We start from the raw sequence: 57,671 nt of genomic DNA on the forward strand, positions 1-57,671 counted from the left end.
CATCTAAATAATACAAAACCTTCCAATCAAACATTTGAGGAAGGTTATTTGCCATGCGCATTTTTAGTATAACATGGGTTACCTTAAGTTTTTATTGAAAAATGTTGACAAACTATTAGCTGGTTTAGCGAAAGACTCAGTTTCGAGATAACTATCCCTGAGGGAGCAAAATTCGACTTCTAAATCTTAAAAGAAGTAGATAACCTAAGGGTATCATAGGTTTAAATTATTGGAAATAAATCCCTTACCACCATCATCTTGTATATTGTGACTTCATTTAGCTTATGATGGATACTCTCAAATATTTAATAGCAGTTCAGGATATCATCATTGGACTTTAACTTTGATTTTTTCACCCCGTTTTTCACAGTAAACTACAAGAAACTCCTTTTCTACTTCAGTACCAATACATCCAATTATATTTGATTTATTTTCAACCATGGCCACTCTATTGAGAGTTATAATTCCATTTGCAAAACAGGAACGTTTGTTCGTATAATGTTTTTAAGGAAGGTGAATCGTATGAATTTTCCACAATACACTACAACAGCACTAGAGGACTGGGTAACCAATTGGTACTTAGATCGCAATTTTCACTACCCAAATGAATTAATACTACCTAAAATAGCCATGCACTACGAAATCTTCGTCAAATATAAACCATTCGCATCACATTACACACGGTTTGGACGGTACAAAGAAATCGTCATTAATTCTACTCTTGATAAAGCAACTCAGCGTGAGCAGTTCTTCCATGAACTCTGTCACGCTGTAAGGCATGTAGGAAAACAAACAATGCTTTTAGATGCCTTCAGAGAGCTCCAGGAGCGAGATGCTAACCATTTCACGCTCTATGCTGCTCTTCCTCATCATATGATTATGAATTATGACTTTAATGAGTCTGAGCTTATCGAACGATGGGCTCACGACTTTGGAGTTTCTTATGAATTATGTGAAGAGCGTCTTATTAAGATTATCAGGCTTTCAGGTTGTACCAAGTGATTCCTTACAGATTATTAGAATAAAGTTAGGAGGTGGGATCTATGGCAAGCTATCAAAAAAGAGGTGGAAATTCTTTTTTGCTTATTGTTGAAGCTGGCTACAATGCTAAAGGGAGAAGGATTCGAAGAACAAAAACAATACGTGTAGAAGAATCTCTTTTAAAAACAAAGCGTAAATTAGAGAACCATTTAAACCAAGAATTAGTAAAGTTTGAAATGGAAGTACAAGCCGGAGAATATATTGCTCCTGAGAAAAAAACGATAGCAGCTTTTAAAGAGGACTGGCTTGAGAAACATGCAGTAAAGAACTTGGCTCTACGTACCTGCCAAAACTACGAAGAAAAGCTTAACAATTATATCCTCCCCTTTCTCGGACATATGAAAGTATCAGAAGTTAAACCCATTCACATTGTCAACTTTATGAATGAGGTCTCTAAGCCTGAAGCTTCTAAGCGTAAAAGAGAAGGATTATCAGATAGCACTCTATATGAGATTGATAAAACCTTGAGAGTGTTATTCAATAAGGCAGTTGAATGGAGAATAATCTCGAAAAGTCCCCTCTCTGATCTTAGACGCCCTAAGATTAAACGCAAGGAAATGAAATTTCTTGAAGGTGACGAGGTTCATAATTTATTCGAGGCTTTGCAGAATGAACCATCCCACTGGAGGCTATATTTTCTGACTGCTACTATTGGCGGATTCAGAAGAGGTGAACTAATTGCTTTACAATGGTCTGACATTGATTTTGAGAATGAAGAAATCATCATAACTAACAGCATTCCCGCTTTCGAAAATGGGAAGCCCCACATAAAAAGCACCAAAACTAATGAATATTCCCGCCACGTTCCAATGCCTTCCTGGTACATGGAGTTGCTAAAAGAGCACAAATTGGAGTATAGAGAGGAGAAACTACAATTAGGTGCTGAATGGCAAGGAGAGGGCTTTGAATTTATATTTCATAGTGGTGAAGGAAAACCTTATTGGCCGGCTTCAGCTACAAGAAAATGGAGTGAAATTAGAAAGAAGTACAATATAAAGAATGTTCGCTTGCACGATCTTCGTCACACCATGGTTACGCTATTAATTGAGGAAGGTGCTGCTCTAAAAGCTATTCAACAACGAGCTGGTCACTCAAGTAGTAAGATTACTTCAGATGTTTATGGGCATTTAACTAAAAAGGTTAGTCGATCGACCGCTGAGAAATTCGATAAATACAATCCAAATTACAAAAAAACCCATTAAAAGCCACTGAAGCAGTGGCTTTTTTAACAAATTAAGTTGATAAATACATTAATAATTTGTGACTCAATTATAAACGTCATTTTCATAAACACTCAATAATTTATTTATAAGTACATTAACACGATTCTCTCTCATCTCAATTTCTAATATCTTTTGCTCAACTTTATTGGTCACATTATTATTATCTATTAAGCATTCATTAGCTTTTCGCAACAGTATTTTATTATACTGAAGAATGTTATCCGTTATATCCATAGGAGAAAAACCGCTAATTTTAACTTGCTCCCTGTATTTACTAATATAACTTAATTCTTCTAACTTATAGGATAAAACCCTTAACTCATGAAGCAATTCTACATCAATTTTGGGTTGGTTATGCAGAACCATCTGCCAGTAACCTACATATAACGGAGTTAAAGGTTCCACATAGTACTTACCGTGTACTAACCATTCCTTTTCATCTTCTAACCTTTTTATCCATCTTTCCAAGAGAGCATTATTGGGACTCACTTCATCAAAGATGATTTTCCATGCTTTATTATTAATATCCTTTTGGTTCCAATACCTTGTTAGGAATACACCAAGTAAAGTTCCCATAATCCCCCATAGTCCACCTAAATACTGTAGCCAATCTCCCATCTGCCCCTCCTATAATTATCCAACTAAACCTTTTTAGTTCATACTATCATAAAACTTATTTTCTATAGTCAATATGATGTAAGAATTCTTAATTCGTCAACAATCCGTCAACAACTCGAAAAAACCTATAAAACACGAAAGCCACAAACCCTTATATATCAAGGTTTGTGGCTCTTTATTTAACAAATCATTTCGAGGTGCTTTCACCCGACCCCGAAGGACTCTGTATTCTGTTGTATTACTATAAATATATATGAAATGACGCAAACTCGCAATTCTTTAGGTTTATTTCTTGAACCTCACCCATCTAACCATGAGTTGAGCCGTCTGCTCTTGACATATATAAACACGTTTCTTCTCCCCATTTGTCTGTATGTTAACAATTCGTGTGTGAATAATAAAAGAAAATGGGAGGCCGATCACCATGCCATATATAGAGACATTGCTCAAGCGTTTGCCATCACATACCCTGATAGAATTAAAGCGCTCGTTCTTTCAGGCGGGTTCCCAGAAGTTAATACTTTTCTTTTAAGAATGCAGTATTATTTAGGACTAGCATTATTAAAAAGTGGAAATAACAAATTTTTGTGTAAGCATCTTGCTAAATCTCACCAAGTTCATGAAAAGGATCAATCATTACTTTATCAAGAATGCATAAAAGCAGATATACAAACAGCTCTAAGTTATTACGAAAATAGCATGAAATATAATTGCACAAATCTATTGCCCATTATGAATTTCCCTTTGCTTACACTATATGGACAATTTAGTCATATTCGTCCCTCTTCAAAAATTTACCAACTACATGTACCGCACATGAAAAGCATTATAATCAGCAGAGCATTTCACCAACTACCTCTCCGAAGTCATTCTTCAGTAAATCATGCCCTATCAACGTTTATCCGTGAGATAAAAATTTAGCCGATGACCTTATTTGAGATTCTCTTTGAAGAACAAGCATCTAATCATTGCCAAGCTGAGTTCTTCACTTCTACATAATGATTAAAAAAAGAGGAGCATCTTAATAGAAGCTCCTCTTACGTTGTACTATCAAATAATTATAATAATATAGGAATATATTGCTCCTGTAATAAATCGATTTTTATTTGTGCACTTCCCTGTAAAGATCGTTCACGTGCGCGATGCCCCTCAGTACTATCTGTATGCCAAACAAAATAACTGTTTTGTAATTGATCTGTGATTGGACTCACATAACCTTGATTGTATTCATAATGAGTTGACTCAATCCCATTATCCGAAACAAATGAGTACGTTTCTTTTTCCATTTTGGAAAGCATAGGTAGGTTAAGCCAGTTTACCTTCACTACTTTATCCCAGGCAATTGACTGCTTTAAAATCCGGACCGTTCGTTTATGAGGATCACTTACATAATGAATATCAACCGCAAATATTCCGCTTAGGAACACTGTAGATGAGTGTGGAAGCACATGGGTTTTTACAGAAGATAGTTTACAGTCTAAGTTTAGAAATTCCAGGATGTCATCCATGTGATTCAAATATTCCAGGATGTGGATGTCAACGTTCAGCCTGGCAAGCACTACAGGTGCCTTAATTAGAAGAGGCTGCCTTTCTTCCGCAACTATTGAACCAGTCCTTACAATCGTCTGTTCATATTCTTTTGACGGAACTTCCTGCAGACCGTTTTCTGGTAAAGTCTCCATTTCTTTTAGTTTTGTGGTCAGAAAGGGAGGGCAGAATTCACGCTTTAGAATATCCGAAAATCCATAAGACAGGGGGAGGATACCTGTTAAATCAACGATTGGATCTTCCTCATATTCATCCGGGGAAAATGAAAGCGTCTGCTCCAGGGAGGAAGAGGATTCTAAATCTAACTCTTCAATTACAGGCGAACTTTCTGATGAAGACTCTTCTGAGAGCATGTAAGAAATTTCTCTATAGAGGTCATGATTATCGTCTAAATCTTGGTCTGCATTAAGGTACATATCAGCTGACTGGCTGCTTTCCATTTGAGATACATAGTGGTTTTTAAAACTAACGTATTCATTAGAAGACTCTTTCTCAATCGATGAAACAATATCCTTTAGCATGGAGTAATCTTCTCCAAAAGTGTTTTCCTGCTGTGGATCTCTATGCTCAAAAGACTGAGAACTTATTTCCATTGATGGTGATTCCCCTAACATAGAAATAAATTCTTTTAATAACGACCCGGTTTGATCACTAGTATCAAAAGATTTATTTTTTACTGGATCCATCTTCCCCCTCCAGCCAAACTCATTTTCATTGGAACGTGCAGCCAGATCCTCTTGCATTGGCGGAGCGGTTTCATGATCATTCAAAGCTATGGTTTTCTTCAGGTTGTTAAAATATTCTCTTCGGTTTGAGGAAAGACGTTTTCTCATTTCAGAGGCAGTGTCTGCTTTTTTCTTTGTACTTTTTATTTTTCTTTCAGTCATCTTTTCATGCTCAGGTACTTCCTTTAACTCTTGGTCAAATACCTCTGGCGGCGAAGAAATAACAGGACGCAGTTCTTCTTTACCCTGAGGAGAATAGATATGGTTCTTTTTTGAGTACTGTCGTGCTTCAATCTTTTTCTCTTTAGGGCGGGGCTTACGATGTGCTTCTATAAAATCGTTCTCGAATTCACTTGGGGCAGTTTTGAGTTTCCTTCTTGAAAGATTGGGGTTACTTTGCTTTTGAATAAACGTGTTTTTATCCCTTTTCATATACCCTTGAAAGGTGCTGTATTCCAGCCTCCTTTCCGCCCCTCCTTTCTTTATACTTAGGATAAAAAGGTTCAGCAAGGATCATTCGTAGTAGAAGCAACACGTATTTGCTGGTCTTGCAGGACTTTCAAACGTATATCCAATACCATTTTTTCTTCTAATTTGGTGAAACAGCCTTCGTAAAAAGAAGCGGGCCCATGAAGAGGCAGTCGATCCAGCGCTTCATCCCATTCAATGATCTTACTGGAAACTAATTCACAGTACGCAAGCTCATTGTAGAACTGGGAGCTCTCCTGGTGAAATTGCGAGAGATCACTGGATAACAGTTGATCTTTTTCCGGGTACCCTGAAGGTAGAGACTTCGATACCGCAAAGTCAAACTCCTGGCGATCATTCAGCTTAGGCATGACCGGCATCGACAGAAAATCCTTGATTTCTGTTACACAGTCGAATGGAATATCTACCGTGTAGGAATGTAAATCAGAAGCGACTGAGTGATGTGTACTATGTTCAATCTCATGACACGGACTGGCATATTGAATGTTTTTTCGCACAAATCCTTTAACAAATAACTTATGAGTTGGAAGCAATAATCGACATTGAGTAAGGATGACTCGTTTCTTAATGTCTTTAATTTCTAGTACTGGTTCAGGAAAAGTAATGGTTTCATTTATATTTATCTGCAAATCGAGTTCTGCCAGAACCACAGGAACTTTAGTGAAAATTTTTCCAATACTGACGCTTGGTGTAACGGAATGGTTTTGACAGGATTTGATATTGGAAGACCCCTTACAATCATAATGATGGGAATCCTTGTGTAAATCTTTGTGTGAATCAGTCATTTGATTTCCTCCTCAAAAATTATAGTACATCGTATGTGGGGCAGATCACTATGTTTGGGCGAAAGTCTGAATTCTGATTTGTAGTATAGGCTATAGCCCTTAGTTTGAGAGGAATTATTTGGAGATAATTTTTTATTCACGCTTGTTCAATTATCAATAAAACGAGCGCCCCCTCTTCCCTCGTGCTGCTCGTTAATATGGAACACAATTAATCACCCTTACACATGTATAAGGGTGATTATTTTCAAAGTATGATCTAAGGCAGGGCGGTAATACGAACTTGCTGTTCCTGTAAAACACTCACTGTAAAAGTAACCATCATTTTTTCAACTATATGATGAAAGTGGCCTTCCGCTACAGGGCTGTGACTATAGCCATAATGATGAGAGTGTCTGTCTGTAGCTTCATCCCATTCTACTATTTCGTGTGCCAACAATTCACAATACGGAAGAGAATTGTAGGCTGCCGTACTGGTTTGATGAAACTGGGAAATGTCACTCGATAGAAACTTATCCTTTTCAGGGAAGCCTTTTCCAAGATCCTGAGCTCTGAAAAAGTCGAACTCGCTTCGCGTATTCGTAACAGGCAATTGAGCAGGTGAATCAAGATTTACACTCGTCATGCACTCAAACGGTACTTTAACAGTTAGTGATTTCATTTCTGAGGACACGCATTCTCCTGCTTCATTATAACAAGGGGAAGCATACTGAATGTTTTTGCGTACATACCCTTTAATGAATAATGGGAATGGCCCACTGCTGAATTGATCATCTGGACTGGCAGATGTACGAGTCATAAGGCGGCACTGAAGAATAACAACTCTTTTCTTAATGTCTTTAATCTCTGAAACAGGATATGGAAACTCAATGTTAGCCACCATATGAGTAGTGACATTGAAATCTCCTAAGTTCACAGGAATTCTAACTAAACGCGTACCTCCAGGTGTTACAGGTGTGTCCGTTTCCTCATTCATACATTGTTCAATAGAAGCGGATTTATTAAGGTCCACACAATCGTGGTAGTGATGTTTTTTATTACTCACTTTTTTTCCTCCTTTATTTTTTACCTCACTGTATTCTATGCACTTCTACTTACTAAGCATAGATAGATGAATCAGTCTAAACGTGGAATTTAATAGGGATAATAGAAAAGAAAAAATAGAAAGTAATATAAAAACCTATGCAGTATTGATTTTTTCAAGAAGTTTCGGTTGTACGCGCACCCTTCCCTGCCCACTTGGCATAGGCTAGCCCATCAGGAGGTCGATCAAATGACGCATAAGAACATCTTTGCGGTTGACTTAGGAAATAGCTGGTATAAAGTTATGGCTTCAGATAATGGAGAATTGGTGGAGTATCAATTACCAAACGCACTTGCTTTATTTGATGAAGAATTTTACGAAAAACCCTACGATGAAGAAGATGTAGACTTTGAGGAAAATTTAATCGTAGAAATTAAAAGTCCGGCCATCGTTGACAAGCGGGAAATTTACTACGTCGGCAAGTCAGCCATGAAACAGCGAAATGTTAGTCTTACTTCTTTTAACAATCAAAAAATTGATGAAGATCGTACTTATATTCTTTTACATTCGATAGCTGCTTATCATGCCCTGATCTCTGACCCGACTAAAGCGGAAATTAATTACCACATTGACCAATTAGCTGTTTCCCTTCCAACAACACAGTATAAGGAGAAAAAGGATGTATTCAAGGAACGCTTAAAAGGTGTTCACACGGTGATATTCCATAAAGTCCCCGGGATGCTTGAGCCAAAAGAAGTAGCTGTAAAAGTGCATATTGAAGATGTCATTGTAGGTGCTGAGGGAGCCCTGGCCTACCTGAGTTTGACGCGTGATCCTCATTCATTGAATGTTACCAATGAATCGCTTGCTAAAGACTCCCAAAAAGGAATTATTATCGGAGATTTAGGCGGTGATTCCGTTGACTTTGTAGGAATTAAAAATAGTAAGCCTGTCGCATCTGTGGAAGGCGAACAGTTTGGAATTAATCAATTTCTTGATAATATCATTCAAAAAGTCAGTAAAAATGAGCTCTACAAATTTAATTCACGGTCAGAGCTGGAGGAGAAATTAGCTGCTGGACAGTCGGAATGGTATGTAGAGCCTTTTGCCGGCGTAAAAAAAGATATAAGTAAATATATTATTCCCCAGCTCAAATCTATGGCCATTAAATATTTGGAACACTTTGACCGGGTACGAAGCAATTCAAACGAAATTAATGGAGCTGTAAGATATATTGCGGTAGGGGGAGCAGCTGACATTGCGCAACGGCAAATTAAAGAAGCTGCTGTTAAATGGAGTGAGCGAGGACGTCCGATTGACTTGTTGTTCCCGGAAGATATGGTTAAATTAAACGTTCAGGGATTAATGATTCTTGCAAAAATGCGTCTGCTCAGTAAGGAAAAGGAATATGCGACCGCTAAAAAATAGAGGGTGATAAAATGTCAAGAATATACAGAGATTATTTTAATCAAACTGTTCTAACTATTCCTGACAGTTTTATTGATGTTAAGACAGGGGAAACTCGCCTCGTTTCTCCTTCCATCATTGAGCAGCTTGAGTACCATTCCAGGAATAATACACTGCAGCACTTTATGATTTCAGCTCTTACCAGTTATTTAAGTGCCACTCCTAATCACCAAGGTCCTGCCGACGAAGTTTTGCAGGAATTATTAGAAATAAAAAGGATGCTTAAAGCCGGAAGTAGCGGAATTCATTATATGGATAGAACCTCTGTCGGGAGTAAATTCACTCCATCAAGAGAAGTCGGAGCAAAGGAAATCGAAGATGTTTTAGAGGCATTTGGAGGGTAAATATTTGTTTATGTAAGAAGGTAGCCTGGCAAGGATTACCTTCTTCTTTGCTTTTTAATATAATGATGATTTAGTGACGTAAATGAATGGCCGGTAGGCAGGTAATTGAACAGAAGCATGACAAATCAACCGTAATGCAAATACCAGTTCCTGTTAGGTCTTCCACCTCTTTATGATCGATCTGACCGCAAGCAGAATGCCCTTCTTTACTGTGGCATTTCTCCCCATGATCATTGGACTGCTTCAGATCTGATTTGAAGACGAGTAATTCGAGCACAGCACATTCTTTTTCAATGTCTTTAACCTTGAAAATAAAAGAGTTTACACATTTGAACTTTGTTTTTTTCGAGTGGCAATGGTAAGTGGTAACCCCTGTACCTTTATAAGGGTCACACCCACAATACAAAATAAATGGAATCGTGTTTTTCTTAACTTTCTTCTCTTCCCCAAGTAAATCTACTATAGACTGTTTACAGGAAGTGTGACAGCTATTATCTTTATCCGCTTTCTTTTGAGCAGCTAGTATAGCTTCCAATACATCGGCCACACAGTTTTCATAGTGTCTGCTTTTTTTATGATTCTCTTTTTTGTGATAGCCGCAATCTCTTTTATTATCGTCTTTCCGGTGCTGATCATAACTTTCGTATTCATGATCTTTAAAATACATGTTTGTTTTCTCACTCCTCCAAAGGTTTAAGATAGTATACGCTGAAGAATCTACTTCGCGTAATAACTACGCCTACCAGGAATGAAAAAACAGACTCTTGGCTCTACAAATACCGTTATAGCTTCACTAGCTCCGGATTATCTATCACCATAAACCAATGGCATGATCATAGTGAACCTATGCATAGTGACCGCCAATTTTTTTGCTTCGCTCGATAGTGATACCACCGCTTGTATAACTGCTCGCTCTAAGGACAGCTGTAGAACCGTATTCATCACGAATCCGGTCCATAACGTCCGCTAAATCCTTCTTCTTAGGTTCGTTATTAAATAAGCTAAGCTGAACATCACAGCCATGATTCAAGTTGGTTAAAGCAACCGATGCTCGCCGAATCTTACTTTTCCCATCGTAAAAACGCTGAAAAAGCTTCAAGCATACTTGATACATATCCCCTGTTATATTAGTCGGAGACTGTACAGACATGGACCGGCTGAAACCTCCTCCTGTTTCACTCGAATATCCTATTCCCAGGTGCACCGTCCTGCCTTCCTTATCATCGGTTCTTGCGCGGCGGCAAGCTTCCTCGCATAAATCAAGCAGGCAGGCATAAATTTCCTCTTTTTCATAATCTCTTAATAACGTAATTCCATGGCCATAAGATTTCTGCTCTGTCTTCACAAAATTGCCATATACAGGACTCAGGTCAACCCCCCAGGCATGCCAGTATAATTGCTCTCCCATGATGCCGAAATTTTTCTTCAGATACTTTAAGGGGTGACGAGCTAAGTCTCCAAGTGTCAAAATTCCCATTCGGTTTAAATTTTTTGTCATTCTTGAGCCAATTCCCCATACGTCATGAATATCATACGGCCAAAGCTTTGCTTCTACGTCTTCATATCGACATTCTGCAATTCCGTCTTCTGCCTTTTTCGCATGAATGTCCATCACGACTTTGGCAAGAAATTTGTTATCCCCAATTCCAATCACAGATTCTATGCCGAATTGCTCTCTTATCTCAAATTGAAGCATATGAGCGATTTCATACGGGCTTCCATACAGCTTATTTAATCCATTAATGGTGACCCACAATTCGTCCACCGAGTACACGTGGATAGCCTGCTGAGGAACATAATTCCTGATCATTTTGGTAATTTCCACAGATACTTCGAGGTAATCTCCCATGTGCGCAGGTGCAATAATTAAACTGGGGTCGTCAGGCAGTTCAAAATACCTGCTGACGTTACTGATTCCATACTTTCGTTTCAGCGTGGGAGAAGCAGCGAGAACAATACTTCCTCTTCGTGTAGTGTCCCCTACCACCGCCAATAACGCTTTTTTAGGGTCCAGCCCTCTTTTCATACATTCTACACTTGCATAAAAACTGCGCATATCTATACAAAGCACATCGTTTCGCGGATATCCTTGATAATCCACTCTCACCACTCCACACGAACGTTTGTTCTTATTATAAGGAAATATTATTATGATGTAAAGGATTCTAATCGCCTATATATTTTAGGACCATATAAAACATACAGCAGAAATATACTCTTACCTATTTTAAGCGTTTGGTGATTATTTACACTGTAAAAAGACGAATAACAAAATAATCCATATGCGGGGGTATGGATTAGACGATTAGGCATCACAGCAGGAAAAGACAAGGCTTGGTACGTGTTATCCATCCATCAAAATTCTCCAGATGGTAATAAAGAGTTCTCCATGGTACACCACTTGTAATAGCGCGAGACTGTCCTTTCGTCTTAAAACCAACCGCTACTTTATATAAAAGACAGAAGAAAAATTCCTACTTGATTTGCTGTTTTAAAATAGATTGAAACGAACCAACAACAGTAAAGAAGTCCATTCACCAGCTATTGTCAAAGTAAAGAAAATCAGATACTATATAATTACTGAAAAGGCAAACGGTTGCACAATTGATTTCTATTTTTACGTGAAAATAATTCTTCAATAAAAGTTAAGCAGTGTAGTAATTAGTAGTGCAATCGGTTGCACTACTAATTACTTTAATTACTCATTCTTTCTTTTTCATGTACAATAGTTTAAAAGAACCTGTCTTCATAGCATTAAATTTAGAAGAAATGAGGGATGGATATGGAACGTGTTTGGTGGAAGGAAGCTGTAGGCTATCAAGTGTACCCGCGAAGTTTTCAAGATTCAAATGGAGACGGTATTGGTGATATACAAGGAATGATCGAACGACTCGATTATCTGAAAGATTTAGGAATCGATTTTATTTGGATCTGCCCCATGTACAAATCCCCGAAGGATGACAACGGATACGATATCTCCGATTACAAAGATATCCTCGAAGAATTCGGTACAATGGACGACTTTGACCGGTTATTAAAGGAAGTTCATAAGCGGGATATGAAATTAATCATTGATCTCGTACTCAACCATACCAGCGATGAGCATCCATGGTTCGTCGAGTCGCGTAAGTCTAAAAATAACCCCAAACGTGATTGGTATATTTGGCGTGACCCTAAAGACGGAAAAGAACCAAATAACTGGGAAAGTATTTTTGAAGGATCAGCCTGGGAATATGATGAAGCATCAGGTCAATATTACCTTCATGTGTTTTCCACAAAGCAGCCGGATTTGAATTGGGAGAATGAAGAAGTACGCGAAGAGTTATATGATACGGTGAACTGGTGGCTCGAGAAAGGAATTGATGGATTCCGTATCGATGCGATCAGCCACATAAAAAAACGTCCGGACCTTCCGGATATGCCTAACCCGGAAGGCGAAGAATACGTTTCTTCTTTTGATATGCACATGAACCAGGAAGGGATCCACGAGTTCCTTGAGGAGTTTAAAAATAAGACGTATGCTAACTACGACGTCATGACCGTAGGCGAAGCAAACGGAGTAAGTGCTGAAGAAGCAAATCTATGGGTCGGTGAAAACGGGAAAATGGATATGGTATTCCAGTTTGAACACTTGGATCTCTGGAATAAAGATGGAGATGACAAGCTTGATGTTGTCGGCTTAAAGAAAGCTTTAACACGTTGGCAAAAAGCATTGGAAGATGATGGCTGGAATGCTCTATTCATTGAGAATCACGATAAAGCCCGCGTCGTTTCCACATGGGGAGATGACGAGCAGTATTGGAAAGAAAGTGCCACTTCTTTTGGTACGATGTATTTTCTGATGCAGGGCACTCCTTTTATCTATCAGGGACAGGAAATCGGAATGACCAACGTCGCCTTTCCTTCTCTCGAAGACTATGACGATGTTGCGGCCAAAAATCTTTATAAAAAGAAGAAAGCTCAGGGAGCCTCTCATAAAGAGATCATGGAGATTCTTTGGAGCACCTCCCGTGACAACAGCCGGACGCCGATGCAGTGGAATGACCAGCCCAAGGCAGGTTTCACAAGCGGAACTCCCTGGATAAAAATTAATCCTAATTACAAGGAAATTAACGTAAAAGACCAGCTCGGACGATCCGACTCAGTTCTAAACTATTATAAACAAATGATTTCTCTAAAAAAACAGTATCCCCTTTTCACTTATGGAATCTATGATCTACTGTTAGAAGAAGATACTCAAATTTATGCTTATACAAGAATACTGGAAAATAAAGTGGCGCTTATTATTACAAATCTAACCTCAGACGAAGCCGATTTTGAATCAAATTACGCTCTCTCTAGTGATCATTTAATATTATCGAATTACGACACGGAATCCCACGAGGATATAACGTCGTTCACTCTCCGTCCTTTTGAGGCAAGAGTTTATATTATGAATCAATAAACAAAGAAGAGAGTGAACGTGTCACGTTCACTCTCTTCTTTTCTTTGTTAGTCTCTTCCAAGTGATGGCTGTAATTCAAGGGCTACATTTCCTTCAATTGCTCTTGAAATCATACAGCTCTTCTCAGCTTTTTCAACCAGCTTAGTCAACTTATCCATATCTTTATCGGAAGCTTCGGACTTCAAAAGCACACGCGGCTTGTGAATGATTTTATTATATGTGATCACTCCGTCGGTTACGTCCACAATCCCTTCTGAGTCCATGCTCATCTCTTTGAGCGGTAATCCTGCTCTCTCAACCATTGCACCAAGCGTAATAATATAACAAGTTGCCGCAGCGCCTAACAGCATTTCATCAGGGTTTGTGCCTACATCTGGCCCGTCCATTTCTTTAGGAATGGATATTTGGGTCTTTAGTTTGTCTGCCTCTATTGTTCCAACTTCGTTACGACCTCCAGGCCATTCAGCTTTCAAATGAAAGTGATGCCATGTCAATTTAAACCTCTCCCTTCTGTTTAACACTGTTTTTATTATAAGATTGTTTTAAATATCCGTGTTGATCTTACAGTGTGATCATTTCCATTGTAAAAGACTTATTATGCTCTGTGGAACTATAATGCTTACACAGGAATATTCCCTTCTCAGAACGAATAACTACAAAAAGGGGGAATCTATATGAAATATCTATCCAAAAAGGCATTTGAGGCTGCTAAAGATTATATCCTTACAAACGCTCGTGACCTTGAACAAGCACGCTGCTCGTATCTTTTTGACAACGGCACGGAGCAAGCTATTGTAAAAGCCTTACATGCCTATCAGAATCAAGATGGGGGGTTCGGTCACGGACTGGAGGCAGATTTCCGGCTTCCTGATTCCTCTCCCATGGCTTCTTCTGTAGCTTTACAGATTTTATGTTCCATAGATCATTACCCTGAAGCTCGGGAGATGATCAGTGAAGCGCTCAAGTACTTTGAACAGTCTTTCAATAAAGAACGTCAAGGATGGCTTGCTGTGCCTCCTGAAGTGAATCTTTATCCTCATGCCTTCTGGTGGACGGTACACGAAAATGGAACTTCATGGATCGACGACAATTGGGGAAATCCATCCGCTGAGATTATCGGTTACCTTCTGGCATATAAAGATGAAGCTTCAAAGCTGAATGTAGATCAGCTTGTCAGTTTATCAATAAAGCACTTACTTTCCCTTGATACTTTTGAATCGGAACATGAAGTTTTTTGTTATCTGCGTTTTTTCAGAATGCATCCTTCCTGCATGAATCAGGAAATTCACGCGAAGTTAAAGAAGGGTGTACGTCAGCTAGTGACTTTAAATCAAGAAGAGTGGAAAAATTATGTTCCCCTCCCTTTGCAGTTTAAGCCTACGCCAAATAGTCTGGATGTAGATATCTCTTCAAACGCGATAGCGGGTCATCTCGATTACATAATAGAATGTCTGGAGGCCCAGCCTTATATTGAACCAGCCTGGAAGTGGGAAAACTCCGAAGATGTTTGGCGTAAAGCGAAACAGGAATGGCAGGGTGTACTTACACTTGAAGCCTTACAATGGATTTCATCTTATGACAGGGTAGTCAGCTAGTTTTTCTCATTTTTACAAATTCATATTCACTTCCATTTGTCGGCTGCATAAACGTGTGAATAACTTTAAAACCAGCATTTTTATAAACTCGGATTGCCCTTTCGTTAAATGTGGCAAAAGACAAAGTAAACGAGCGGGCTCCATAATGCATCTCAGCATAATCAAGAGCTTTTTGCAGGAATGACCCGCCTATTCCTTGTCCTGTCATATCAGGACGCAAGCCTAAACCTAAGTCGACGGTCTCTGATTCAACGGGAGTCAGGGATTAAAAACCAATTAATTTTCCCCTTTCATACACTCTAAAAGCATGCTCACCTCTCGTTTCCTCAATAATGAACTCTTGGTAGTCCTCTTCATCTGCTGTCATGTCATAAAAACTATAAATTCCAGAGTATTTCCAGTTAGCAATGATTTCCGCTTCTACTTGCGGCATTGGCTTAACCTTCAATCTTTTGCCTCCTTTGATCCTTATTCTGCACTAAGTAAACCATTACCCCAATGACGGGAAGAGCCCCCCATAAAAAGCTTTTGTTTTGAACGCCTGTTTTCTGTTGATCCCAATGAAGCGTATAGATACTCAGTCCTGTCAGGACAAATAAATCAATGGTCATAACATGTACAAATTGAGAGGTTTTGAAGGCTTGGGCATAAAAAGTGAAATCACCCTGCAGAAGTCCGAAAATGATAAGCATAGTAGTACTGACCATCAGTAATACATGGAAATAAACAGCATTTAACACTCTTTTTAGTGTACTGGGTATTCGGTCGCTGCGGTTCTTCTCTGCAGTAGATAAGAAGAAAAAAGGGAGAAGTGCAAATGCTCCCAATATAAACGAACCAGCAGCAAAAGGCCAGGCCGGGATACGGCTGTTATCGTGAGTCAGCAAAAGAATCATAAACGTGATTGGAAACAGACCAAGCAGGCTAAAAACAGTCAAAAGCAATGGATCAGGATCATTCATACGGATCAACTGATTTAAGTAACCATCATTTCCGTTTGGAGCGACCATCCAAGCATAGAGAATAAACCCTGCCCAAACCAGAAAAAACACCATCTGCCTTGTCTTCATTTCTGATCCCAGTCTTTTTTGAAACGCTCCATTTTAATTTGCAGCTGTTGAATCATCTCTAATATTCTGTTGAAGTCGTCCATATCCACTTCATCTGCATCCATCGAAGACACAACTTGATTCAACATTTTGATTCTGTTTTTTATGTAATGAAATTGATCTGACGGATGTTGTGCAGCTTTCCCCATATCTTTCCCCTCCCCAATGATTTACTTCTATTTTACCTTTCTCTGAACATAAGGAAAACTTTTAAGGCTTATATAACTCTCTTCTTAAGGCAAATTTATTTTGTTGATCCATGCTCTAACTAAGCTTATAAAAAGACCTGTAAGATTTTCTTACAGGTCTTTAAACTTATTTATTGTTTTTTTGGGGTGATAAAAACCACCCAAGAGCCGCTATTATGAGCAGAACAGAATAAAAGCTTATCTTCCAGAGCGCTGAATGAGTAAAATGTTCATCAATAATCTGAATGTGAGGGTGCGCAAGGGTAGTAACAACTAATTTCACACCCACCCAGCCTACGATAACAAATGCTGCTACTTCCAAGCCAGGCCTTGAATGAAGCAAATTAACAAATATATTAGCTGCAAACCTCATAATTATAATTCCTATCATACCACCTGTAAGAATGACAGCGAACTGACCACCATCCAAACTTCCTACATCTGGAAGATCTGTCTCAGGCAGAACAACAGCAAGAGCAACAGCTGCTAATATAGAATCAACAGCAAAAGCAAGGTCAGCTAACTCAACTTTTAACACAGTCGCCCAAAAACCTTTGCCTTTTTCGGTTTCCTCATCCTGCTCTTCTTCCTCCGGTTGATCTTCATCCCTAGAACGCCATTTATCCCATAAATGCTTCCCTGATATAAATAATAGATAGGCTGCCCCAAGTGCTTGAACCTGCCATATATCTACCAAAAATGAAATAATGAATAAAGCGCCAAATCGCAGCAAGAAGGCACCAAATAATCCGTAAAATAAGGCTTTTTTACGCTTTTTCTCAGGAAGGTGCTTAACCATAATAGCTAGAACCAGTGCATTATCTGCAGCTAAAATACCTTCCAGTCCCACTAATACGATCAATACCCATCCATATTCAAGTAACAACTGTGCATCCATGCTTCTCTTCCCCTTCATTATACAAAATGATCTATCTCATGGGTGAAAACCACATCTCAGCGGGTAAAGGTATCGCAAGCAATGACTGTTGCCCGTAAATATGGGGATCTGTCCCAGAATAAGGACTTTATTATTCATCTTTCCCTTTACTTAGCATTCAGCCTTGATTTATAAACTGCATGCCAACCGCTCTAATCGCAATCATTAATTACAATTATTTTAAATAATGGGAAATTCATGTTCCTTTACGAGTAAGCATTCCCTTAACCCCATTAAACAAACGTTCAATTAACAGACAGAATGGATTAAAATCAGGCTTTTTCTTCAAATAGCCGAGCAATTTCAACAATAACGTTCACGGCCTTTTCCATATGATCGAGAGAAATATATTCGTACTTGCCGTGGAAATTCTGCCCGCCCGTAAAGATGTTAGGTGTTGGCAGCCCCATGTACGACAGCTGGGAACCATCTGTTCCTCCTCGGATAGGTTTAATCAACGGTGTGATACCTAGATTATCCATCGCTTCTGAGGCAGTATCCACAATTTGTTTAACAGGTGTGATTTTGTCTCCCATATTATAGTATTGATCACTCATATCTATAGATATACGCTCTGACCCATACTTATCTTTCATCTCCTCTACTAAATGACCAAGGCTGTCCTTTTTCTTTTTGAATAAATCCTGATCGTGGTCACGTACTAAGTAAGTGAGTGAAGCATGTTCTACATCTCCATGAAAAGAATTCAAATGATAGAACCCTTCATAATTCTCAGTGTACTCAGGAGCTTCTTGTTTGGGGAGATTCTCTTGAAACTCAATAGCCAGTTTGACAGCATTGATCATTTTATCTTTTGCGGTACCAGGATGTACACTATTGCCGTAGAAGTCAATATTTGCAGTTGCCGCATTAAAACTCTCAAATTGCAGCTCTCCAAGTGGTCCTCCATCTACTGTATAAGCATAAGAAGCAGCAAATCTATCTATATTAAATTTATGAGGTCCACGGCCAATTTCTTCATCCGGTGTGAAAGCTACCCGGATTTTTCCATGTTTGATTTCCGGATGTCTGATCAAGTAATGTAATGCGGTCATAATTTCAGTGATGCCTGCTTTATTGTCAGCACCCAGCAATGTCGTTCCATCGGTGGTGATCAATGTTTGTCCTTTGTAGCTGCTTAATTCAGGGAAATCCAAAGGAGAAAGGTTCACTTCTTCGTTTAGAGAGATGTCTCCTCCATCATAAGACTCGACTACCTGGGGCTGCACATTTTCCCCTGTGAAGTCGACAGCTGTATCTATATGAGCAAGAAAACCGATAACCGGTACATCTTTCTCTGTATTAGCCGGAAGCGTCGCCATAACATAAGCATTCTCATCAATAGAAACTTCATTCATACCAATCTCCTCAAGCTCTTCTTCCAATTGACGGGCCAGGGTCCACTGCCCCTCCGTTGATGGCGTCTCTGAGCTATTTTCATCTGATTGGGTATTTACCTTTACATAAGAACAGAATCGTTTTAAAATTTCATCGTTCATTTTTATCCTCCTTTGACATTCTATATAAACTCTATTCCATTATAAGTATAATTGGTTAAATGATGTAAATGTATGACTATTATCCATTAGTTCTGGTATCCTTAACTAAACCTTTCTTTTTTTGTTTGATTTTAATAAACGTTATCGTTGATTTCGTTCTTCATCTATAGGGCCGGATTGTTGAAGACTCGAATTCGAGATAAATTGGGTCCGTTACTTAAAAGGTATAGGATTGGTGGGGAAATAACTCGCTTTCCTATGGGGGAACGGTGAGCTTCCTCACTCGTTTCACTCCCTGCGGGATCTCACCTAGTCCCTTCTCCCATGGGAGTCTCGCCATTTCCCCACCAACCCAGCCTTATTATGGCGAACGGACCCTTTCAGAAGAGAGAACTCTCTCTTTCTAAATAGGTCCTAAATGCTCCTAAGACAAGCTTTTCACATCGTTCTAGTATAAAAATAAACGCCTTATCCCATGCTTTTTTCTCACCAAGAAAACGGTGTGTTGAGTGGTTTCGAATTGCTATTAAGGCAAGGTCCGTAGGGGGACGATGTAGACTCCTATTTTAAAAGCGGAAGCACCTTGCTCAGCGGCGTATGGACTGGACTGAGCTGGCGGAGATATAGAAAACACGAAGAGCGGAGCGATTCGATGTTGCCTTTATCGTACAGAAGTGAGGGAAGTCTCACTAGCCGCTAGGTGCTGGAGCTGGATAGCACTACATGTCGTTTAGGACATGATTGACGTTTGCAACTTCCTGAAGGGTAAGAGCCGGATGAACATGATCGGTGAGATCCCGCAGGGCTGTTAAGCCCGGGGAAGCTCACCACAGAAGAGGAGGTTCGACAAGAACGCCACGTCGTGTGGCAACGTCGAACGACCCTGTGTCGTGCAGGGCCGGAAAGCGAAATCGTCCCCCGGAGGATCTTACGCTCCATAATAGCTCGAAACTGAGTCTTCAACTAAAGGGAGCTTATCTGAAAGAGTTAATATCAGCACTATGATTTAATAGAGCCATTTATTTAAGAAGGGATCGCTCCTTCCAGTAACGAATATTCATAAGAGCATTTAAATTTACATAAAGGTGTGTCGTCTTTGATCCATAAACGTTGGTTCCAAACCATTGTCGCAGGTATCTTAATTTCGCTTCTTATTCTTCTCCTTCATGAAATTCAGTTCTTTTTTGAACCCGTATTTACGTATATTGGGGCCATTGCGCTTCCTTTGATCGGCGGAGGAATTTTATTTTATATTTCACGGCCTGTCCTGCATTTCCTTGAAAGATACAAGGTTCACAGGCTCATTGCTATTCTGATCATCTTCTTACTTTATATTTTACTAGGTTTTATAATCGTTCAATTTATCGCTCCTATTGCTCAGCAGCAATTTACGAGATTGATCAATAACCTCCCAGGCATGATTGATATGTTCGGGGATACAATTAGTTACTGGCAGCAAAATCAGGATATCATACCAAGCCAGTTTGACAGTACAATTAACAATGTCGTGGAAAACCTTCAAAGCTATTTACAGGATGCTTCCAAAATTATCATTAATGTTATCAGTCAATTGATTGGATTTGTATTTGCCCTTGTACTTATTCCTTTCTTCCTGTTTTTTATGTTGAAGGACGGGGATAAGTTTGTTCCTTTTATTCAAAAATTTCTAAGTAAACGTGCAGCTAAAAGTTTTGGGAAATTAGCTCACTCGGTTGATCATACACTTAATGCTTTTATTCTTGGCCAGATGACTGTAAGTATTGTAGTGGGGCTGTTGTTACTAGTCGGCTATTTAATTATTGACCTGGACTACTCTCTAACGCTTTCTTTATTCGCCATGCTTATGAACGTCATTCCTTTTGTAGGTCCTTTTCTGGCTGTCATCCCTGCGATGCTTGTAGGACTTCTTCAAGAACCAATCTTAGCCTTATGGGTAGCAATAATTATGGTCATTGCTCAACAATTGGAAGGAAATTTTGTCTCTCCTAACGTTATGGGGAAAGCTTTAAGTATTCACCCCTTAACCATCATTACGTTAATTCTCGCAGCTGGAAGTTTAGCAGGTTTTCTTGGCCTATTGTTTGCAATCCCTACCTACGCTGTCTTAAAAGCCATAACTACCCACTTTTACGAAGAATGGCTGGAGAGAAGAAAAGAAACACATGATTAGAAAAAATCCTATTCCCCCCCACACGTTCATTTAAGAAGTGGGGGTTTCTTATGAATTCTATAGAAAGTGAGGAAACCTTAATGCAGTCGGCGCTCCCCAAGCTATGGACCTGGCCATTTATATTTTTAATACTTGGCAACTTATTTACATTTATGAGTTTTCAAATGCTATTGCCAAATTTACCACCTTACATAGAATCGATAGGCGGCAGCAGTCTGCAAATTGGTTTAATCACGACCATGTTTGCCTTTGCAGCTATCCTTATCCGCCCTTTCATTGGTCACCTGCTTATGACACGCGCAAGGAAAAAACTGGTTTTTATTGGCTCGATTTCTCTGCTGATTATGACGACATTGTATCCGATCACTCAGATAGTCGTTGTCCTTTTAATCATCCGTTTTATTCATGGTCTGGCCTGGGGGTGGTCCACGACAGTTAACGGAACAGCAGCCGTAGATTTAATTCCCCGAAGACGTGTTGGTGAGGGAATGGGTTATTTTGGTTTGTCTGTTACGGTAGGAATGATCATGGCCCCAAGCTTAGGTATTTACCTTTATCAAAACTTTACTTTTCAGCTTCTGGTCTGGATTGCGGCGGCCTTAGGAGCTGTAGCACTTATCTTACTTTCCGTGACCAGCTTTGTAACCCCTGAAAGTGTCTACCAAAATCAGAAGCAGCCTCCTCCCTTCTCCTTTGTAGGTTCTTTAGTGGAAAGCAGAAGCCGCTACCCTGCTCTTGTAACCTTCCTGAATACTTTCGGCTACGGAGCGGTAGTTACCTACCTCGTTATTTTCGGGAACGAGCAAGGTTTATCTGGAACCTTCCTATTTTACTTTTTCAACGCGGTACTGGCTACTATTTCCCGACCGATCACTGGAAAATACTTCGACCGCAAGGGGCCCTGGAAGCTGATCATGGTATGTTCGGTCTTATCCTTTATTGCCATGTGGATCCTGTCGCTTGCGAGCACGAATGTTCATTTGATTATAGCAGGGGCGATCTTCGGAATTGGATTCGGTTCTATGATGCCCGCTCTCCAGGCTTGGGTGATTTCTAAGACCACCACAGAACGAAGCGGCATCGCAAACGGCATGTATTATTCCTGTATTGATCTTGGCATAGGGTCAAGTGCCCTTATCCTTGGTTTTATTTACCAATTTGTCGACACAGCCACGTTGTTTAAGCTTTCAAGCTTCTTGTTCATTCTTGTGCTCCTCCTTACTTATATGGACTACCGCAAACAGACGGATCCGTGGGAGCCGATACATTGAAAAAAACCATCATGTCCTTACAGGACATGATGGTTTTTGGCTATAAACAATTATTCTCCAGCTGCTTCAATCTCTTCCTGAAGTTTATCCAGGATTTGTCCATCTACCGTAGAAACCTCGTTACGATAGTAGTCACGTACAGGCATCGCCTTATCTTTAAACATTTGACGCTGCTCATCCGTCAACTCAACAATCTCTGTTGGATTCTCTGTATCTTCTTTAATCGTTTGTAAATATTCTTCGTTCTGTGCCTTCTGTTCTTCAAATACCCACTCTTGCATTTCCTGAGTAGTTTCATCTACCATGGTTTTCATTTCATCATTCAGACCTTCATACCAATCGGTATTAACGGTCGTCATCGCAACGTAGTTGTTATGATTAGACAATGTCATATAGTCTTGTACCTCGTGGAAAGAAGCATCTCCAATAAAGAAGATCGGGTTCTCTTGTCCTTCTACTGTTCCACGATCAAGCGCGGTGTATAATTCTGACCAGCTCATTGGAGTAGGTTCCGCTCCATAAGCTTTATAAGACTCAAGAATTAAAGGAGAGGTCTGCGTACGCATTTTGAAATTCTCGAAATCCGCTGGCTCTGTGATTTCTTTACTGGATGTCCATTGCATCGCACCTTCTGTCCAGAAAGATAACGGTGAAATACTATGTTCTTCATACTTTTTACGTAGATCTGTGTTTAAAGCTTCACTATCGTTCAAAATTTGCTGTGTTTTCTCAACACTGTCTGGAAACAAGAAATGCAGAGCAAAGATCTGTCCTTCTTTTACCATATTACCAGTAAAACCTGGGGACATAACCGCCATTTCAACAGTTCCACTTTGCAACTGCTCCACCTGGTCGGTTTCACTTCCTAGTCCTCCGAATTCATAGACCTCAATGTTTACAGCCCCATCAGACTTCTCATTCATGCGTTTAGCAAATTCTTCTGCATATTCATATTGAACTTGTCCATCTACTTCTTCAGTAACGAACTTCCAATTGTAAGTCTGTCCTTCTCCGCCGCTGGCATTGTCTCCGCCATCGCCGTTGCCGCCACAGGCAGCTAACAACATACCTAATACAAACATCATGGCTAATCCAACCATACGTTTCTTTTTAATAATGATAATGACCTCCCAATTTTTTATATAAACTCCCTCTTCTTTTTAAATTAGTAGAAGGGAAAGCTCCTCGAAGAATATGAGTAAAAATGAAATAACTACCATCATAATGATATAGGGCGGAGTGCCCTTAATCACTTCCAGATATGGCTTATTAAATACGGCGCTCGCCGTAAATATATCCACTCCAAACGGTGGTGTAGCCGAGCCTAACGCAGCCTGGAAGGTAATGACGACTCCCAAGTGAATAGGATCGATTCCGGCATCCATAGCTGCCGGGTAAAAAATTGGAGTTAATACCAGGATCACAACAATCGGATCGACAAACATACATCCGATAAAGAAAAAGACCGTGACCATAAGTAATACAAAAATTGCACTAGGCTCTGTTCCAAGAACTGTTTCTGTGATCATCTGTGGTATGCGGGCGAAAGAGATCACCCACGTGAATGCCTGTCCGCCTGCTACTAGCACGAATACGGCAGAAGTAACCAATCCTGTAGATCGGGCAATTTTCGGTAATTCTTTAATATGAATGGAACGGTAAATGAGCACTTCCAAGACAAAAGCATAAAGAACTGACATTCCGGCGGCCTCAGTCGGACTGAAGAGCCCCGTATAAATACCGCCAATAATGATAATCGGAAACCCTAACGGCAAGAGAGCCTTACGGGTCAATCGCCAGCGTTCGCTCCAGGAAACTTTATTTGCCAAAGGAATATCAGCTACCTTGGCGTAAATGATACTGTAAATCGAAAAACTTAAAAATACGATAATACCAGGAATAATACCTGCAATGAACAAGTCACCTACAGATGTACCGGACACAAGACCGTAGATGATCATGCCAATACTCGGTGGAACGAGCAACGCCACATCACTGGAATTAATGATTAATGCCATCGCTGTTGGATCCTTGTAACCGATTTTCAAAAGACGTTCGCGCATCGGTTTACCAATCGCTACGACCGTAGCCTGTGTTGATCCCGAGATAGCACCGAATAACGTACAGGCCGCAGCTGTTGTAACGGCATAACCACCGCGAATATGACCGATAAATGAGCCAATGAAATCAAGCAGCCGGTTTGACGTTTTCCCTGTCGTCATAATATCCGCCGCAAAAATGAATAGTGGAACCGCTAGAAGGACATACGGTTCAATTCCTGTAGAAAATTGCTGCATTAAAATCATAGGATCCAAGTTGGGAAAATAAATGAACAGTACAATTAATGGAGCCGCCATAAGCGGGATCATCATCGGAAAATTCAATAATAAAAGGACCACCATAATCGTTAGTAGTGTGGCAACCATATCTTTATCCTTTCTTCTGTTGTATTTTTTTATAAGTGTGTGCCTTCATGGATTTCGTGTTTATCCTGATCATTGTAGTCTTTAGCATCTGTTCCAAGATAAATCTCATCACGGTGCTTAATATTCACCCACATATTTCTAAGGAATTGTATTCCGCCGAGCAAGAAACCGATCGGAATGAAAATGTATAAAAAGTAAGAGGGCATTTGAAGCGCTGAAGTAACCCTGCCTGACTCATATACATCGTAAACATAAAGAGCTGAAAAATAAGTAAGTACAAATAATACAATCGCTGTAACCAGCGGTATAAATATGGCTAGAATTTTTCTGACCTTAAAAGGAGCTAGATCATAGAAGGCAGACATGCTGATATGTCTTCCTTTCCGGGCCGCATAACTGATCCCCATAAATGTAGCAACTACAATCGCGATTTGACTAACCTCATCTGCAAAAGGTGGGGTGTAAGTGAAGATCGCTCGGCTTAAAGCCTTGCCTACTACCATTAAGGCAATGATAATGATCGCATAACTGAGAATGAATTCTTCAACTTTAAGTATAAATTTGTCGACGATCTTTAATGGATTCAACTCATTTAGCCTCCTAAATTGGCGATAAGTGAGGTTTTTGAAGCTCACTTACTAAACATCATACCGAACATATGGAGAACACTCAAATTAATTTATACAGATTTTTTTGTATATTTTGTTCAAATTTAATAATGTAATGAATTTGTAATCAAATTTCTTGTATATCATCTTTATTGCTTTCTATAGATAGTATTTTCTCCAAATTTAGCCTTTTTATTTCCATTTACTAGTCAATAAAGTGATATACAATTGAATTACCTATCCATTCATAACCAATTTTTTTATAAATGGAGTTTGATGAATGGTTATCAAGGTCCGTATATAGTGAACAAAACTCGTACCCCTGGTCCAATAACTTCTTTGTAAGTGTCCATACAGCCTGCGTTGCATATCCTCTTCTTTTAAATTCATCGGGTGTAAATACGGCATTAATTGTAGCCCCATTGGGGGTCACGCGAGCTCTGGCAACCATAGAGACAGCCTCTCCATTAACTATCCAAAGGTGCATTCGCCGCGTGCGAATCATTTCCTCTGCAATTTCAGCAGTTCGCTCTTTTATCGTCCCTTCATTGGTTTCTTCTCCGAACCACGTTAACCATTTCTTAACGAGACCAAAGTCAGACTCCTTAGCTTCGATTAGTTCCCCCTCCTTCATATGAATGGGCTGCAATTTATTCAAACGGTAGATTCCCTGGCGCATATGTATGATAGGATTTTTCCCAGTGATGTTGACCCACTCATCAATAAAATGCTGAACCGCTTCCCCTTCCCCAAGAATTCCGGGTACTTCGTATTGATTTTCAAACAAGTAACGAGCTAAACTCTTAATATGGCTGGAAGTAACGGCTGGAATGGACGGTAAAATCCAAAGATGGGGCGGAGTTCTCATCGTCATAAATACTGGACGCCCTTCTTCTTCAATTTTAATTAACAAAGAATCTTTATTTGAAGATGATTCCTGTATCCGCCTTAAAATTCCTAGCGGCAGGTTATTTTCAGCTTCTCTTTGTAGGAGAAGGTCTTGAATAGATAACGTAAATGCCTCTATATTCTGTTCCTGAAAGATTTTCATTTTGCTCCCCGCCTTCTGCTATATTTTTGCTTCTGTATGATAAAATTAGACAAATTAGAAAATTAATACTATTATACTTTCTTGAGAAGTCTTCTACAATAGAAGAAAGGAGAGAGAATACATGAATAAGAAGGAAATTCAAGATCAAATCGCCTTTTTAAAAGCTGATTATATAAGAATCCAAGGAGATTTAGACAAGCTGGAAGCGAACGGAGCTAATGTGGAAAATGCTGAAGCTCAATTAGAACGTATGGAAAAAGAGTTGAAGGATTTGAAGGGGCAGCTGGTTGAAGCTGACGCTTAAACTAAATAGAACTTACCGCATAGGATGGTAAAATAAGAGAAAGGACCGCTCAAACAGCGGTCCTTTCTCTTATTTTTTCTGCTTTTTATTTCCATTTTCTTTTCTCTGTTCTTCAAGTTTCTCTTGTATTTTTTCAAATTCTTTACTAGGAGGAGTTAATGCCACAACTACATCTCCATTTTCAGCCCTATTTTCCACCTCTGGACTAAAGAATTCAATCTTCCCTGAAGGTTTTTTAATAAACAGGATAACCGCTTCGCTATCGATATTATTCAAGTAATTTTCATATTTATACTGTTCCGTTATATTTGTTTTCCGGAATACATAACCACTTTCAACCATGATGTTCAATTCCTCCCAGGAGGCTCCTTCTTTAAAAAGAACTCTTCCCCCAATTGTATGAACAAGATTTTCCAGGTTATCCCCTTCACGATCACTCAAGCTCAGCTGATACAGATTATTTCGACCGAACTCCGGAACAAATGTGGTACATACAAGCGCATTATAGGAATCCAGTTCCGTTGCAGCTATAAGGTACTCATATGGTGTCATATCCAGATAGTACTCCGTTTGTTCCGATAAAATTTCTCCATGATATGATTTTATCCCTGCGGCTCTGGTACGCGACAATCGTTCCCAGGAGGAGTCTGCAATAAGAACGGGAACTTTCAAATCCTCCAGTGTCTTAGCCAAGCCTGTTGCAAATTGACTTCCTCCGGAAATAAGCACTCCAGGCGGTCCTTCCATGGAGAGCCCCAGCTTCTTAGAGAGCCATCCAATCGTAAACCCATGTGCTACAACCGTAGTAAATACAAGGGCAAATGTAAGGGAAATGAGTATTGAAGCATCCTCAAAACCAGATTCCAAAAGGATACTCGCGAAGTAACTGGCTACAGTTAAAGCAACTATGCCTCGCGGAGCTATCCAGCCAACGAGTAATTTTTCTGATTTCGATAGATCGGTCCCCATGGTGGACAGAAAGATGGATAAAGGACGAACAATAAACAGCATGAGTAAAACAAAACCAATAATTTGCACATTAAAGATTTCAACTAAAGTCTCCTGAGTCAGAGAAGCTGTCAACATCACGAATATCGTTGAGATCAGCAGCAAGGAAATATTTTCTTTAAAGTGCCTCATATCCGCTATAGACGAAATATGCATATTAGCCAATGTCATTCCCATTGCTGTGACAGAGAGAAGACCTGTTTCATGAGTGATTTCATCAGCGATGGTAAAACAAGCAATGACAACGGTAAAGACCACAGGTGACTTTAAAAACTCTGGTACATATCCGGTTTCAAACATCCAACCTACTCCCTTGCCGCATGCCCAACCTAAAATCACAGCAAATAGGGAAGCCAAAAAGAATAGAAGAAGTTCAGAAGGGTTGACGTTTGTTCCCATAATAAACTCGATAATTTCAAAGGCAAAAACAGCTAGCAGCGCTCCAATTGGATCGACTATAATACCTTCCCACTTCAGTATCTTAGCAGGTCTGGGCTTTAATTTAGCCTGCCTTAATAAAGGAAGAATAACAGTTGGACCCGTAACAATAAACAGTCCGCCAATCACAAAAGCCACTGCCCATGAAAGCCCGGCGACGTAGTGAGCAGCCAGTGCGCCCAGAATCCAGCTTATAAAAGCTCCAAACGTAACAATACGAAAAACAGGCCGTCCGAGTCCTCGTACTTCTTTCATATCTAAATTTAAGCTGCCTTCAAATAGTATGACGGCAACAGCTAAAGAAATAATGGGTTTAAATAGTTCTCCAAAGTCCTGCTCTGGATTCATTAAACCGAAGACCGGTCCTACTAAGAGACCTACGATCGACATCACCACGATTGCCGGTAGACGAAAACGCCAGGCTATCCACTGTGATCCAACCCCAAGACTTCCGATTAACATAAATTGTAACAATAGTGAATCAATCATTAACGTGTCCCTCATCTCCAGTATGTTTATACACATCGCGTTATGATATAGCCATATTCTATATCCAGATCTTAGTTCTGTAAACTAAATTGGCCTTTTAGAACTCTGCACGATAAACACAATCTTTCATTAGAAAACCTACTGTTTATTATTTAGACCTGCTTACTCCTGGTGTTGATTTTACAGTTTAGCTCCATTTTTTGAAGACTCAGTTTCGAGATAGTTGGGGTCCGTTACGATATTTGGGAGAAGGGCTGGTTGGGAAATAACTCGCTTTCCTATGGGGGAACGGTGAGCTTCCTCGCTCGTTTCACTCCCTGCGGGATCTCACCTAGTTCCTTCTCCCATGGGAGTCTCGCCATTTCCCCACCAACCCCACTATAATGTTGCGAACGGACTCTTCCAGAAGAGGAAAGTTCTTCTCCTTAATCTGCATTAAATCCTTTTATAACAGGCTATTGCGTATCGTTGCTCCCTAAAAAGCTACAAAATTACGCATGGTCTAATTCATCATCAAGCAGGTGATGTTTGAAATGGTTTCGAGCTTCTGATTTGGCAAGGTCTGAAGGGGGACGATGAAGACTCCTGTGGGATGAACATGATCGGTAAGATCCCGGAAGGCGAAGCCCGAGGAAGCTTACCACATGCCCACGGAAAGCGAAATCGTCCCCCGTAGGACCTTCACGTCAAACCAATATCTCGAAACTGAGTCTTCAACTAACCGGTCCGTTAGTTTAATAAACCTCTTATAAAATTACACCAATATTTAGCAGCATCGTTATTTAAATTAAAAGTATTGACATAATTTTTTGACATTGATAGTATTACGGCGTTGTATAAGAATTCGATTATTTGATCTTCCTATACCTTAGTATGATCTCAGGCGCTCATTCTTGGTTAGGAAGGTCTTTTTTACGCACAATATAGAACAGACATCTTAGGAGGACCATATTTATGAGAGCTAGAGATACAGTATTCATTGGCTTTACCCTGTTTGCCTTATTTTTTGGCGCCGGTAATCTTATATACCCTATATCCCTGGGCATTGAAGCAGGCACTTCCTATCTTCCGGCTATAGCAGGCTTTGTACTTACGGGAGTAGGCTTGCCTATTATAACGGTTGCAGCCATTTCATATTTTAGAAATGGCGCTACTGAACTTGCAGGAAGGGTCCACCCTTTATTCGGCCTATTGTTCACCTCCATGGTATATTTAGTAATCGGCCCTTTCTTTGCCATTCCTCGAGCTGCGAACGTTGCTTTTGAGACTGGAGTGGTCCCATTTGTGAGCGGTGGCTCTTTCATGCTACTGATATTCTCTATTCTATTCTTTGCTATTGTGTATTTAGTCAGTCTAAATCCCTCTAAGCTTGTTGATCGAATAGGACAAATCTTAACTCCAGCTTTGTTTCTAGCCATTTTAGGATTGGTTGTAGGGAGCTTCTTCTTATTGGACGGATCGGTTCAGCCTGCTGGAGAAAAGTATTCATCCCAGCCGTTTTTCTCAGGTTTTGTTGAAGGATATTTAACTATGGATGCTATTGCCTCACTTGCATTTGGTCTTATCGTGGTAACATCTTTCCGCGATCGCGGGGTAACAGACCAGAAAGAACTGACTATGCGCACGTTAAAGGCTGGGTTAGTTACGGCTCTCGGTCTTGCTAGTGTATATGTAGGAATCGGATGGATTGGTACAAAAATGGCTACAGAAGGAACATATGACAATGGAAGTGCCATATTATCGGGGGCAGCCGAAATCATGTATGGATCCGCTGGCACGATTCTACTTGGTGTCATTGTAAGCCTTGCCTGCTTTACAACCTGCGTAGGGCTTACCGTTGCCTGCGGTCAATTTTTCTCTAAACGTATAGCGGCGTTATCTTATAAGCAGATAACCCTTATTGTGACATTGATCAGCTTTGGTATTTCCAACATCGGGCTTAGTCAAATCATTTCTTACTCAGTACCGGTTCTTGTATTTGTATATCCTATTACGATTGTGCTTGTAGCTTTAACTTTCGCAGGAGGGTTCTTTAATCACTCCACCTATGTGTACAGAGGGGCTATTATATTTACTTCATTTATTAGCCTTTACGATGGGCTTGCCGCTTTTGGTGCTGATGTTTCTGCTTTTAAGCCTTTGGTCCAGAACCTTCCTCTTTCAGAGCTTAACTTAAGTTGGGTTCTTCCAGCGCTTATTGGAGGTGCAATTGGGGGACTGGTTCACTATGCTAAACGAGACCCTTTACCTTCTAAAAACTATCAAAACTAATGATAAAAATCACCCTTCTTTATTATAGAAGGGTGATTTTTGTGCTTTTATTGATCAACCAGTGTGACACTGACTTTTACATCAAGGTTTTGGCCGCCTCCACGATAGACACCTTGCAGAGGACTTACATCTGCATAGTCCCGGCCGCTTCCTATGCGAATATGCTCTTCCAGCGCTTCCACATTATTTGTAGGATCTAAGCCTACCCAGCCGATTCCCGGTATCATAACTTCTACCCAAGCGTGAGTAGCTGCATCTCCAATTAAGGCTGAGCCTTCACCCACATACAAATATCCACTTACGTAACGAGCCGGGATTCCTTTGTCTCTTAGTACAGCGATCATAACGTGCGCATAATCCTGGCATACCCCTGCCTTTAAAGGCCAAGATTCATATGCTTTGGTATTCACTTGAGTTACTGTGCCATCATAAACAATGGATTGATGAATAAAGGCCATAAGATCAAGGGAGAATTGGATCGGATCGGAAGAATCTCCAACAGCATCTTCGATTTCCTTGATTTGTTCTTTATACATAAACGTGTAAGGTGTTTCATTCAAGAAAGCAAGGTAATGACTGCGAAATAAATCGGAATGAAAAATAGTGCGCATCTCATCAGAGAAGTGTATCATCTTAATGAGAGGACTCTTTTGAATACTGACAGTCGACTGGGTTTTGACAGTCAAATGCTGATGCTTTTCCGGAATAAAGAAGGTTTCTACATTATTTCCCCAATAATCGATATGTTCCTTCATCACCGAATTTGGAATCACTTCTGAACGATAAGTGGATAGTCGCTGACATTCATCCGTTGTGGGTTTTAACCGGATATGATTCATACTTTGATCTACAAAATTCTCATAATAGAACGTGTTAATATGTTCAATTTCATACTTCATAAACTTTCCTCCTGCTAATTCTTACCTATCTCACGTGTACGGGCTCAATCAGATAATATGTTTCAGAGAACATCCGGCTGACAGTAAGACAACGATCCTGAAAATGATCCAGAAAACTCATCAGTTCCTCCATATCCATATGTTCAATATCAGTTTCTTTTATTTCTTCTTGAATGGTTTCAAGCATGTGAAAGAGATCTTTTGAATAATGAGAAATCTTCCCCCCTTCAAGACGTTGAACGGCTTCCATCACGTGATCCATGCAATAGCGAATGGATCTTGGAAACGATCTTTCCTTAATCATAAAGTCAAGTACGTTTCTCGACTCCATTGTAGGCGGATGTTCTTTAATGTAAGCATCATATCCATGCAGGAATTGAAGAGCTGTTAGCCAATAATAATAATTATTCGTTCCATAGCTTGCCTCTTTCCTGTTTTTTTCACAGATGACATTTAAGACACGTGCTGTTTTATCAGCCCGCTCAATCCATTTTCCGACTTTTATGAACGTATAAGGAATTCCCCGGCTCATTGTTGATTCAATAATTCCTTGTGCCGTCATTGAAGTGGTTTTTACCTTTTTCAGGTACTCCTGAGTATGCTGTCTTGTATTTGGCAGCTCCTGCCAATCTTTCTGGGCTAAATGAAATTCATTGAGAACCTCCCATAAATCGTCAGGGATGATATCCCTCGTAGCCCTCGCATTTTCCCTCGCATAATTCATGCTGTTCATGAGGGAATTTAAATTGACTGGACTAATGGTCAAATACTGAATAATAGTTTCCCGGTCAATACGTTCGTAACGATCCATATAATCAAGCTTTGCAGCACAAATATCCAGAACTTCGCCCCAATCACGATCCATAATCTCTTGATCAGAGGCTTCCAGCATGTGGATCAGCTGTACACTAAGTACTCTGGAGTTGTTTTCCGCCCTTTCAATATTACGAGCCATCCAATATAAGGAGTCTGCTACACGACTAAGCATGAGTTTCTCCTCCTTCCGACAAAATCCAAGTGTCTTTTCCTCCGCCGCCCTGTGAAGAGTTCACGACTAACGACCCCTCTTTAAGAGCTACTCTTGATAAACCACCAGGAATGACATGAGTGTAATCACCAGTCATTACAAACACGCGCAAATCTACATGACAAGGATAAAAACGCCCTTCCTGATAAGCAGGAGCCCTTGAGAGTTTGATCGTCGGCTGTGCTATATATTGATGGGGAGTTTCAATAATTTTTCTTCTAAATTCATTTTGTTCTTCCGGTTCTGATTGCGGACCAATTAACATATCATACCCGCCCGAAGCTCCTACATTTTTTATAACTAATTGATCAATGTTTTCAAGAACATATTCTAGTTTTTCAGGGTCACTTAGAAAGTATGTTTCTACATTAGGAATAATAGGTTCTTCGTCTAAGTAAAAACGGATCATATCAGGAACATAGACATAAATAGCCTTATCATCCGCGACGCCATTCCCTATTCCATTCAGGATCGAAACATTTCCTTTTTTATAAGCCCTAAGTAAACCGGAGACCCCTAAAGCTGAATCCGGGCGAAACGCCTCGGGATCAAGGAAATCATCATCAATGCGTCTGTAAATAATATCTACTCTCTTTAAGCCTCGTATGGTCTTCATATAAACAACGTCATCTTTTACAATTAAATCTCTTCCTTCTACAAGCTCAATACCCATTTGCTGCGCCAAAAATACGTGATCATAATAGGCTGAGTTATAAATTCCCGGGGTCAGTAATACTGCCGTAGGGGTAGAATGGGGCTCTGCATTTGGCGGGGTGTGGCTTATAACTGCTTTGTGAAGTTCAGAAACCTGATGTTCAAGGGTTTCAATTGAATGTTCAAAGAATAATTCCGGGTACACTTGTCTCATAACATAGCGATTTTGAAAGACATAGGACATCCCGGAAGGATTTCGCAGGTTATCCTCTAAAACTCGATAATCACCGTTTTCATCTTTGATCAAGTCCACACCTGCAAGAAACACGTGATTATTTAAAGGGACGTTCACTCCCCCGATTTGTTTATTGTAATAATAAGGATTATTTTCAATTAGATCTCTAGGTATTATCCCAGCTTCTATAATTTTTTGATCGTGATAAATATCTTCCAAAAACAGATTGAGGGCCTTTATTCGCTGCTTCATTCCTTCTTCTACCTTATTCCATTGAGGCTCAGGAATAATAATAGGCACAAAATCGAACGGCATCGTTCGTTCCGTACCTCCTGTATGATTATAAACGGTAAATGTAATACCTTGTCTCAAGAAGTTTAACTGAGCCGTTTCATGTTTCTCACGTAGCTCCTTCTCAGAAAAATTCTCCATTAACTGGTAAAAGGATCTATAATGACGTTTAGGATTCCCATTATCCTCCATCATTTCGTCATAAAATGCTCCAGTCTTATAATGATTTAGCAAAAACCTCTCCCCCATTCTGACGATATGTTTACTACTTACCCTAAGTTTACCGCAACTACACAAAAATTGTAAGAAAATTTAAACAAAAAACCGCCTCCCTCTATCATAATAGATAGAGAGAAACGGCCTATACGGCTGAAACTATTCCATAGAAATGACTATTTTTCCTTTAGCGTGATGACTTTCACTGGCCTCGTGTGCTTTTCGAATTCCTTCTTCACTAAGCTTATATCGATTTCCTATGACCGAGGTTAACTGGCCTTCTTCCATCATTTCTGCCAGTTTAGAAAGGCGCTCACCGTTTGGTTCCAGCCAGACAAATCCTGCTTTAACTCCGTGCTGCTTGGCTTTTTCTTCATCTGGGGGCTGAACAATTGATGCTAAACGTCCGCCTTCTTTCAGAATACTGAAGCTTTTCTCCTGATTTTCTCCTCCTAACGTGTCCAGTACGATGTCTATTTCACTGAGCACCTCAGAAAAATCTTCTTGTTTGTAGTTAATAAAACGATCGACACCAAGTTCTTCTACCCAGGCCTGATTTTTGCCACTGGCCGTTGTCGCTACATAAGCACCCATTTGCTTAGCAAGCTGGATAGCGTAATGGCCTACACCACCGGAACCTGCATGTATAAGAACCCAGTCCCCTTCTTCAATCTCGGCAAAGTCCACGAGACACTGCCAGGCTGTCATACCGGCAAGAGGCACTGCTGCCGCTTCCTCAAAAGGGATATTCTCAGGAATGCGGGCAAGTTGTTCTTCATCAATTACCGCGTACTCAGCATAAGTGCCTAATCGCGTAGTAGCTGGACGTGCAAAAACTCGTTCCCCTACTTTAAACTGATCGACACCTTGACCGACTTCCTTAATTACACCGGCTGCATCCCAGCCTAGAATAATTGGAAAATCAAAATCCAGCATCTCTTTCAAATAACCCTCTCTTACTTTCCAATCGATCGGGTTAATTGAAGTTGCTTTCATTTCCACTAAAACCTGACCCGCTTCCGGTTCAGGGGTATCGACTTGTTTCTCTATTAATTGATCTTTACCGCCATATTGTTCAATTACAATAGCTTTCATTAAGTTACACTCCTTATTTATGAAGGGTTACACACCCCTCTGTTTTCCCCTATAATAAATTGTAAAACGTGATAAGATGAGGAAGGGTTCCAGTACTCATAAACACACAATTTTCATAGAATTTAAACCTCTCTATTTTTTTCACATAAAAGGATGATCACAATGATGCAGCAGGCTGAGGAAATTTTACAAAAATACTATGGCTATTCTTCTTTTCGGAAAGGTCAGAAAGAAGCGATCAGTCATGTACTCCACGACCGTAATACATTGGCTGTCATGCCGACAGGCGGAGGTAAATCGTTATGCTATCAAATTCCGGGCTTAAGTCTTGAGGGCACAGCTATTATTATCTCCCCGCTTATTTCCTTAATGAAAGATCAGGTTGATGCTCTGAATTCCTATGGAATTGCCGCAACTTATATTAATAGCTCTCTTTCAGCAGGTGAGCAGAGGCAGCGTCTTCAAGATTTAAGACAAGGGCGTTACAAGTTTGTTTATGTAGCTCCTGAACGATTTGATTCCCCACAGTTTTTGTCAACGATTCAGAGTATTCCCTTATCTCTCATTGCCTTTGATGAAGCCCACTGTATTTCTCAGTGGGGACATGATTTCAGACCCAGTTATCGTTCCATCGTACCCACCCTGTACCAGATCACTAATTTACCTGTTTTAATGGCGCTCACCGCTACGGCTACCCAAGAGGTAATCCGGGATATTAAACAGCTGATTGATGTACCGGATGAATCAATCGTTAATACGGGGTTTGCGAGGGATAACTTATCATTCCGCATTATAAAAGGCCGGGATAAGAGGGATTTTGTAGAAGAATATTTAAAAACCCGCCCTAATGAATCCGGCATTATCTACACCGCTACTAGAAAAGATGCGGACAGTTTACAGCACTACTTATCCAAAAAAGGTTTCTCAGCCGGAAAATATCATGCAGGAATGACAGAAAACCAGAGGAAGCAAGCTCAAGTGGATTTTGTCCAGGATGAAATCACTACAATTATTGCAACCAACGCTTTCGGTATGGGGATTGATAAATCCAACGTGCGGTATGTGATCCATTATTCAATGCCTATGAATATCGAATCCTATTACCAGGAAGCTGGACGTGCGGGACGGGACGGTGAACCTGGTGACTGTGCTCTTTTATTTTCCAGTCAGGATATTAATCTCCAGCGTTTTTTAATTGACCAGTCCCCTTCAGAAGAAAAAAAGAAAGAGGAATATGCCAAGCTTCAGGCTATGATTAACTATTGTCATACCCATACTTGTCTGCAGCAGTATATTCTGGATTATTTCGAAGACCCATTTTCTTCAGAACCTTGTGGTAAATGTTCGAACTGTACACTCGTAGGTGAAGTTCAGGACATGACCCTTGAAGCCCAAATGGTTTTATCCTGCGTTAAAAGAATGGGAGAACGCTTTGGTGCAGGTTTAACTGCTAAAGTACTGAAAGGGTCTTCCGATCAGAAAGTAAAGCAGTTCAAGTTTAACACCCTCTCCACATATGGCATTATGTCCAGCTATACGGAGAAAGAACTGACACGCTTTATTCATTTTCTGACGGCAGAAGGATATCTCACTCCTGGACAAGGTCGTTATCCTGCTCTACAGCTGACAGATGAATCCGTCGCTGTCCTTAAAGGGGATCAACCAGTGGAAATGCTCGTGGAGTCCACTACTGCTAAACACGAAAGCAACTACAATGCAGACTATTTTGAAGAGCTGCGGCAAATTAGGAAATCAATTGCAGATGAAGCTGGACTTCCACCATATGTTATATTTTCTGATGCGACACTTAAAGAATTTACCATTTATTTGCCTGAAAATAAAAACGAGATGTTAGCTATTAAGGGAGTCGGAGAACGAAAGTTTGAGCAATACGGAGAAACGTTTTTGGAGACCATTCGCCCATGGGCAAGGGAAACGGATGCTAAGCCCGTTCCTGACAAAAGCTCTTCTGTCTCCATTAGAAAAAAAGAAGCGAATGATGAACGACCAAGTTATCAGGTTACATTTGAGATGTGGAAAGACGAGAGCAAAGAAATCGGAGAAATTGCAAAAGAACGCGGTTTAAGTTCGCAGACGATAGAAAACCACTTGTTCCGAAGTGCTCATGAGGGGCTGGATCTGAATTGGGATCGCTGGTTTAACGAAGAGCAAGAGAAGAACATTCTTCAAAAACTTGAAGAAATGGAAGAAAGAAAATTAAAGCCATTGAAAGAGGCTTTGCCCGAAGATTATACGTATTCCATGATTAAAGCGGTACTGAGCAAGCATGAACTTATGAAGTAATTCATTTTATTCCACGGAGGGATAGTATGACAAAACCTAAAATAACATTAGAGACGGCAGCAAAGCTCGATCAAAAAGATGTCCTTCATAACTTTAAAAAGGAATTCTACACAGATGATAATCGCTTCTATATGGATGGTAATTCCTTAGGTTTGCTCTCAAAAAGAGCAGAGCAAGCATTAGTTTCTTCTCTTGAAGATTGGAAGACCTATGCGATTGGAGGATGGACAGATGGAAAAGAACCCTGGTTTTATATGTCAGAAAAATTAGGTGCTAAAACTGCTCCACTGCTGGGGGCAAAGCCTGAAGAGGTCATCAGCACTGGTTCTATAACCTCCAACCTTCACCAACTGCTGTCTACATTCTACCGTCCAGAAGGACAGCGAACGAAAATTCTGGCTGACGAACTGAATTTTCCATCTGATATCTATGCTTTAAAAAGTCAACTGGAACTCCACGGGATGGATCCAGATGAACATCTCATTCAAGTAAAGAGTGATAATGGGGCTACGTTGTCAGAAGAGGATATTATCAAGGAAATGAGAAGCGATATTGCTCTCCTTCTCCTCCCTTCCGTTCTTTATCGCAGCGGGCAGCTTCTGGATATTGAAAAGATTACAAAGGCAGCCCATGAGCAAGGAATTATTGTAGGCTTTGATTTAGCCCACTCTATAGGTGCTCTTCCCCATAATCTTGATGATTGGGGCGTTGACTTTGCTGTCTGGTGCACCTATAAATATTTGAACAGCGGGCCGGGTGGTGTTGGAGGTTTGTATGTAAATGAAAAGCACCTGGGAAGTAAACCCGGCCTTGCCGGGTGGTTCAGCTCAAAGAAAGACAAGCAGTTTGACATGGCGCATGACTTAACCCATGCTGAAACAGCAGGTGCCTACCAAATGGGGACGCCGCACATTTTGAGTTCCGCTCCTCTTCTAGGTTCCTTAGATCTCTTTCAAGAGGCCGACATCAAGAATGTACGCTGCAAATCGCTGCAAATGACCCGGTTAATGCTTGACCTGGTTTATCAGGAGCTCGACGGATTAGGCTTTCAGATCATCACCCCATTGGAGGATGAGCGCCGCGGAGGACACATTAGCCTTGTACATTCAGAAGCAGCAAGCATTTGCAAAGCTCTTAAAAAAGAGAATGTCGTCCCCGACTTCAGGGCTCCGGATGTGATTCGGCTTGCTCCTGTAGCACTTTATACTACTTATAAAGAGGTCTATGAAGTAATGATGATCTTAAAGGAAATTATGGTTAACGAAACCTATAAGAAGTACAAAAATGAACGAGATATAATTGCTTAAGGAGGATTTTATGAAACTCATTGATATAACCATGTCACTGCACAACGAAACACCAGCCTGGCCCGGTGATGAACCTTTCCAATATGAACGCACGATGACAATGGAGCAAACGGGTTCAGTTAACATCGGACAATTTAAAGCGAGCAATCACACAGGCACACATGTGGACGCCCCTTTCCACTACGATGAAGATGGACTTAAAATAGCGGACCTACCACCTGAACATTTTATCGGTGATGCACTAGTCGTAAATATGGAAGGGAAAACCATCATTCAAGCAGACGATCTTCGTGCTTTTGAATACACAGGTGTAACGAAGCTTCTATTCCGTACAACAAGCTGGAACAATCGGAACGAATTTCCTGATCATTACACCGTTATAAGCAGCGATGCAGCTGAATTTTTACATTCTCAAGGTATCGATCTCATTGGAATAGATACACCATCGGTGGACCCTGTAGAGAGTAAAGACCTTGCGGCTCATCACACCTTATATAAGCATGACATTTTGATTTTAGAAGGTTTGGAACTCGATCATGCAGCACCAGGTGTTTATGAATTAATGGCTTTTCCTTTAAAAATGGAAGAAGCTGATGGCAGCCCAGTACGAGCAATCTTACGGCAAAAATAAAACTCGAGCGCATATGAAGACCATATGCGCTCGAGTTTTTCTTATTTTTTCAATAAATTTTGTTCTTTTGCCATTTGCTTAGCCACTTTAGGTGCCAGCCAAATCATTGGCAGTAAGAGAAGCGAAACTGGAACAGCTGTCACAACGATAAAGTTCTGAAGCTGTGTGATTCCGCTATCCCCTGTAATCAGAAGAATAACAGCTACTGAGCCCATTAATACAGCCCAGAATATACGAACCCAGCTTTGTGGATTGCCTTCACCGGTTACGGCCATAGCAATCGTGTAAGACATGGAGTCACTCGTCGTAACAACAAATAGAATCGTTAAGATTAGAAACAGCGGTGAAATTACGCTGGCAAGCGGAAACTGTTCTGTGATGGCGAACATAGCTGCCGGGTTCCCTGCTGCACTAAGAGCGTCCGATACAGAGCCGGGATTATTTAGTTCAAAGAATATTCCGGAACCGCCTAATACGGTGAACCAGAATGTTGAAATGACTGGTGCAAATACGGAAACCGCAATAATAATATCACGAATTGTCCGGCCTCTTGATATGCGGCTAACAAGAATAGCCATCATTGGTCCGTACCCAATAAACCAGCCCCAGAAGAAAACTGTCCATCCGGATAACCATCCTGTGTCCCCGCGGAAGGTACTCATCGGAATAAACTGATCAATATAAGTTCCGAAACCTGAGATAAAGTGATTAAAGATAAATCCTCCAGGTCCAAAGATCACGATAAACACCATTAAACCAATCGCTAATCGAACATTAAAGCTACTTAGATACTGAATCCCTTTATAAAGCCCTGTTACTGCAGAAATGGTAGAGATTATTACCACAGCAAAAATAATAGTGAACTGAGTGCTGAACTGATTAGGAATACCGAATATTTCCTGTAGTCCATAACTTGCCTGAAGACCAAGAAAACCTATTGGTCCAATGGTACCTGCGGCCACAGCAATAACCGAGAACGCATCAATTAATGTTCCGAACCAGCTATGGCGGATCTTTTCACCAAAAATCGGATACAAGAGAGTACGTGGTTTCATCGGCATGCCTTTATGATAATGACCATACATCATGACAACGGCACTTATTGTACCGAGGATTGCCCACGCCAAGAAGCCCCAATGCATAAAGCTTTGAGCAAGCGCAGGGTTAATAGCTGCCTGCGTTCCCGCTTCAACTCCTGACTGATAAGGTGGAACGGTGAGGAAGTGATACATAGGTTCAGCAGCTGCCCAGAATACTCCTCCGCCAGCAAGAAGGGTTGCCATAATAATGGACAACCACTTGTAAAGACCAATTTCCGGCTTATCCATATTCCCCATTTTGATATTTCCATATTTAGAGAAACCTAACCCAATACCCACGAAGAACGTTGCAAGCATAAGCACCTGCCAAAACGCTCCGAAATATTTCGCTGACCAGGCAAAGCTTTCGTTAACAATTGTTTCTATTAAATTAATATCAATAAGTGCTACAACCACAAAGAGTACTAAAATTCCTCCACTGATTCCGAAGACCGGCCAATCAATTTGACCTGTTTGTTTGTTATTCATTGATGAACTCCTTTATAGTATGATGGATGCTTTTAAACACAATTAAATACTCTAACACTATCCTTATTATGGTGTAAAGTTTAAACTTTTAGCCGTATGATTGTTTGGGTGGAGTTCTAAACACAAGTTGACCACGACAGTGTTGTCGTGGTCAATGCTTATTCTGCTTCATCGTACTCTATATTTTTGTCCTTATGACGCTTTTGACATTCTTTACAAAGCTTAACTTCGGCTTCTTTCTTCGAAGTTAATAATTTACCACAATTACTGCATTTCCCAAACTCATTAGGGTTTGCCTGGAAACCTGGAAGTTCGTTTTCTGGTCCTGGCATTCTCACCACTCCTCTCAGTACATTTGTATATATTTTTTCATTCCCATAATTCACTTTCTTCAATCATCTTGTAAGTTCCTTAGCTGCCATTAACCCGGAAAGGGTTACTCCAAGGGTCCCAGCACCTGGGAAAACGGTATCTCCACATTGGTAAATACCTTTAATCCCTGTACGAATGGAATAGCTTCGGATCCAACTGTACTTACCGGTAGGTGCATATCCCCCTACTTTCCCTTGATCTCTGCGCAGCCACTTCTGAAAAGTAACTGGTGAACCGGGTAAAACAAGATCCAGACGATCTTCAAATCCAGGAAAATAATGATTTACTGTATCTATCAATCGTTGACTCATCTGCTTTTTTACAGCCTCATAATCTTCACTCTCCCACCACTGAGATACGTTTGTATGGGTAGAAATTGTCAATGAGCGCATACCTGCAGGCGCCATTTGATCATCAGAGGGATCTGAAAGGGATAGTAAGAACTGCCCTCCATCATGCAAATCATCAGGATGATTCGGATCGATAAATTGGTGGTAAAGTACATCGGTATGATTAAAAACGTCTTCGTGAACGCCCGCATGAATAATGAATGCTCCCCAAGCTTCTCTTGACTTTTCTTTTTCCGGCTTAATATAGGATTGGTTTCTTAATTCTTCTGACAATGTATCATGTAAATTGTGAACAGAATTATTTAAAATGACATAATCTGATTCAAACACCTTGCTTCGCTTAGAATGCAAATGATAGCCTGAACCCTTCTTTTCCACTACATGGACGGGGTGGCGTAAAAACACCTCATTCCCACTCTCCTTAATATACTTCGATAATTGTTCAGCTACAGAAGCCAATCCTCCGTGCACAGCAAATGCTCCTTTATGGAACGTTTGCAAAGCCGTAAATCCCAGAAAAGCTGGACACCTTTCTACACTTGTTTGTACACTGTCCATTAATTCTCCATTTAAAAAGATCTTAAACAGTCGATTTTGGTGAAGATTATATTTTTTCAATCGATCATAGACGGTCTGGTTCATGTAAGGAAGTAATTGAATGGAGTTGCGACTGATCATGGGAGTTAATCGGATCCAGTCACTCAAGGTTTTCGGTGGAAAAACAGGAAGCTTCTCAACCATAGCATCTACCATTTCTCCCACTCTAAAAACTTCCTCATAGAAAGCTTGAATCCTGGAGGCATCCTCAGGAAAATGATGTTCAATTTCGTTATACCATTGTTCTTTCTTACTATAATAATGGATAGTTCGATCAGGCATATGGATATCCATGATTGGGTTCAATAATGTCATGGAAGGTTTATCCAAACCAAGAGATGTATACAGACGGTCGAAAACACCACCTGGCTCAAAACCCATCCCCACAGTTGCTCCTGACTGAAATCGATAACCCTGGCGCTCATATTTGCCTGCACTGCCGCCTAACTCATTAGATGCTTCCAGTACAGCTACACTCATTCCTTTTCGAGTCAACTCTGCTGCTGCTGCGAGTCCTCCAAAACCTGCCCCTACTATACATACATCATACTTCATTGGCATCGCCTTCCTTTGGTTTACTCTTTCCCTCTCTTTATTCATTTTAAATGAGTATGAGCCTATTGAAGATTCATCGGGATTCTACCTTCCAGAAAAGAGGTATTTATTTACCTTCTCCTCTCACAAAACTTATAAAAAGCCCCCAAGTCATAAAAATAATCAAGTTATTTCGCTATAGGGCCGGATTGTTGAAGACTCACTTTCGAGATATCGGATTAGTTTAAAGGTCCTGCGGGGGATGATTCGCTTTCCGCGGGCATGTGCTGAGCCTCCTCGAGCTAACGCTCTCCGGGGTCTCACCGATCATGTTCATCCCGCAGGAGTCTTCATCATCCCCCTCCGGACCTGGCCAAATCAGATGCTCGAAATCACATCAAACATACCTGCTTGATGTGGAATTAAGACGTATGGTTTTACACCTGTTTTCAGGATGTAACGATGCACGATAGCCTGTTATAAAAGCATTTCATGCAGATTAAGGAGAAGAACTTTCCTCTTCTGGAAAGGTCCGTTCACTAGATATCGTTGGGGTGGCGGAGGAAACGACGAGACTCCCAATTTGAAAGCGGAAGCACCTTGGTCAGCGGCGTATGGACTGGACTGAGCTGGCGGAGATAAAGAAAACACGAAGAGCGGAGCGATTCGATGTTGCCTTATCGTACAGAAGCGAGGGAAGTCTCACTAGACGCTAGGTGCTGGAGCTGGATAGCTCTCCATGCCGTTTAGGAATTAGGTTATGAATCCATCTATCATGAGTGTAAGAACGGGAGAAGGAGCTAGGTGAGACCCCACAAGGAGTGTTAACGACTAAGGAGGCTTGCCAGTTCCCCCGCAGGAAAGCGAGTTGTTTCCGTAGCCGCCATCATCTAATGTTTGCAACGGACCCGAATTATCTCGAAACTGAGTCTTACAGAAAAGGGAGCTTATCTTTAAGATCAGCACAATCTAACGAAGCTATTTTCACCGTACTCATTTAAAAAAGACGACCTGGCTATTTTACCGGTCGTCTTTTCTGCTTCTTCTTATTCGAATGAAATTGCCCAGCTGCCTTGGCGCATGACAGCTTCTTTTGTTCCGTCTTCCATAATTCCATCAATATCCAATTTGTCGGACCCCATCATAAAATCAACATGAGACAAACTGTGGTTAATACCGTTTTGATCAAGTTCCTCTTCACTCATATCAGAGCCGCCTGTCATATTGTTAGGATAGGCTTTTCCAAGTGCTAAGTGGCAGGAAGCATTTTCATCGTACAAAGTATTGTAGAATATTAATCCAGACTGAGAAATGGGTGACTCATGCGGTACAAGTGCCAATTCTCCCAGACGACGAGAACCTTCATCTGTATCAAGCAAATGCTTTAATGTCTCTTCTCCTTCTTCAGCAGAAAAGTCAGTTACTTTCCCCTCTTTAAAAGTAAGAGTAAAACCATCGATTACGTTCCCTCCGTAGTTCAAAGGCTTCGTACATGTTACTTTACCATCTACTCCGTACTTATGAGGAGCGGTGAACACTTCCTCTGTCGGCATATTTGGATTGAATTGAATCTTTTCCTTCTCTGTCGTTGCAGGACCGCCTTTCCAAATATGTCCTTTTGGAAGAGCTACCTCTAAATCGGTGCCAGGTGCCTTATAAACCAGCTTGCTGTATTGTTTTTTATTCAAATATTCTCGGGCCTTAATCAAGGTTTTATTGTGTTCTTCCCACGCAGCTATCGGATCTTTCTGGTCGACGCGGACAATACTGAAGATCTGCTCCCACAGTTTATCCTGAGCCGTTTCTTCGCTTTCTCCCGGGAAAATCTTTTGGGCCCAAGCCGGAATAGGGATGCTTACAATTGACCACTGGAGGCGGTCATTCATCGTGTAATTTCTGAACGTCGACATTGCTTCTGACCTTGCCTTATTAGCAGCTGCCACCTTGCCTGCATCGATACCTTTTAGTAGATCAGGGTCAGTAGAACGGATGGAAAGGATTGCAGCCCCTTGTTCAGCAAAGTAAGTGAACTTTTGCTGCTGCCATTCTGGAACTTCAGATAATGTCTCTTGTGACGCATACTCATATTTCATTCGCGTGAGTTCATCGTCACTCCAATTAATATGTACATCCTCAGCCCCCATCTCGAAAGCCTTCTTTGCGACGACACGAGTAAATTCAGCACCTTCAATGGTAGAGTTGATCATCAATTTTTGTTGTTCTTGTAAATTGACTCCTGTTCTTAAAGCCAGTTCTGCATATTTTTCCAGTTTATCTTGACTTGGCATTCTCATTTTGTACTTCCTCCTTGTCGAATTATTGTATCCGTATTCATTATTCCATATTTACATTCTCATGTCACAATAAGAGACCCGAGATGTTCCGGGTCTCTTAGTATTATCCATCACTTTCGATTTCTTCCACAATTAATGAAAGTTCTTCCCAACGTTCCATCTTCGCTTCTAATTCGTTTTCGAGTTCTTCTTGCTTTTTATACAGCCCTTGTACCTTATCGAAGTCACTCGCCGCAGCTGAAATTTCTTCTTCCGTTTCCTCAAGTTGAGTTTCTAAAGTGGCAATTTCATCTTCAATGGTTTCCCATTCTTGTTTTTCACGATAGGTAAGTTTACGTTTTCTGTTGGATCTTCTGGTTGCTTCCTGGGCAGAAGAGTTTTTTCTTTTACTATCCTCTTCCTTCGCTTCTTTTCGGCGCTGCTCTAAATACTCTGAGTAGTTTCCATAAAAACGCCGGATTTTTTCCTCTTCAAATGCAACGATCTTGTCAATCGTCCGGTCGAGAAAGTAGCGATCGTGAGAAACCGTAATAACGACCCCTGGAAATTGGTCCAGATAATCTTCCAACACACTAAGCGTTTCTGTATCTAAGTCGTTCGTAGGCTCATCTAAAAACAATACATTTGGTTCACTCATGAGTACGCGAAGCAGGTAAAGCCTGCGGCGCTCTCCACCTGATAGGCGTTTAATATACGTCCATTGCTGAGGTCTCGGGAATAAAAAGCGTTCGAGCATCTGCTCCGCAGATACTTCGTCACCATCAGCCGTAGTAATGACTTCAGCCACTTCTTTAATATATTCGATAACTTTAAGGGATTCGTCCAGTTCTTCGTGGTCTTGGGTATAATAACCAATCTTAACAGTCGAACCAACCTTTACCTCGCCAGCATCCGGCTTAATTTTTTCTGCCATAATATTTAAAAGTGTTGTTTTCCCAGAACCATTCGCTCCAATAATTCCTAAACGTTCACCTGGTACGACGAGATAATTTAAGTTCTCAACAATTTGGTGGGACCCAAAGGCCAGGGATACATCATCTAATTCAATAACTTGATTTCCTAGTCTTGTCGAACCGATGGCCATGTCCACCTGCTCTTTATGCGTATCAAACGTCTCATCCTTCATTGCTTCTACGCGCTGTTTCCTAGCCTTCTGTTTGGTCGTACGGGCTTTCACACCACTTTTCAGCCAGGCTAACTCTCTTTTTAGTGTATTACGGTGCTTTTGTTCAGCCTGGCGTTCCCATTCTTCACGTTCTGCTTTTTTTTCTAAGAAAGTTTCGTAGTTTCCTTCATAAATATATAAACTCCCTTTATCCAGTTCATAAATTAAGTTGGTTACTCGATTTAAGAAATATCTATCATGAGTAATGACTATCAACGCGCCTTTATAAGAGGCCAAGTATTCCTCCAGCCATTCAATGGTTTCATTGTCTAAATGGTTGGTAGGTTCATCAAGAAGCAGCAAATCGGCTGGCTGAATTAGTGCTTTCGCGATAGCTACTCGCTTTTTCTGGCCACCTGACAAATCTTTTACCTGTTTTTGGTATGACTCAATTCCAAGCTTTGAGAGCACCGTCTTAGCCACAGTATTGGCTTCCCAGGCATTTTTCTCCTCCATCTTTTGCTGCAGGTCCAACATTCGCTGCTGCACATCCGGGTCTTCTGGATTTTCAGACAGCTCAAGCATCACCTGTTCATACTTTCTCATCACTCTCATTATCTCTGAATCACCGTAATAGATCTGTTCCAGCACAGTTTTATCCTCTACCAAGTCCGGTTCTTGAGGTAAATATTCAACCGTAAAGTCTTTAGCATGATCGATTTGCCCACTGTCCGCTGTTTCCAGTTTTGCTAAAATTTTTAGCAAAGTCGACTTGCCTGTACCATTTACACCAATAAGCCCAATTCGCTGCTGATTGGTTATGGTAAACGATATATCTTCAAATAAATCCTTATCTCCGAAACTTTTGCTCATATGATCAATTGATAAAATACTCATCACGCTCATCCTTTTTCACACGAATCTTTTCCCATCATATCACATGAGCTCAGCTGAGTGCTGAGTGAAGCTCATATATGTAGCGACCTTCCTTGTACGGATCTAAAAACCCCAGGACTTTAAAAGTCCTGGGGCAATCCTTACCTTTGTTGAGCTTGTCTCTCCGTTTCCTCTGCTTCAATCGGCTGGTCCCGTCTCCAATACTCCATTCCTTCAACATCCGGAAGGTGATCCTGATAGAAGACCGGATCGTTCCCTGCCACACGCTGCTTCCTGTAATCCTTTAGCGCATCGTAAGCCACGGAGGATAATCGGAAAATGGCATAAAGGTTAATTAAAGCCATAATCCCCATTGTTAAATCTGCAAGCGACCAGACAAGAGCAAATTCTGCAACCGCGCCAAACATTACCATGAACAGTACAGCGATACGATAGATGAAAATATTAGATGAACTGGATTTAATGAACTCAATATTTGTTTCACCATAATAATAATTTCCAATGATAGAACTGAAAGCAAATAAGAATATAGCGACCGCAATAAAGATCGAAGCCCATGTCCCTAACTCAGATTCAAAGGCCGACTGAGTGAGTTGAATGCCATCAAGGTCAGTACCTACATAATCACCTGCAAAGAGAATAATTACAGCAGTAGCGCTACAGATAAGTAAGGTATCTGTAAATACGCCAAGGGTTTGAATTAATCCTTGTTTAACTGGGTGTGTCACTTCTGATGTAGCAGCAGCGTTAGGAGCACTCCCCATTCCAGCTTCGTTGGAAAACAGCCCCCGCTTAATACCTATTAAAATCATACCGCCGAAGGTACCGCCGGCTATCTCTCTAAACCCAAAGGCTCCTTGAAAGATTTGACCGATCATAGTTGGAACTTCACCAAAATTAATGAAAAGCACATAAGCAGCCAGAATAATATAGAAGATTGCCATAATCGGAATAATGTACTGAGTAACCTGTGCAATGCGTTTTAAGCCTCCGAAAATAATTAAGGCCACAATCAAAGTTAAAATTCCGCCCATCACCCATTTTTGAATATCAAATGACCTTTCAAAAGCAAGCCTGATCGTATTCGACTGAACAGAACTAAATACCAGCCCATAAGTAAATGTAATTGTAATAGCAAAAAGAATACCAAGCTTACGGTTCTTGAGCCCTTTTTCCATATAATAAGCCGGACCGCCCCGATATTGATCTTTATCAGGAACCTTATAAATTTGCGCCAATGTACTCTCAATAAAAGCCGATGCTCCACCGAGTATCGCAACAAGCCACATCCAAAACACAGCGCCTGGTCCACCAACCGTGATTGCAGCAGCTACACCAGCTAAGTTACCTGTTCCCACCCTGGAAGCCGTACTAATAGCAAATGCCTGGAATGGGGATGTACCTTTTTTCCCATCTGTCGAAATTGAACGCTTGTCGAACAGAACCTTAATCATTTCAGGAATGTAGCGGAACTGCACAAAATTAAGTTTAATCGAAAACCATAACCCACAACCTAGCAGGGTAGCCACAAGTATGTAACCCCACATGTAAGTATTTAAGGTTTCAAGTAAAGCACCCAAGCTTCTCCACCTCCGAATTTTATTCAAATAATTGCCAATTATGGAACATTTCCCAATATAATGCAGAATTAAACCGCTTTCTAATTAAAAACACCTTTATTAATCTACCAATAAACCTACTTAGACTCAAATGAAATATTTTTACAAATATAGAAACGTCATCTTACATAATAGGAAGTAAATTTGGAAAAAAGGAAGTGGGAGATTTTACAGTTAAGACAAAATACCAAAGTTTTTATCTTTCTATTGACTTGAGGTTTATTTTCATTACAATAGTAAATGGGATTGAAAATCATTTTCAATAAGGAAAAACAATAGTATACATATGAGGTGAAGGAAATGAAAAACAAATGGTTTTTAGTAAGCATTATGCTGATTGTATCCATCTTTGCTTTAGCTGCATGCGGCAGCGGTAACGATGAAGGCTCTTCCAATGAAAATGAAGGTACTGAAGAAAGCTCTTCTGATGAAGGTTCCTCCGAAGAGAACGCTTCTCAAGAATCAGGCGGCGAAGTAAATCTATACACGGGCCGTCATTACGAAACTGATCAGGAGCTATATGATACATTTACAGAACAAACTGGTATTAAAGTTAATGTAATTAAAGGCGACGATGATGAACTGATTGCACGTCTTGATCGTGAAGGAAAGGCTTCTGAAGCTGACTTGTTAATGACTGCTGATGCAGGACGTTTATATAGAGCAAAATCTCAGGATCTCCTGCAAGAGGTCAACAGTGATGTTCTAAATGAGAATATTCCTGAGAAACTTCGTGATCAAGAAGGTCAATGGTTCGGACTTACAAAAAGAGCAAGAGTTATTGCTTACCATAAAGAGCGTGTAAATGAGGAAGATATTCAAACTTACATGGATCTTACAAAAGATCAATTCCAGGATAAAGTGCTGATTCGCTCTTCTTCTAACATTTATAATCAGTCTCTTCTTGCTTCTATGATTGCTTTAGAAGGAGAAGAGAAAGCAAAAGAATGGGCACAGGGAATCGTTGATAACATGGCACGCGAACCAAAAGGCGGTGACCGTGACCAAGCTAAAGCTGTTGCAGCAGGCGAAGGTGACGTAGCCGTTATGAACACGTACTACCTTGGAAAACTTCTGAACTCTGAAGATCCAGAAGAAGTGAAAGTTGGAGAACAGCTTGGCGTTATCTTCCCTAACCAGGATTCAACAGGGACTCACGTTAATATCAGTGGAATCGGGATGACAGCCAGCAGTAAAAATAAAGAAAATGCGCAGAAATTCTTGGAATTTCTGACGACAGAAGAAGCACAGAAACAATTCGCAGAAGCTAACTATGAATATCCTGTGAACCCAGATGTAGAGCCATCTGAGCTTCTTAAGAGCTGGGGAGAATTTAAAGAGCAGGACATTAATCTTTCTAAGCTTGGAGAAAACAACGATAAAGCAGTTAAAATTATGAACGAAGTAGGCTGGAAGTAATACTAATGCGCAAGTGCCGTACTCTTAGAGTACGGCACTTGGTATATATACAAATCAATTGAGAACTGTTATCATTTTTATAGGTGTTCACTCTTGAATCCATTAGACACAAGGCTGCCTGATGGATTGAGGATTGAACTCAACGATGCCCTAAAGGACGTGTCCCGATTGAAGCTGTTCCGTAAGCTGCCTGGGTATATGAACATATGGTCTCTGCTTAGCTTGATCATTGTCATACTCATCTTGCTCCCAAACCTAACTATTCTAATTAATTTTTTTACTCAAGAAGCTGATAACTGGGCTCACATTCAGGAGTTTATTCTTCCCGATCTGCTTAAAAATACAAGTTTGCTAATCATATTTACAGGAGCTCTCACAATTTTAATTGGAACGAGCTTAGCCTGGCTTGTCTCCGCTTATGATTTTCCTATGAAAAAGTTCTTTAAATGGGGTCTTATTCTCCCTTTAGCTATCCCGCCCTATATCGCGGGATACACGTACAATGGCATTCTGAATTATACAGGAGTCATCCAGTCAACTCTTCGAAATCAATTAGGATGGGAAGTCAACCAATCCTATTTTGATATATTAACTCTTCCGGGAGCCGTTTTTATCTTTACCCTCTTTCTGTTTCCTTATGTTTACACGATCACAAGAGGGTTTTTAATGAATCAATCTGCTTCTCTAGTTGAGAACGCCCGGCTGCTTGGGAGGAATCCCTGGGAAATCTTCTTCCGTGTGGTGCTACCGATTTCACGAAGTGCAATTGTAGGAGGCGTAAGTCTGGTCCTTTTGGAAGTACTGAATGACTACGGTGTTGTGCAATACTTTGGAATTCCTACTTTCAGTACGGCGATTTTCCAGACGTGGTTTGGAATGAACGACTTGAGCTCAGCTATTAAACTATCTGCTACACTCATGTTTATTGTGTTTGGTATTCTCATTCTGGAAAAAGTTTTGCGAGGCCGTAAGAAGTACAGTTATTCTCAAGCTAAAGTGAGGCCGCTGACTCCAATAAAGCTTAAAGGAGCTAAAGCATGGTCCGCTTTCAGTTACAGTCTGATCATATTTTTACTCGGATTTTTGATTCCGTTTATTCAGTTAGTCGATTGGATGTTCCTAACATTTGATAAAATTGCCTCTCCGCAGTTTATGCAGCTTATTTGGAACTCGCTGCTCGTTTCCTTTACTGGGGCAACTGCCATTATCATATTTGCTGTGATCATTGCGAACTTTTCACGAATGCACCAGAGTATCCTTTCTAAGTCAGCCGCACGGGTTACCATACTGGGATACTCAATTCCAGGTGCAGTCATCGCCGTTGGAATAAGCACCGTCTTCATCCAAATTGATAACTTGTTATTTAGTTACTACGAATTTATTGGTATGGAACCTACCTTATTCTTAAGTACCAGCTTGTTCATGCTGGTTTCAGCATATGTGATTCGCTTTCTTGCCATTGGATATAACTCGATGGAGTCTGGCTTTGATAAAATCGGCAACAAATTTACGGAAGCTTCCCGTATGCTCGGAATGAATTTAACCAAAACTTTCTTTAAGGTAGACCTTCGGATGGTTAAAGGTCCACTAATCAGCGGGTTTATTCTTGCTTTTATTGAAATATTAAAAGAACTTCCTTTAACTCTTATTTTAAGACCATTTAACTTTGATACCTTATCTACTAAAGCCTTTCAATACGCAAGCGATGAACAAATTCATGAAGCTTCGCTCGCTTCTATTATAATCGTTCTTATTAGCGGGATTGCCATCTATATTTTCCACCAAGTATTAGAAAAGGAGCCTAATTGATATGTTTATCCAAATTGAAGACCTTTGCTTTAGCTATGGAAATTCAAAAAATAACACCATACAAAATTTTAATTTAACAATTGAACAGGGTGAAATAATCTCGATTCTTGGAGAGAGCGGCAGCGGTAAAAGTACAATACTGCGATTGCTTTGCGGACTGGAAACTCCAAGCTGCGGAAAAATTGAGATCAATGATCAAGTGATGACTGACGATCGCCGTTTCATATTACCTGAAAAGCGCGGCATTGGTATGGTATTTCAGGACTATGCTCTCTTTCCTCACATGAATGTGAGCGAAAATATTCAGTTTGGACTGAAAGGTTTTGGGCGGAAAGCTAAGAAAAATCGAGTTCAGGAAGTTCTTGAACTCGTTAATATGGAAAGCTATGCCAAGCGATATCCGCATGAATTAAGCGGCGGCCAGCAGCAGCGGATTGCTCTGGCGCGAGCACTTGCTCCTAAACCTTCTTTACTGCTTCTGGATGAACCTTTCAGCAACTTAGACGCGGATCTACAAATTAAAATCCGTAATGAATTGAAAGAAATTATTAAGAAGACAGGGATCACTTCTATTTTTGTAACTCATGATCGTGAAGATTCAAGAGCTATAGCTGATCGCATTATAACGATGAGAGATGGAGCAGCCCACGACTGGAACTCCATTTGCACCTCACGTTACGATCAACAAGCCAATCAGAAAGAATTCGTCAATATCCCCTAGACCCATCCATAAAAAAACGCTGCCGTTCCACACGGCAGCGTTTTTTTCTTACCTATTTCTTTTCCAAGGCAATTTAGTTCCGAATTTCTCCGCAAGCTCTTTCGATTCTTTCCGTCTTTCTTTACGGTATTCATGACGTCTCTTCGCTCCGTCATGCAGCCACTGTTCTTCTTCTGTTTCTGGATAGACACCTGGTACATTGGAAGGCTGGTTGTTGTCATCTACCGCAACCATCGATAGAAAAGCGGTGGTACACACTTTGCGGTCGCCTGATAGTAAATTTTCAGTAGTCGCTTTGACAAACACTTCCATGGAGGTGTTATGAGTGTAGGTAACAAATGCCTCTACACAAATCGTGTCTCCTTCCTGAACAGGCTGCAGAAAGTCAACCGAATCTGTTGAAGCTGTTACGACCGGCTTCCGGCAATGCCGGACCGCAGCAATAGCAGCTACATCATCAATATAGGCCATCAATCTGCCTCCAAATAAAGTTCCGTGACTATTCGTGTCAGGTGGCAGTACATGTGAGCTTTTAACCGTAAGTGAATCTATACATGGTTTTGCATCCATTAGTTTCGTCTCTCCTTTATTCTATGGAATCGTTCTCTGATGATAGTATACCATGAACGTCTAAAATCAACCTTCTGGGGGTAAATGGATTTTGAATAAGGCCCCCGGCTGGTCTGAGTTGTTGGCGGCTTGAATTTTTCCACCGCTTCGCTCGATAATGGCTCTTGAAATAGCCAGACCCAGTCCTGTTTCCCCTTCTTTTCCCTTAATGAAACGTTCAAATAATTGAGGCAGAAGATCTTCAGGAATTCCTTCTCCATCATCACTTACGTGGACTCTGAGACCTTTTTCATCTCTGAACGTATGAATTTGAATCTTATTTTGAGCATGGCGGACAGCATTACTTAATATGTTTATAAAGGCTTGCAGTACCCTCTCCTGATCTACTTTAGAGTAAAATAAATCATTGGTGTCCACCTCAATTTCCACCCCTTTTTCCTGAGCTAACGGCAAGAGCCTGTCCTTTGCCTGATGAACTAGTTCGATAATCTCCGTGCGCTCAGGATGATATACATCTTCACTGCTGTCCAATTTGGCGAGCAGAATCATTTCATTTACTATTTTTTTCAAACGATCCGTCTCACTGACCATCACATTTAACCCCTTTTCGGCCGCTTCTCCTTCGAACACACCATCACGGATCCCTTCCGCATAACCTTGAATGGACATAAGCGGTGTTTTCAGTTCATGGGAAGCATTTTGAAAGAATTGTTTCTGAGAGTGTATATAGCGGGCCAGTTCCTCTGCCATGTGACGAACACTTTGTTCTACTTCTTTAATTTCACCAGTAGCTTCTACAGGACGCACATCCTTAAATTGCCGTTTCTCAATTTTTTTAACTTCTTGTTTTAACTTCGTCAGAGGTGTCACCAGTCTGCGTGTCAGGAAGTAGCTAACCACAATAGCAAGAACCAGTCCAATAAAGAAAACGACCACCATCCGAAACGCGAATACCGATTGCACGGCCTGCAAATCATTGAGCGGTGTCGCCATCACGAGAACTTCATCATTTTCTTCGGACAATGGAAAGTCATAGATGACGTACTTCTCTCCCCCGCTTTCCCAGACTTCCTGATTCTTAAGTTCACTTTCGTATTCCGCGATCCAGGTACGCGCGATGGACGGTGGCATCGTACGAAATAAAATATTATTGTCATTCTGGTTAAATAATAGGATAGGGTAATTTCGATCCTGAAGCAGCTGAGATAACTGAGGACTTCTTGAAGCATCTTCCTCGCTAATAATATCAATTAATAGTTCTGCCCTCGCTTTAAGCTGTCTTTGTTCATCCTGGATCAGCATGTCCATTAAAAGAGAGTAGATGAAAAAAGCAGTAATTGACATAATGATGATGATTAAAGCAGTAAATGCTGCATTCAGTTGATAGAGGAGTTTCATGAGGACTGTCCTTTGTCACGCAGCCTATAGCCATATCCCCATACGGTTTCAAGAGGAAGCTGCTTCATCTTTTTGCGCAATCGCTTAACAAGGTCATCAACGGCCCGGTCACTGCCAAAGTAGTCTTCCCCCCATACCTTTACTAATAATTCCTCCCTGGAAAATGCACGGTTTACTTGAGACGCCAAAATCCTGAGCATTTCGAATTCCTTCGTGGTTACCTCTACTTCTTCATCCTGAAAGTAAGCTCTACGTTCTCCTTCATGTAAAAGGAGTTCTCCGCTTTCAATTCTATCTTCCATGGAATGCTGTTCTGGCTGCATCACTTCCCAGCGTTTCAAATGACGTTTAACTCTTGCCACAAGCTCCCGAGGACTGAAAGGCTTGGTCAAATAATCATCTCCGCCAAGTTCCAATCCAAGGATCTTATCTACTTCTTCATCCTTAGCTGATATGATTATAATCGGGACCTGGGAGCTCTCTCTTACTTTTTTACAGAATTCATAGCCATCCATTCCAGGAAGCATAATATCCAGCACCCATAAATCAGGCGATTCACTTTCAAATATTTCCCACGCTTTCTCTGCTGTCTCAACTGCTGTTACTTTCAGTCCTTCTTTTTTTAAATATCCTTCTACTATATCTCTAATATTTGGATCATCTTCTACCAATCCAACGAATTGATTCACTCGGATCACCTTCCTAAAGTTCAGGTTTTCTCTATCATCTCATATTTTTTTACTCTCCTCTCGTTTTACACACTTTTTCCACATTTTCTCCAAAATCATTCCATATATGAGTCGTAGAATAAGAATTGTACAAAGAAACACAGCACGAATTAGTCAGCAGCACTTATTCCTTTAAGGGAGGTCATTGCGTAAAATGATGGACGAAGAAAACAAAAACCAAGCCAAGCGTAGTTATAAACGTACAGGATTAGCATTCAGTGTATTAGGAGCTATTATAGCTGTTTTCATAGTAACCACAGTTTTTCAATGGAAAGGCGTTTCAATAAACGTTAATACAGACAAGCCTACCGCTCAAGCTGATGAATTGAACCTGGGTGAGTCCCAAAGCGCTACTACCCAGGCAATCAACGCGGCATCTGAAGCTGTAGTTGGAGTTAGTAAAATGCAAGAAACACCTCAAGGAACTCAAAAAGCCGGTACAGGTTCTGGTGTCATTTACAAAAAAGATGGTGATCAAGCTTATGTTGTAACGAACCACCATGTTGTAGAAAAGGCTAGCAGTCTTGAAGTTGTCATAAGTGGTGGTAAGAAGGTAGAAGCTGAACTAAAAGGCAGTGATCCATTAACAGACCTGGCCGTTTTACAAATAGATAGCGAACATGTCAAAAAGGTTGCCGACTTAGCTAAAGCAGAAGACGTAGAGGTCGGAGAAACAGCCATAGCCATAGGTAACCCGCTTGGCATGGAATTCGCAGGTTCCGCAACGAAAGGAATTGTCAGTGGTCTCGAGAGAAATATCCCTGTAGATCTTAATGGAGACCAACAGCCAGACTGGCAAACCGAAGTTATTCAAACGGACGCAGCGATTAACCCGGGGAACAGCGGCGGTGCGCTCGTTAACCTGCAAGGTGAAGTCATAGGTATTAATTCTATGAAAATCGCTAAAGAAGAAGTAGAAGGGATTGGCTTCTCCATCCCAATGAACGTAGCTAAACCAGTCATTAAAGATCTTGAGACAAATGGTGAAGTAAAACGCCCTTACATGGGTGTATCTCTTCAAGATCTCAGCCAAGTTCCCGGATCTATTCTACAGAGAGATCTAAACCTGCCTGCTGATCTTTCTAAAGGCGTTATTGTCCAGGCAGTTGCTGAGAACTCTCCTGCTCAGAAAGCAAACCTAAGTCAATACGATGTAATTACTGAAATTGATGGCAATAAGATTGAATCACTTATGGATCTGCGTCAATTCCTTTATAACGATGTAAAAGATGGTGAAACTGTTGAACTAACCGTTTACCGAGACGGAGAACCTATGAAAGTAGATCTTAACCTTTCTTCTCAATAAGATAATAAATCCGGTGGGAGACAATTGAAGGAAGTGGACTTAGCCCGGCACTTCTGAGGTAGTTGTCGTTCTTACCACCAGGCATGCTAACTATTTTCAAAAACCATAAAAACCTCTCTCTTGTAAGGGTATCCATCGATCGCTCGTGGATACCCTTTTTTTATTGTTCTATAACAGAAAAAAACCACTGGCCTGCGGGGCAGTGGTTTATATGACTTCACACTTCTTCTTATTTTCTTACTCGAATTCGCATTTCACTCATTAGCTCATCTTCATTAGAAGTGATGAATGCATCCACAATCTGACGGATAAAAAAGGGACCTTCGGGATGATACCCTCTCGTTTTCACATACTCTAATAATTCCTCATATAAGGAGGTTTTAATACTTTTTCTAGTATAAAGAGCTGCATACATTCCTTCTTTTAGTAACATTGTTCGGTCAGCGTTGATTTGCGTTTCTTCTGCAATGATCGTGTATATCCCTTCATATTCGGGAGGGTCTTCAACTCCCAGGCTTTCCAAAGATCTTATCACTCCAATAGTCCCTGCCATTGAAGGAGAAAGTCCAGCTTCATATATTCTATTTTGAATGATCGCGTTCATGTCATCGCTGGTCCTAATTTTGCCTTCATTTTCAATGAGTTTTGTTTCAGAA

47 protein-coding genes and 1 pseudogene (1 of these 48 running past the window's edge) are annotated in these 57,671 nt (G+C 40.6%); 17 read left to right on the forward strand and 31 right to left on the reverse strand.

Annotated features, from left to right (window positions below):
* Positions 1 to 522 precede the first annotated feature (522 nt).
* Both ACTWP7_RS07930 and ACTWP7_RS07935 read left to right on the forward strand, forming a co-directional pair.
* Complete coding sequence (locus ACTWP7_RS07930) at positions 523 to 1,002, forward strand: ImmA/IrrE family metallo-endopeptidase (protein WP_443122724.1); 480 nt, start codon at positions 523 to 525, stop codon at positions 1,000 to 1,002.
* 41 nt (positions 1,003 to 1,043) lie between these two features.
* Positions 1,044 to 2,243 carry a tyrosine-type recombinase/integrase gene (locus tag ACTWP7_RS07935; protein ID WP_443122725.1) on the forward strand — a complete coding sequence of 400 codons (1,200 nt, stop codon included), beginning with the start codon at positions 1,044 to 1,046 and terminating at the stop codon, positions 2,241 to 2,243.
* 63 nt (positions 2,244 to 2,306) lie between these two features.
* Here the strand turns inward: ACTWP7_RS07935 and ACTWP7_RS07940 are convergent, their stop codons facing one another.
* The 4 genes from ACTWP7_RS07940 to ACTWP7_RS07955 form a co-directional block, all read right to left on the reverse strand.
* Positions 2,307 to 2,882 carry a hypothetical protein gene (locus ACTWP7_RS07940; RefSeq protein ID WP_443122726.1) on the reverse strand — a complete coding sequence of 192 codons (576 nt, stop codon included), beginning with the start codon at positions 2,880 to 2,882 and terminating at the stop codon, positions 2,307 to 2,309.
* 1,058 nt (positions 2,883 to 3,940) lie between these two features.
* The gene (locus tag ACTWP7_RS07945) at positions 3,941 to 5,587 is read right to left on the reverse strand and encodes a hypothetical protein (RefSeq protein WP_443122727.1); all 1,647 of its coding nucleotides are present in this window, start codon (positions 5,585 to 5,587) and stop codon (positions 3,941 to 3,943) included.
* A 71-nt stretch (positions 5,588 to 5,658) separates the two neighbouring features.
* Positions 5,659 to 6,429 carry a CsxC family protein gene (locus tag ACTWP7_RS07950; RefSeq protein ID WP_443122728.1) on the reverse strand — a complete coding sequence of 257 codons (771 nt, stop codon included), beginning with the start codon at positions 6,427 to 6,429 and terminating at the stop codon, positions 5,659 to 5,661.
* A 256-nt stretch (positions 6,430 to 6,685) separates the two neighbouring features.
* A complete protein-coding gene (locus ACTWP7_RS07955) occupies positions 6,686 to 7,510 on the reverse strand; it encodes a CsxC family protein (RefSeq protein ID WP_443122908.1) in 825 nt (274 codons plus the stop codon).
* A 189-nt stretch (positions 7,511 to 7,699) separates the two neighbouring features.
* On the opposite strand from ACTWP7_RS07955, the gene ACTWP7_RS07960 reads away from it, so the two are divergent.
* Both ACTWP7_RS07960 and ACTWP7_RS07965 read left to right on the forward strand, forming a co-directional pair.
* Complete coding sequence (locus ACTWP7_RS07960; protein ID WP_443122729.1) at positions 7,700 to 8,878, forward strand: ParM/StbA family protein; 1,179 nt, start codon at positions 7,700 to 7,702, stop codon at positions 8,876 to 8,878.
* A gap of 11 nt (positions 8,879 to 8,889) precedes the next feature.
* A complete protein-coding gene (locus tag ACTWP7_RS07965; protein ID WP_443122730.1) occupies positions 8,890 to 9,261 on the forward strand; it encodes a hypothetical protein in 372 nt (123 codons plus the stop codon).
* Between the two features lie 70 nt (positions 9,262 to 9,331).
* Here ACTWP7_RS07965 and ACTWP7_RS07970 read toward each other — a convergent pair whose 3' ends face one another.
* Both ACTWP7_RS07970 and ACTWP7_RS07975 read right to left on the reverse strand, forming a co-directional pair.
* Positions 9,332 to 9,928 carry a CotY/CotZ family spore coat protein gene (locus ACTWP7_RS07970; RefSeq protein ID WP_443122731.1) on the reverse strand — a complete coding sequence of 199 codons (597 nt, stop codon included), beginning with the start codon at positions 9,926 to 9,928 and terminating at the stop codon, positions 9,332 to 9,334.
* 177 nt (positions 9,929 to 10,105) lie between these two features.
* Positions 10,106 to 11,362: a DNA polymerase IV gene (locus tag ACTWP7_RS07975; RefSeq protein WP_443122732.1), complete on the reverse strand. Its 1,257-nt coding sequence runs from the start codon at positions 11,360 to 11,362 to the stop codon at positions 10,106 to 10,108.
* Positions 11,363 to 12,043: 681 nt separating this feature from the next.
* On the opposite strand from ACTWP7_RS07975, the gene ACTWP7_RS07980 reads away from it, so the two are divergent.
* A complete protein-coding gene (locus tag ACTWP7_RS07980; RefSeq protein ID WP_443122733.1) occupies positions 12,044 to 13,705 on the forward strand; it encodes a glycoside hydrolase family 13 protein in 1,662 nt (553 codons plus the stop codon).
* A gap of 47 nt (positions 13,706 to 13,752) precedes the next feature.
* Here ACTWP7_RS07980 and ACTWP7_RS07985 read toward each other — a convergent pair whose 3' ends face one another.
* Entirely contained in the window at positions 13,753 to 14,199 is a 447-nt protein-coding gene (locus ACTWP7_RS07985; RefSeq protein ID WP_014644963.1) for an OsmC family protein, read from the reverse strand.
* Between the two features lie 180 nt (positions 14,200 to 14,379).
* On the opposite strand from ACTWP7_RS07985, the gene ACTWP7_RS07990 reads away from it, so the two are divergent.
* On the forward strand, positions 14,380 to 15,300 hold the full coding sequence (locus ACTWP7_RS07990) for a hypothetical protein (RefSeq protein WP_443122734.1): 921 nt from the start codon (positions 14,380 to 14,382) through the stop codon (positions 15,298 to 15,300).
* On the opposite strand, the pseudogene ACTWP7_RS07995 reads toward ACTWP7_RS07990, so the two are convergent.
* The 5 genes and pseudogenes from ACTWP7_RS07995 to pepT all read right to left on the reverse strand — a co-directional run bounded on the left by ACTWP7_RS07995 (position 15,293) and on the right by pepT (position 19,033).
* Positions 15,293 to 15,733 (reverse strand): annotated as a pseudogene (locus ACTWP7_RS07995) (GNAT family N-acetyltransferase). The gene ACTWP7_RS07990 and the pseudogene ACTWP7_RS07995 sit on opposite strands and share 8 nt — an antisense overlap.
* 4 nt (positions 15,734 to 15,737) lie before the next feature.
* The gene (locus ACTWP7_RS08000) at positions 15,738 to 16,370 is read right to left on the reverse strand and encodes a hypothetical protein (protein WP_443122735.1); all 633 of its coding nucleotides are present in this window, start codon (positions 16,368 to 16,370) and stop codon (positions 15,738 to 15,740) included.
* Positions 16,367 to 16,558, reverse strand: a complete 192-nt coding sequence (locus ACTWP7_RS08005; RefSeq protein ID WP_443122736.1) for an SE1561 family protein — start codon at positions 16,556 to 16,558, stop codon at positions 16,367 to 16,369. The genes ACTWP7_RS08000 and ACTWP7_RS08005 overlap by 4 nt, the downstream gene beginning before the upstream one ends.
* Before the next feature lie 166 nt (positions 16,559 to 16,724).
* The gene (locus ACTWP7_RS08010; RefSeq protein ID WP_443122737.1) at positions 16,725 to 17,495 is read right to left on the reverse strand and encodes a TerC family protein; all 771 of its coding nucleotides are present in this window, start codon (positions 17,493 to 17,495) and stop codon (positions 16,725 to 16,727) included.
* 311 nt (positions 17,496 to 17,806) lie between these two features.
* Positions 17,807 to 19,033: a peptidase T gene (pepT, locus tag ACTWP7_RS08015; protein ID WP_443122738.1), complete on the reverse strand. Its 1,227-nt coding sequence runs from the start codon at positions 19,031 to 19,033 to the stop codon at positions 17,807 to 17,809.
* A gap of 1,096 nt (positions 19,034 to 20,129) precedes the next feature.
* Here pepT and ACTWP7_RS08020 point away from each other — a divergent pair.
* Positions 20,130 to 21,203 carry an AI-2E family transporter gene (locus tag ACTWP7_RS08020; protein ID WP_443122739.1) on the forward strand — a complete coding sequence of 358 codons (1,074 nt, stop codon included), beginning with the start codon at positions 20,130 to 20,132 and terminating at the stop codon, positions 21,201 to 21,203.
* 50 nt (positions 21,204 to 21,253) lie between these two features.
* Positions 21,254 to 22,474 (forward strand): MFS transporter, encoded by a 1,221-nt coding sequence (locus tag ACTWP7_RS08025; RefSeq protein WP_443122740.1) that lies wholly within the window; start codon positions 21,254 to 21,256, stop codon positions 22,472 to 22,474.
* Between the two features lie 50 nt (positions 22,475 to 22,524).
* Here the strand turns inward: ACTWP7_RS08025 and ACTWP7_RS08030 are convergent, their stop codons facing one another.
* The 4 genes from ACTWP7_RS08030 to ACTWP7_RS08045 form a co-directional block, all read right to left on the reverse strand.
* On the reverse strand, positions 22,525 to 23,574 hold the full coding sequence (locus ACTWP7_RS08030; protein ID WP_443122741.1) for a DctP family TRAP transporter solute-binding subunit: 1,050 nt from the start codon (positions 23,572 to 23,574) through the stop codon (positions 22,525 to 22,527).
* A gap of 60 nt (positions 23,575 to 23,634) precedes the next feature.
* Positions 23,635 to 24,900 carry a TRAP transporter large permease gene (locus ACTWP7_RS08035; RefSeq protein WP_014644974.1) on the reverse strand — a complete coding sequence of 422 codons (1,266 nt, stop codon included), beginning with the start codon at positions 24,898 to 24,900 and terminating at the stop codon, positions 23,635 to 23,637.
* Positions 24,901 to 24,929: 29 nt separating this feature from the next.
* A complete protein-coding gene (locus ACTWP7_RS08040) occupies positions 24,930 to 25,487 on the reverse strand; it encodes a TRAP transporter small permease (RefSeq protein ID WP_443122742.1) in 558 nt (185 codons plus the stop codon).
* Positions 25,488 to 25,713: 226 nt separating this feature from the next.
* Entirely contained in the window at positions 25,714 to 26,559 is an 846-nt protein-coding gene (locus ACTWP7_RS08045; RefSeq protein WP_443122743.1) for a GNAT family N-acetyltransferase, read from the reverse strand.
* 121 nt (positions 26,560 to 26,680) lie between these two features.
* Here ACTWP7_RS08045 and ACTWP7_RS08050 point away from each other — a divergent pair, with 121 nt between their 5' ends.
* The gene (locus ACTWP7_RS08050; RefSeq protein ID WP_443122744.1) at positions 26,681 to 26,863 is read left to right on the forward strand and encodes an SE1832 family protein; all 183 of its coding nucleotides are present in this window, start codon (positions 26,681 to 26,683) and stop codon (positions 26,861 to 26,863) included.
* A 69-nt stretch (positions 26,864 to 26,932) separates the two neighbouring features.
* Here ACTWP7_RS08050 and ACTWP7_RS08055 read toward each other — a convergent pair whose 3' ends face one another.
* Entirely contained in the window at positions 26,933 to 28,798 is a 1,866-nt protein-coding gene (locus ACTWP7_RS08055) for a cation:proton antiporter (protein ID WP_443122745.1), read from the reverse strand.
* A gap of 954 nt (positions 28,799 to 29,752) precedes the next feature.
* On the opposite strand from ACTWP7_RS08055, the gene brnQ reads away from it, so the two are divergent.
* Positions 29,753 to 31,069, forward strand: a complete 1,317-nt coding sequence (gene brnQ, locus ACTWP7_RS08060) for a branched-chain amino acid transport system II carrier protein (protein WP_443122746.1) — start codon at positions 29,753 to 29,755, stop codon at positions 31,067 to 31,069.
* 47 nt (positions 31,070 to 31,116) lie between these two features.
* Here the strand turns inward: brnQ and ACTWP7_RS08065 are convergent, their stop codons facing one another.
* From ACTWP7_RS08065 to ACTWP7_RS08080, 4 genes are all read right to left on the reverse strand, one after another.
* Positions 31,117 to 31,968 carry a transglutaminase family protein gene (locus tag ACTWP7_RS08065; RefSeq protein WP_443122747.1) on the reverse strand — a complete coding sequence of 284 codons (852 nt, stop codon included), beginning with the start codon at positions 31,966 to 31,968 and terminating at the stop codon, positions 31,117 to 31,119.
* A 25-nt stretch (positions 31,969 to 31,993) separates the two neighbouring features.
* Positions 31,994 to 32,956 (reverse strand): alpha-E domain-containing protein, encoded by a 963-nt coding sequence (locus ACTWP7_RS08070; RefSeq protein ID WP_443122748.1) that lies wholly within the window; start codon positions 32,954 to 32,956, stop codon positions 31,994 to 31,996.
* Complete coding sequence (locus ACTWP7_RS08075) at positions 32,949 to 34,409, reverse strand: circularly permuted type 2 ATP-grasp protein (RefSeq protein ID WP_443122749.1); 1,461 nt, start codon at positions 34,407 to 34,409, stop codon at positions 32,949 to 32,951. Before ACTWP7_RS08075 ends, ACTWP7_RS08070 begins: the two co-directional genes overlap by 8 nt.
* Before the next feature lie 141 nt (positions 34,410 to 34,550).
* Positions 34,551 to 35,486 carry an NADP-dependent oxidoreductase gene (locus ACTWP7_RS08080; protein ID WP_443122750.1) on the reverse strand — a complete coding sequence of 312 codons (936 nt, stop codon included), beginning with the start codon at positions 35,484 to 35,486 and terminating at the stop codon, positions 34,551 to 34,553.
* Positions 35,487 to 35,648: 162 nt separating this feature from the next.
* Between ACTWP7_RS08080 and recQ the strand changes: the two genes are divergently transcribed.
* From recQ to kynB, 3 genes are read left to right on the forward strand one after another with little or no spacing between them, the layout of a single operon-like run.
* Positions 35,649 to 37,790 (forward strand): DNA helicase RecQ, encoded by a 2,142-nt coding sequence (recQ, locus tag ACTWP7_RS08085; RefSeq protein ID WP_443122751.1) that lies wholly within the window; start codon positions 35,649 to 35,651, stop codon positions 37,788 to 37,790.
* Between the two features lie 26 nt (positions 37,791 to 37,816).
* The gene (kynU, locus tag ACTWP7_RS08090; protein ID WP_443122752.1) at positions 37,817 to 39,097 is read left to right on the forward strand and encodes a kynureninase; all 1,281 of its coding nucleotides are present in this window, start codon (positions 37,817 to 37,819) and stop codon (positions 39,095 to 39,097) included.
* A gap of 10 nt (positions 39,098 to 39,107) precedes the next feature.
* Complete coding sequence (kynB, locus tag ACTWP7_RS08095) at positions 39,108 to 39,728, forward strand: arylformamidase (RefSeq protein WP_443122753.1); 621 nt, start codon at positions 39,108 to 39,110, stop codon at positions 39,726 to 39,728.
* Positions 39,729 to 39,769: 41 nt separating this feature from the next.
* On the opposite strand, the gene ACTWP7_RS08100 is transcribed toward kynB, so the two are convergent.
* From ACTWP7_RS08100 to ACTWP7_RS08125, 6 genes are all read right to left on the reverse strand, one after another.
* Positions 39,770 to 41,296, reverse strand: coding sequence for a BCCT family transporter (locus tag ACTWP7_RS08100; protein WP_443122754.1), 1,527 nt, complete (start codon positions 41,294 to 41,296; stop codon positions 39,770 to 39,772).
* A gap of 158 nt (positions 41,297 to 41,454) precedes the next feature.
* On the reverse strand, positions 41,455 to 41,628 hold the full coding sequence (locus tag ACTWP7_RS08105; protein WP_173380438.1) for a hypothetical protein: 174 nt from the start codon (positions 41,626 to 41,628) through the stop codon (positions 41,455 to 41,457).
* Positions 41,629 to 41,691: 63 nt separating this feature from the next.
* Entirely contained in the window at positions 41,692 to 43,176 is a 1,485-nt protein-coding gene (locus tag ACTWP7_RS08110) for a phytoene desaturase family protein (protein ID WP_443122755.1), read from the reverse strand.
* Positions 43,177 to 44,195: 1,019 nt separating this feature from the next.
* Positions 44,196 to 45,443 (reverse strand): aminopeptidase, encoded by a 1,248-nt coding sequence (locus tag ACTWP7_RS08115; protein ID WP_443122756.1) that lies wholly within the window; start codon positions 45,441 to 45,443, stop codon positions 44,196 to 44,198.
* Positions 45,444 to 45,546: 103 nt separating this feature from the next.
* Positions 45,547 to 47,445, reverse strand: a complete 1,899-nt coding sequence (locus tag ACTWP7_RS08120; protein ID WP_443122757.1) for an ABC-F family ATP-binding cassette domain-containing protein — start codon at positions 47,443 to 47,445, stop codon at positions 45,547 to 45,549.
* Positions 47,446 to 47,585: 140 nt separating this feature from the next.
* Entirely contained in the window at positions 47,586 to 48,992 is a 1,407-nt protein-coding gene (locus tag ACTWP7_RS08125; RefSeq protein ID WP_443122909.1) for an alanine/glycine:cation symporter family protein, read from the reverse strand.
* A gap of 372 nt (positions 48,993 to 49,364) precedes the next feature.
* Here ACTWP7_RS08125 and ACTWP7_RS08130 point away from each other — a divergent pair, with 372 nt between their 5' ends.
* The 3 genes from ACTWP7_RS08130 (at position 49,365) to ACTWP7_RS08140 (ending at position 53,013) form a co-directional block, all read left to right on the forward strand.
* Positions 49,365 to 50,483, forward strand: a complete 1,119-nt coding sequence (locus tag ACTWP7_RS08130) for a Fe(3+) ABC transporter substrate-binding protein (RefSeq protein WP_443122758.1) — start codon at positions 49,365 to 49,367, stop codon at positions 50,481 to 50,483.
* A gap of 198 nt (positions 50,484 to 50,681) precedes the next feature.
* Positions 50,682 to 52,292: an ABC transporter permease gene (locus ACTWP7_RS08135; RefSeq protein ID WP_443122910.1), complete on the forward strand. Its 1,611-nt coding sequence runs from the start codon at positions 50,682 to 50,684 to the stop codon at positions 52,290 to 52,292.
* 1 nt (position 52,293) lies between these two features.
* Complete coding sequence (locus ACTWP7_RS08140) at positions 52,294 to 53,013, forward strand: ABC transporter ATP-binding protein (protein ID WP_443122759.1); 720 nt, start codon at positions 52,294 to 52,296, stop codon at positions 53,011 to 53,013.
* A gap of 48 nt (positions 53,014 to 53,061) precedes the next feature.
* On the opposite strand, the gene ACTWP7_RS08145 is transcribed toward ACTWP7_RS08140, so the two are convergent.
* The 3 genes from ACTWP7_RS08145 to ACTWP7_RS08155 all read right to left on the reverse strand — a co-directional run bounded on the left by ACTWP7_RS08145 (position 53,062) and on the right by ACTWP7_RS08155 (position 55,670).
* Complete coding sequence (locus tag ACTWP7_RS08145; protein ID WP_014644996.1) at positions 53,062 to 53,583, reverse strand: acyl-CoA thioesterase; 522 nt, start codon at positions 53,581 to 53,583, stop codon at positions 53,062 to 53,064.
* 66 nt (positions 53,584 to 53,649) lie between these two features.
* A complete protein-coding gene (locus ACTWP7_RS08150; RefSeq protein WP_443122760.1) occupies positions 53,650 to 54,981 on the reverse strand; it encodes an ATP-binding protein in 1,332 nt (443 codons plus the stop codon).
* On the reverse strand, positions 54,978 to 55,670 hold the full coding sequence (locus tag ACTWP7_RS08155; protein ID WP_443122761.1) for a response regulator transcription factor: 693 nt from the start codon (positions 55,668 to 55,670) through the stop codon (positions 54,978 to 54,980). Before ACTWP7_RS08155 ends, ACTWP7_RS08150 begins: the two co-directional genes overlap by 4 nt.
* Positions 55,671 to 55,863: 193 nt before the next feature.
* Between ACTWP7_RS08155 and ACTWP7_RS08160 the strand changes: the two genes are divergently transcribed.
* Entirely contained in the window at positions 55,864 to 57,015 is a 1,152-nt protein-coding gene (locus ACTWP7_RS08160) for a S1C family serine protease (RefSeq protein ID WP_443122911.1), read from the forward strand.
* Positions 57,016 to 57,244: 229 nt separating this feature from the next.
* Here the strand turns inward: ACTWP7_RS08160 and ACTWP7_RS08165 are convergent, their stop codons facing one another.
* On the reverse strand, positions 57,245 to 57,671 hold the 3' portion of the coding sequence (locus tag ACTWP7_RS08165) for a hypothetical protein (protein ID WP_443122762.1). The gene runs 272 nt beyond the window's last position; only the last 427 of its 699 coding nucleotides appear in the window; its start codon lies beyond the right edge, outside the window; the stop codon is at positions 57,245 to 57,247.

This window comes from Halobacillus sp. B29 (genome assembly GCF_052246755.1).
GTDB classification, from domain to species: Bacteria; Bacillota; Bacilli; order Bacillales; family Halobacillaceae; genus Halobacillus; species Halobacillus halophilus.

What these genes read in the sequence shown, in the direction of transcription:
- ACTWP7_RS07960 (WP_443122729.1), top strand. Translation starts at nt 7,700, where the DNA reads ATGACGCATAAGAACATCTTTGCGGTTGACTTAGGAAATAGCTGGTAT.
- ACTWP7_RS07945 (WP_443122727.1), bottom strand. Translation starts at nt 5,587, where the DNA reads ATGAAAAGGGATAAAAACACGTTTATTCAAAAGCAAAGTAACCCCAAT.
- ACTWP7_RS07980 (WP_443122733.1), top strand. Translation starts at nt 12,044, where the DNA reads ATGGAACGTGTTTGGTGGAAGGAAGCTGTAGGCTATCAAGTGTACCCG.
- ACTWP7_RS08005 (WP_443122736.1), bottom strand. Translation starts at nt 16,558, where the DNA reads ATGGGGAAAGCTGCACAACATCCGTCAGATCAATTTCATTACATAAAA.
- ACTWP7_RS08010 (WP_443122737.1), bottom strand. Translation starts at nt 17,495, where the DNA reads ATGGATGCACAGTTGTTACTTGAATATGGATGGGTATTGATCGTATTA.
- ACTWP7_RS08130 (WP_443122758.1), top strand. Translation starts at nt 49,365, where the DNA reads ATGAAAAACAAATGGTTTTTAGTAAGCATTATGCTGATTGTATCCATC.
- ACTWP7_RS07950 (WP_443122728.1), bottom strand. Translation starts at nt 6,429, where the DNA reads ATGACTGATTCACACAAAGATTTACACAAGGATTCCCATCATTATGAT.
- ACTWP7_RS08045 (WP_443122743.1), bottom strand. Translation starts at nt 26,559, where the DNA reads ATGAAAATCTTTCAGGAACAGAATATAGAGGCATTTACGTTATCTATT.
- ACTWP7_RS08160 (WP_443122911.1), top strand. Translation starts at nt 55,864, where the DNA reads ATGATGGACGAAGAAAACAAAAACCAAGCCAAGCGTAGTTATAAACGT.
- ACTWP7_RS08110 (WP_443122755.1), bottom strand. Translation starts at nt 43,176, where the DNA reads ATGCCAATGAAGTATGATGTATGTATAGTAGGGGCAGGTTTTGGAGGA.
- ACTWP7_RS08115 (WP_443122756.1), bottom strand. Translation starts at nt 45,443, where the DNA reads ATGAGAATGCCAAGTCAAGATAAACTGGAAAAATATGCAGAACTGGCT.
- ACTWP7_RS08000 (WP_443122735.1), bottom strand. Translation starts at nt 16,370, where the DNA reads ATGAAGACAAGGCAGATGGTGTTTTTTCTGGTTTGGGCAGGGTTTATT.
- ACTWP7_RS08030 (WP_443122741.1), bottom strand. Translation starts at nt 23,574, where the DNA reads ATGGTTGGATTAGCCATGATGTTTGTATTAGGTATGTTGTTAGCTGCC.
- ACTWP7_RS08065 (WP_443122747.1), bottom strand. Translation starts at nt 31,968, where the DNA reads ATGAAGTATGAAATTGAACATATTAACACGTTCTATTATGAGAATTTT.
- ACTWP7_RS08025 (WP_443122740.1), top strand. Translation starts at nt 21,254, where the DNA reads ATGAATTCTATAGAAAGTGAGGAAACCTTAATGCAGTCGGCGCTCCCC.
- ACTWP7_RS08035 (WP_014644974.1), bottom strand. Translation starts at nt 24,900, where the DNA reads ATGGTTGCCACACTACTAACGATTATGGTGGTCCTTTTATTATTGAAT.
- ACTWP7_RS07940 (WP_443122726.1), bottom strand. Translation starts at nt 2,882, where the DNA reads ATGGGAGATTGGCTACAGTATTTAGGTGGACTATGGGGGATTATGGGA.
- kynB (WP_443122753.1), top strand. Translation starts at nt 39,108, where the DNA reads ATGAAACTCATTGATATAACCATGTCACTGCACAACGAAACACCAGCC.
- ACTWP7_RS08100 (WP_443122754.1), bottom strand. Translation starts at nt 41,296, where the DNA reads ATGAATAACAAACAAACAGGTCAAATTGATTGGCCGGTCTTCGGAATC.
- ACTWP7_RS08125 (WP_443122909.1), bottom strand. Translation starts at nt 48,992, where the DNA reads ATGTGGGGTTACATACTTGTGGCTACCCTGCTAGGTTGTGGGTTATGG.
- ACTWP7_RS08135 (WP_443122910.1), top strand. Translation starts at nt 50,682, where the DNA reads ATGAACATATGGTCTCTGCTTAGCTTGATCATTGTCATACTCATCTTG.
- recQ (WP_443122751.1), top strand. Translation starts at nt 35,649, where the DNA reads ATGATGCAGCAGGCTGAGGAAATTTTACAAAAATACTATGGCTATTCT.
- ACTWP7_RS08055 (WP_443122745.1), bottom strand. Translation starts at nt 28,798, where the DNA reads ATGATTGATTCACTATTGTTACAATTTATGTTAATCGGAAGTCTTGGG.
- ACTWP7_RS08080 (WP_443122750.1), bottom strand. Translation starts at nt 35,486, where the DNA reads ATGAAAGCTATTGTAATTGAACAATATGGCGGTAAAGATCAATTAATA.
- ACTWP7_RS08050 (WP_443122744.1), top strand. Translation starts at nt 26,681, where the DNA reads ATGAATAAGAAGGAAATTCAAGATCAAATCGCCTTTTTAAAAGCTGAT.
- ACTWP7_RS08150 (WP_443122760.1), bottom strand. Translation starts at nt 54,981, where the DNA reads ATGAAACTCCTCTATCAACTGAATGCAGCATTTACTGCTTTAATCATC.
- kynU (WP_443122752.1), top strand. Translation starts at nt 37,817, where the DNA reads ATGACAAAACCTAAAATAACATTAGAGACGGCAGCAAAGCTCGATCAA.
- pepT (WP_443122738.1), bottom strand. Translation starts at nt 19,033, where the DNA reads ATGAACGATGAAATTTTAAAACGATTCTGTTCTTATGTAAAGGTAAAT.
- ACTWP7_RS07935 (WP_443122725.1), top strand. Translation starts at nt 1,044, where the DNA reads ATGGCAAGCTATCAAAAAAGAGGTGGAAATTCTTTTTTGCTTATTGTT.
- ACTWP7_RS08070 (WP_443122748.1), bottom strand. Translation starts at nt 32,956, where the DNA reads ATGCTTAGTCGTGTAGCAGACTCCTTATATTGGATGGCTCGTAATATT.
- ACTWP7_RS08120 (WP_443122757.1), bottom strand. Translation starts at nt 47,445, where the DNA reads ATGAGTATTTTATCAATTGATCATATGAGCAAAAGTTTCGGAGATAAG.
- ACTWP7_RS08105 (WP_173380438.1), bottom strand. Translation starts at nt 41,628, where the DNA reads ATGCCAGGACCAGAAAACGAACTTCCAGGTTTCCAGGCAAACCCTAAT.
- ACTWP7_RS08145 (WP_014644996.1), bottom strand. Translation starts at nt 53,583, where the DNA reads ATGGATGCAAAACCATGTATAGATTCACTTACGGTTAAAAGCTCACAT.
- ACTWP7_RS07970 (WP_443122731.1), bottom strand. Translation starts at nt 9,928, where the DNA reads ATGTATTTTAAAGATCATGAATACGAAAGTTATGATCAGCACCGGAAA.
- brnQ (WP_443122746.1), top strand. Translation starts at nt 29,753, where the DNA reads ATGAGAGCTAGAGATACAGTATTCATTGGCTTTACCCTGTTTGCCTTA.
- ACTWP7_RS07930 (WP_443122724.1), top strand. Translation starts at nt 523, where the DNA reads ATGAATTTTCCACAATACACTACAACAGCACTAGAGGACTGGGTAACC.
- ACTWP7_RS07965 (WP_443122730.1), top strand. Translation starts at nt 8,890, where the DNA reads ATGTCAAGAATATACAGAGATTATTTTAATCAAACTGTTCTAACTATT.
- ACTWP7_RS07990 (WP_443122734.1), top strand. Translation starts at nt 14,380, where the DNA reads ATGAAATATCTATCCAAAAAGGCATTTGAGGCTGCTAAAGATTATATC.
- ACTWP7_RS08140 (WP_443122759.1), top strand. Translation starts at nt 52,294, where the DNA reads ATGTTTATCCAAATTGAAGACCTTTGCTTTAGCTATGGAAATTCAAAA.